Source organism: Nostoc sp. FACHB-133, from assembly GCF_014698055.1.
In the GTDB taxonomy this organism is placed as follows: Bacteria; Cyanobacteriota; Cyanobacteriia; order Cyanobacteriales; family Nostocaceae; genus Nostoc.
Genome location: NZ_JACJSH010000040.1, coordinates 1 through 57,671, shown reverse-complemented (window position 1 = coordinate 57,671; position 57,671 = coordinate 1). Strand labels below are relative to the sequence as shown.

Genomic DNA, 57,671 nt, shown 5'->3' with positions numbered 1-57,671 from the left:
TTCCCTTTGGCAGGTACAATGCTCGCACTGGCAATTAGCACTCAGCGAACCTCTGCCACCCTATCATTTTCTCAAAAACACTCTCATATAAATTCATAAAAAATAATATTTATAACCTTCCCAGAAAAAATCAAGATTAGATGATTTTTTCTTGAATTTTTGTCTAAAAAAATATTGTTAACTTTTTAATATTTTTTTATTTTCTTATATTTATCTTATATTTTTGGGAACACTAAACTCAGGAAGAATAAAACACATTGTGTAAGTTTTACCTACTGCTCAATCAGAGCAGGATGAAATCAATAATTAGAGTTGTGAGAGTAAAAGAAAATGGCTGTTGAAAAAGTTAACTCATCTTCAAGTCTGGCTGAAGTTATTGACCGCATTTTGGACAAAGGAATTGTAGTTGATGCTTGGGTACGTGTTTCTTTAGTTGGTATTGAACTGCTATCAATAGAAGCTCGGATTGTGATTGCTTCAGTTGAAACTTACTTAAGATATGCCGAGGCAGTTGGTTTAACATCTCAGGCTGCTGTTCCATCTGCTGCTTAACACCACATTAGAAAAAGCGAGTCTTTATGGCTTCTAAGCTGATGCGCGTCTAAAGTATATAAACACTCTTGATGGTCGTTGACAGATGACTATTGACTGTTAACAATCATCTGTCATCAGTCATCAGGTAAATGTGCATACATGCGTAACAGCTTATCTAATATTTCTAGTTAACAAAATAGGAGATTTCAGCTGATGGCTCTCAAGAATTTATGGGAACAAGAGCGATCGCAGCGATTGCAAATAACTGCTGAACGCCGTCAACAAGTTAACCAGTGGAAACAGCTAACTCAACAAGAATTGCAGATGCAAGCAGATATGCTTCATCAAGAATTGAGCAGTTTTGTTACCAGCCTTGACAACAACAGAAAGTTACAACAGCAGCAATTTCAGCAAGAGATTCTAGAGCGCCAATTGGAAATATTGCAAATAAAAACAGATGTCTGGCAACGCCAACAAGAATACCGCCAACAGCGGTCAGCAAAGGCTCAGGCATTATTCCAAAACTTGCAAAATTTCCGGGCAATCTTACATAACAGTGTTTGGGACGATTACAGCCCCGAACAACCAGCTTCCCCGACTCCTGCTAAAGAAGAGAAATCAGTTGTAACAGTTCCAAAATGGTCAATCTCCCGTTCTGCAATTAAAGCCACTGGTTTTCGTCCTTCCGCCAATATGATCGCTAAGAAAGTGCCTGCCTTGAATGCGGATACTGCTAAATCTAAAGTGCAGCAATACATTCAGCAAGCTGAAGGAGCTACTCTGATAGAAATTGAAGAGGTGATAGGCTTAAGCCGGGTGCAAACGATAGATATTCTGCGCTCCTTGATCAAGCAAGGGGTGCTAGAACAACGCGATCGCCAATACTTTATTCGGCAACAAGCAATTTCTTGACAAACTTAATTCAAGCTCATTTTTTGTATTTGCAGACTAGCAGAATGCGATCGCTTGTGTCTGTTGCCTTAAGCAGCAGAGTACAAAATTGATAAGCATTAAAGCTGGTCTATGTTTTGTAGTATTCAACATTTCCATCTTTTTCCGGTCTGTATTGCAACTACATCTATACAAGCAATTTGCTCAGTAGATGTAACATGGCAACAAGTTAACCTATTAATAATTAGTTAACCTATTAATAATTAGAAAAAGAGCTTAAATCTTTGTTCAAGTTTCCGGCTTTGAACTTTAAAAATATCCAGATTGGAAAGGGATATAACAAGCTGGTATAGCTCAATCAAGGTTTTGAACTGTGCTATTGGCGATCGCACGATAAAGTTAGTAAGCTGGATTGTTTGAGCAATTCTAATGTAAATGCAAAACTCAAGATATATAAGGAGGTGCGATCCATTGTGAATCAATTGATCGAGCAACTTCAAACTAAATTATTTACAGGCAGGCTAAATCTTGAAGCAAGAGATGGGCCGACTTGGACGCTATATTTTCGTTTAGGACGATTAATTTGGCAGGCTGGCGGTTCTAATGCCGATGAGCGATGGCGACGACACTTGTTGCGGTACTGTTCTAATGTGGATGTGACACAGTTGGAGCAGCTTGTCTCTCCCCAGGAAAATTATCGCGAGTATTCCATTCTTGCTAAGTTGCGAGAACAAAAATTAATCGAACAACAACAACTTGTTAGCCTGATTGCAAGCTCAATAGCTGAAGTCCTGTTTGATATAATGCAGTACATTGAAGCCAAAAGAAATGGCAACAATCCAGCAGGGCAGTTGTCACATACTACCGTTGTTGGTGAAGTTCCTGGGGTTCTTTTAGCTGTAATACCAACTGAGGAAGTTTTGAAACGGGCTACACAAGCCTGGCAAGAATGGCGAGATGCAGGACTGGCAAGCTACTCGCCCAATTTATTTCCGATCATTCAACAAATTGAGCTACTCCAAGGACAAGCATCCTCTAAACAGATTATTGCTCTAGTTGATGGAACAAAAACTTTACGAGGTCTAGGGCAAAAAAGCGGTCGGGATGTCTTAGCTTTGACTCGGTTATTGATGACATTGGTAAAAACAGGGGCGATCGCTTTTTCACCCACCCCAAAACTCAGGCAGCTTGGGATTAATAAAGAAACTGGCAACCCATCCAGTGCAGTTAATAATTCCAATTCTTCACTAAAGATATCGGGAGAAGAGGACACTGTTATACAAGTTGCACCCAATTTCAACAAAGTTGCTCCCCCTGCGACTAGTAAAGAAATTGTCAGTCCGTCCAGTGCAGTTAATAATTTCAATTCTTCACTGAAGAAAGAAGAGAACACTGTTATACAAGTTGCCCCCCCATCGGCTAGTAAAGCAATTATTGATGTCTCAAGACCTTTAGTAGCCTGTGTGGATGATAGTCCGATGATCTGTCGCAATCTGGAGGAAATTCTCACCCATCAAGGTTATCGCTTTGTTGGCATTCAAGATTCCTTGACGGCAGTTTTAAATCTAATTAAAAACAAGCCAGACTTCATTTTTTTGGATCTTTTGATGCCAAAAGTAAATGGCTATGAAATTTGTTCTCAAATCCGTAAAACTCCAAGTCTCAAAAATGTGCCGGTTGTCATCTTAACGGGGAAAGATGGAATAGTAGATCGGATGCGAGCAAAATTAGTAGGGGCAACTGACTTTTTGGGTAAACCCGTAGAATCAGAGAAAGTACTGAATATGCTTCACAAGTATTTAACAGTTTAGATTGAAGCGGTAGTCATGTCAGTGGCTCCCTTACATCCATTTTCAAAACAGATTTTGCATTGGAAATTGCTTTCTACATCTGGTTTGGTGTTAATTTATTTGTCGCCATTATTTTTCAAATTCTGAATTAAATAGTTAGGAAAAAAATGAAAAAAGTTCTTTTAGTTGAAGATAGCCTTACAGAATCCGAAAAGATGACACGTTACCTAGAGCAAGGAGGATATTCAGTTTATGAAGTTCGCAGTGGTGAAGAGGCTCAACTCAGGTTAAAACAACAAAAACCTGACTTGATTCTACTAGATTTGATTTTGCCAGGCCAAAGTGGATTTGAGTTCTGCCGCAAGTTGAAAGCCGATCCGACAACAAAAGGAATCCCGGTAGTGATTTGCTCAACTAAAAACACAGATGTTGATAGAACTTGGGGCAATATGAGTGGTGCCGATGGTTATTTAGTCAAACCTGTAGATGAAAATACCTTGCTCCAGACTGTTAATAAATTTATTCGCTAAAGGGAACTAGGGCAATGCTACAGGGCAATGATAGCTTTAGAGAGCTACCCATGAATAGCCAATTTAGACTTGAAAACTCTTCTCAAGGAAACAACCAGAGGTTTTTAAGATTTCCATTGAATGGAAAGGTAAATGGGTTACTCCCATTAGCTGATTTGCGGGGAGTAATTCAAGTTGCACTGACCGAGATTTTACCAGTACCGCAGGTAGCAGAATTCTTGTTAGGCATCATGAATTGGCGGGGAGAAGCGATCTGGATTCTTGATTTAGCAGGTTTGTTGGGAGCAACACACTGGTGTCGGCGGGAAAGTGTGCGTAACTCTGGCATGGCGATGCTTGTTCAAGTCCAGAATCAAACCGTCGGGCTGTTGGTGGAGCAAGTCAATACTATTGAAGTTCATGATCCCCAAGAGCGGTTAGCAATTTCGACATCGATGTTACCTAGCCGACTAGGCTCATTCTTACAGGGTTACTTTGTGGATTCTCAAGGTAGCCCTTTGATGTTACTTGACACCCAAGTTGTGATTCAAGCCCTTCAGCCTCTTTAACACTAGACCTCTTGCAAAAATAGTTTTGCACTCTTGGGGGAAAGGGTTTTTTTTATCAAGAAGGGGAAGGGGAAAAGGTAAAAACCTCGCCCTCGTGTGCGAAATAATCCTTGTATTATTGGGAGGTAAAAACCTCGCCCCGCACTTCATGCCGCTACGCTAACGTGAGCGACTTGTTCATTCCTTTTCCCTTTAACCTTTAACCCTATTTCTTATCCCTTTACCCTTTCCCCCTTACCCTTTTCCCGACTTCTGCAAGAAGTTTACTTCTTAACTCCGACAACCTTCATAGCAAGAAAGATCATGGTAGCGCAACACAATCTTACACCCAGCCAACCTCGCTCAAATTCCAGCAACGGTTATAAAGAAACCGATAACGGGCATACCGTTGATGTACCAGCAAAACAGCAAATCACCTCCGCTCTAGAAGAATTGCGAACAGAACTGGATCAAGCTGATTGGGTGGAAACAGGGCCATTGCGAGAGAGAATCCGCAAGTTAAAAGAACTGCTAAGTGTGTTGCCATATCAAGATGGAGGAGATGGATTAGAGGTAGAGCAAGTACAGGCGATCGCCAGCAAAATCCGCCAATTTTCCGATCTAGATACCTTGCTGGCTACTGCTGTCATGGAGATACAAAGCGCACTGCAAGCCGATCGCGTGGTGCTGTATGAGTTTACGAATCCAACACAGGGGATAGTTGTTGCGGAGGCGATGAGGGATGGCTTTACGCCAATGCTGAAGGAAAAACTGCCCGCCGTCACTTTTGGGTTGGGTTCTGCCAAGGTTTATCAACAAGAAAAATTAGTTGCGATCGCGGATACCTACACTGCAAGCTTGTCTCCTTACCAAAAGCAGTTAATGGAGCGGTTTCAGGTAAGAGCTTGTTTGAGTTTGCCGATCTTAGCAAAAGATGGGGTTTGGGGTTTGTTGGTAGTGCAGCAATGCACTGCTGCTCGCCAGTGGCAGAATGCTGAAATTCAGTTACTAAAATTAATTGAGCAGGAATTAGAAGCGCAACTGCAAGTTGCCGTGATTCAGGCTACGTTGCAACAAGAAGTGGAAAAAGACCAAATCCTGGCCGGTGTAGCAAATAAAATTCTCCAGTCCAAAGATTTGGATACCATCTTTCGTGTTGCCACCCAAGAAGTAAGACAGTCACTAAAATGCGATCGCGTCGCAATCTATCGTTTCCAGCCAGATTGGAGTGGGGAATTTGTCGCTGAATCTGCTGGATCTGAGTGGGTTTCTCTATTAGAAGAACAGCGAAACAATCCAGCAATTGTCAATAACGTTAACTATTGTAGTGTTAGGAACCTTGCAGACGAAGGGGGATTGGTTGGGACAACAGGGCGATCGCACAGTGCAGATAGCTACATTCAGCACACCCAAGGCAAAAATTTCCATCGCGGACAGGTCTATCGAGTCACCAATGATATCTACAGTGCTGGTTTTTCTGATTGCTATATCAAAATTTTAGAAACCTATCAAGCCAAAGCATACATTATTGTTGCCATCTTCCAGGGAGAAAAGTTGTGGGGCTTGCTGGCTGCCTATCAAAATTCTCAGCCTCGTCAGTGGAAAGATAGTGAAATTCGCCTAATGGTGCAGGTTGCATCTCTATCTAGTATTGCTATTCAACAGGTGCAATATCAGCAACAACTTTATAATCGCTCTGAGGAGTCAGCCAAACTTGTTGAACGAGAACGTACTGTTTTCGGCATCATTGAAAAGATTGGGCAAGCAACGGAGCTTCGCAACCTTTTCCGCACTACAACCCAAGAATTGCGGCGATTTTTAAAATGCGATCGCGTTGTCATTTATCAATTTTATCCAGACTGGAGTGGAGAAGTTATTGCTGAATCTGTGGCTGCTGGTTGGTCGTCACTGTTGGAGATGCAGGAACAAGACGGCATTTTAAAAACAGGTCTAATGTCTTCAGAGCGTTGCAATGTTAAGGATTATGGCTCCCCTGTTAAACCTGATGCCGATACCTATCTGAAAGAAACCCAGGGTGGAATTTACGCCAAAGGAACGCGCTTCCGTAAAGTCAACGATATTTCTGCTGCTGGTTTTTCACCTTGTTATTTAGAAACATTAGAGAAGTTCCAAGCCAAAGCATACATTAATGTTCCCATCTTCCGCGCTGGTAATCTTTGGGGTTTGTTAGCAGCCTATCAAAATTCTGATGTTCGGAAATGGACTGAGGAAGAGATCGGTGCTTTGTTGCAGATCGGGGAACCGTTGAGCATTGCCCTCCAGCAAGCTGAATATATCGAACAGCTACGGTTAAAAAATCTAGAAATGACACAAGTAGCTGAAGTAGAAAACGCGATCGCGCGCATGGCGGATAGAATGCGTAATTCCCAACAGCCAGAAACGATTTACCGCACTACCTTGGCAGAATTGCGGCAGTTGTTAAAATGCGATCGCCTAGCAATATATCGCTTCAACTCTGACTGGAGTGGTGAATTTATGGCTGAATCTGTAGGAAGTGACTGGGTGCCTCTGGTTGGCCCCGATATCAAGACCGTATACGAAGACGAACACCTACAGCAAACCCAAGGCGGGCGCTATCGCAACAATGAAACTTTTGCCGTTAATGACATCTATACTGTTGGTCATGCCCAGTGCCACATCGACCTGTTAGAGCAGTTCCAGGCTAAAGCCTACACCATCGCTCCGATTTTTGCTGGAAACAAACTTTGGGGTTTGTTAGGAGCTTACCAAAATAGCGGCCCGCGCCAGTGGAATTCCGAAGAGGTGCGATTGCTGACCAAATTGGGCATTCAGTTGGGGTTAAGCGTGCAGCAAGCCGAGTATATCGGAGAACTGAAAACGAAAAATGCAGAGTTGGCGCGGGCAGCAGAAGAGGAACAAGTGCTGACAGGGATGGTGGAAAAAATTCGCCAAGCTCAAGAGGCAGATACAATTTTTCTGAATGTGCTGCCAAGTTTACGCAAACAACTACAGTGTGATCGCCTAGCAGTATTTCACTTTCATCCCGACTGGAGTGTGGAGTTTGTTGCTGAATCTGTAAAAGATCAATGGCTTTCTTTAGCTGGTTCCGACATCAAAACGATTTGGATGGACGATCACTTACAAGAAACTCAGGGCGGACGCTATCGCAATCATGAAACCTTTGTTGTCAATGATATCTACACTGTCGGTCACGTTCAGTGCTACCTAGAGATATTAGAAAAAATCCAGGCCAAAGCTTACGCGATCGCTCCGATCTTTATTGGAAACAAACTCTGGGGCTTTTTAGGAGCATACCAAAATACTGGCCCTCGTGAGTGGAAATCTAAGGATGTGCAACTGTTGCGAAAAGTAGCTGTGCAAATGGGTATAGGCTTGCAACAGGTTAGGTATATCGAACAGCTCAAGAAGAAGAATGCAGAGTTAGCCAGAGCCGCAGAAGGGCAACGAGCATTGACACGGCTGTCAGAAAAAATTCGCCAAGTTCAAGAGCTAGATACGATTTTCCGCAATGCCCTACCAGAATTGCGATCGCATTTGGAATGCGATCGTCTAGCCGTGTATCGCTTCAATCCAGATTGGGGCGGGGAGTTTATTGCCGAATCCGTAAGTCGTGAATGGGTGGCTTTGGTTGGTCCCGATATCAGGACTGTATGGGAAGACGAACACCTACAACAAACCCAAGGTGGACGCTATCGCAACAACGAGACGTTTGTGATTAATGACGTTTACACTGCTGGTCATGCCCAGTGCCACTTGAAAATTCTAGAGCAATTCCAGATTAGAGCCTATATCATCACCCCGATTATTGCCGGAAACAAGCTCTGGGGTTTGTTAGGAGCATATCAGAATAGCGGGCCGCGGCAATGGCAAGATAATGAAATTAACTTGGTAACGAAAATCGGCACGCAGTTTGGGGTTGCTGTCCAGCAATCGCAATACTTACAACAAACCTTAACCAAGAATGAGGAACTGATCAAACTGGCAGAACGGGAAGTAGCAAACGCCCGATTTTCTTATCGCTTGCCAAGTCGGTTAACAGAGATGGCCCAAAGTCATAGTAATGTTCTGGAATTTGTCCAGTTTGCCACCCACGAACTTCGTCAACTGCTGAAAGTAGATCGAGTTGGAGTTTACCGTTTTGAGCCTGATTGGTCTGGAGAATTTGTAGTTGAGTCTGTGACTGGGGATTGGCCTAAACTTGTGGGAACCAGCCTGGCCAGAGTTAGAGATACCTATCTCCAGTACAACCAAGGAGGGCGTTATGCCCGCAAAGAAAGTTTGCGGGTTGACAATATATATACAGTCGGTCATGACGAATGTCACATCCAATTGTTAGAACTGTGGGGAACTAAAGCCTACATGATTTCTCCGATTTTTCAAGAAAATCGGCTCTGGGGGTTGATGGGAGTTTATCAAAATAGCGCACCGCGCCAGTGGGAGCAATCCGAGGAGGATGTTCTCAACCAAGCCAGCGTCCAGATTGGCCTTGCCCTCAATCTTGCAGATTACCTAACACAGGTGCGTATTCAAGAGCAGCAACTAGCAGAAGCCGCAGAGCGCGAACGCACCGCCCGCGAAAAACTCCAACAAGGAGCAATACGCGTTCTCATGGCTTTGGAACCATCCTTCAGAGGCGATCTTACCGTTCGAGCGCCCCTATCTGAAGATGAAATTGGGACGATCGCCGATGGTTACAACACTACGATCCAAAGTTTGCGAGATTTAGTGCGACAAGTGCAGATTGCTGCTGGCAAGGTGAGTGAAAATTCCAGCAATAACACTACCTCAGTAGTAAAACTATCTGACCAAGCTCAACAGCAGGCAGAACGGCTCGAACACGCTCTGGAACAATTACAAATGATGGTAACTTCCACCCAGATAGTCGCTGCTGATGCCCAAAAAGTCGGACAGGCGGTTCAAAGAGCTAATAACACCGTCCAAGCTGGCGATTCCCTGATGGAAAGAACTGTAGATGGCATTTTGGAGATTCGGGAAACCGTGTCGGAAACAGCGAAGAAGATTAAACGCCTCGGTGAAGCTTCTCAGAAAATCTCGAAAGTAGTGAGTTTGATTGAAAACTTTGCCACTCAAACCAATTTGCTGGCACTCAATGCTGCGATCGAGGCTACCCGCGCCGGAGAGTATGGCAAAGGCTTTGCGGTGGTTGCCGATGAAGTTCGTTCCCTGGCTTATCAGTCTGCTAGTGCCACCACAGAAATTGAGCGACTCGTGCAAGAAATTCAAACTGGCACCAACGAAGTTACCGAAGCAATGGAAGTGGGGATTACCCAAGTTGTCCAAGGCTCGAACTTGATCGATGAGACTCGTCATTCCCTAAGTGCGATCGTGGTAGCTACCAACGAAATTGGTGGACTGGTACAAGGAATTACCCAAGCAGTTTCCCATCAAAGTCAGCAATCTCAGATGTTGACAGAGGCAATGATGGATGTTTCGGCGATCGCCCGTAAGACTTCAGAAAGTGCCATCCACATTTCCGAGTCTTTTGAGGAACTACGGATGACTTCACAACAACTGGAAACCAGCGTTAGCCAGTTCAAAGTTGACTAATCTCGCAAAACGTGTTATGAACCTCGATCCCAATAATCAAGAGCAGGCTTTTCTTGCGGAAGCGGCAGAGTTATTGCAAACCATTGAGCAGAATCTGATCGGTCTACTTGATGAAAAAACAATAGAAAAAGTTCATGCGTTGATGCGAAGCGCCCATACTATCAAAGGGAGTGCTGCCAGTGTTGGGCAAGAAACTATTCAGACAATTGCCCATCATTTGGAAGATGTTTTCCAGGCGTTATACGCTCCAGAATTGGAAATCGATCCAGAATTGGGTGCTTTGCTTCTAGATGCTTATGAGTGCCTGCGAACTCCATTGAGTGCAGCCTTGATGGGCTTATCCTGCAATGAGGCAGAAATACTCGATCGAACTGCCTCAATCTTTGCCCAACTCCAACATAAACTAGGCGACTTTTTTGGTCGTGAGGCTCCGCTTCCCAGTTCGGAAGAACTTGGCTTTGATGTCGTAGAGTCAATCTTTTCCGGGAGTGTACTCCAGGATTTGCAACAACTGGAAGCTGACATCCAAAGCCAAGATCCGCAACAAATTCAAACAACACTCAACTCCCAAGCAGAATTTTTTGTCGAACTCGCAGCATCTTATGGCTTATCTGGATTGGAAGAAATTGCCCAGGCGACCCTAAACGCGCTCAAAGCACATCCAGAGAAAGTACTGCAAATCGCTCAGGTGGCTTTAGAAAATTTTAAAGCGGCTCAAGTAGCAGTACTGGCAGGCGATCGCATTCAAGGGGGAGAGATATTTCCACAATTGCGAAAATGGGCAGAACTAACTACTCCTGTCCTAGAACCGCAAGGGCAACCAGTTGCGATCGCTGCCCAACCAACACAAACGACTACAACTGAGAATAAGCCATCCCCTCTCCTCAGTGCCAGCGAAGCGGAATCAATTTGGTCGTTTTTTCCGAGGCGGACTGATAACTCCCTACCGAAAACACCGGAGGTACTGGCACCTATTTCTCAGGATTCGGTAGTAGCCCCCTCTGCCATAGATCGGATTTTACAGTCAATTTGGATCGGAGATCCACAGACATCCTGCCGATACTCAGACTCAGATCGGCCAGCCTCTCCACAACCAGCACCAAGCCTCCAGGCTCAGTCATCGGCATCACTTCCCAGTATCCGAGTAGCGATAGAACAGCTCGATCGCCTCAGCCATACAATTGGGGAATTGCTAATCAGCGAAAACCAACAAAACCTGCAATCTAACCACATCCACAAAGCAGCCCAGGACACTCTACTACAGTTTTTGTACTGTCAACAACAACTTAGTAAAGTTTTTACTTGGTCGGATCGACATCTGCTGCTTCCTGAACGCAAGCAGCGACATATATATGGCTCTCCACGAGTTATCTCTGCTACCGAGGCACAATCCAATTTTGATGCCTTAGAAATGGATAACTATAGCGAGTTGCACATTCTCCTGCAAAATCTTACAGAAGACATGGTGCAATTAGGAGAACGGATTGAGGCTGTTAATGGCTTAGTTCAGCAATCTCGCTTCAGTCTCGGAAAGCGCAAGCAACTGCTTTCAGGAGCGCAGGAAGATTTGCTGCAAGCCAGAATGGTTCCACTGGGAACAGTGTTGAATCGATTACCCCGGCTGCTGCAACAGATGGTAGCAACTTATCATAAACCTGTTGAACTCAAGCTTGGCGGTACGAAGGTACTGGTGGATAAAGCCATTTCTGAGCAGCTGTACGATCCCTTGCTGCACATGATTCGCAATGCCTTCGATCACGGCATTGAACCGATAGAAATCCGCCGCCAGCAGGGTAAACCAGAAACCGGAACGATTACAATTAAAGCCTATCATCAAGGCAACCGCACTACTATTGAGGTACGGGATGATGGTCAAGGCTTTAACTGGGAATCCATTCGTCAGCGCGGTATAGAAAAACACCTGCTGACTCCCGAACAAGCCGCCTACGCCTCAGAAGACCAACTGGCAGATTTATTATTTGAACCAGGCTTTTCTACCGCCAAGCAGGTTGGTGAGTTATCTGGTCGTGGTATCGGCTTAGATGTCGTTCGCACTCAATTGCAAGCTTTACAAGGTTCGATTGTGGTGCGATCGCTTTCAGGGCAGGGAACCACCTTTACCTTGCAATTGCCTCTGAGCTTGACAACGGCACGCCTGCTCGTTTGTCAATCTCAAGGTATTACCTATGGCTTACTGTCTGAAGGAGTTAGCCAGGTTTTATTACCGCAGCCAGAGCAGATTCAAGTTCAGCAATCTTTACACGGGCAAGGCAGCCAAAAATTCTGGCAGTGGGGAGAAGGGCAAAGTCTGCAACTAGTTCCCATCTGCTCGCTTGCAAATTTGCTGGATTACAAATACCCTTTATTCACCCAAGACCACAATTTAAACCTCAGTCCTTTTCCAGTCAAACAACGGAACACCGTCGAACCTCTGCTGCTATTGGAAACAGAGCATCAATACCTGTGTTTGCAAGTCGATCAGATTTTAGTTGAGCAGGAATTAGTAATTAAATCCCTCGGCAGAGTCCTGACTTTACCTAGTTACATCCAAGGCTACAGCGTGTTGGGCAATGGTAGTCTTACCCTAATCGTTGACCCGTTGGAGTTAGTTCGGCAAACCTGGGAGACAGATATGATGCCGACTTCCCCGACATCAAGTCTTACAACTAAGCTATTGCCTGCGCCTGAGCCTGTTCTTACTCTAGAGGGGCAGCAATCCGAGCTAACTACGCAACCGCAGCAACAGCCGATGGAAGTCAATACAGCCGTTGCTCAACCTAACCGACTGATGGTGTTAGTGGTGGAAGATTCGGTTGTACAAAGACAAAGTTTGGTGCAGACGCTCCAGAAAGCCGATTATCAAGTGTTGCAAGCAGGCGATGGTCGAGAGGCGATCGCTCAATTGGTGCAACACAGTGATGTTGATTTAGTGATTTGTGACATTGAAATGCCCCGTATGAATGGATTTGAGTTTTTAGAACACCATCGCCAAGACGAGCGTTTGTCCGGCATTCCTGTGGTGATGCTGACTACTCGTAGCGGACAGAAGCACCGCCAATTAGCTTTAGCTCTAGGGGCGAAAGCTTACCTGACCAAACCCTATTCAGAACAGAACTTCCTCGCGGCGATCGCTGAACTGGTTAATGGGTAAAGGGGAAAGGGTAAAGGGGAACGGGGAAGGGAAGGAATGGAAAGGAAAAAAATTGAAACTTTTGAGGATTTAAAAGTATGGCAAAAAGGTATTGACTTAGTTAAGCAAATATACTTAAGGACTAAGGAAGGTGAACTGAGTAGAGACGAAACTTTGGTTTAAGAGATCAGTTAAGACGTGCATCCGTATCAATACCTACAAATATTGCAGAAGGATTTGAACGATATTCTCGCAAAGAATACTTAAACTTTCTAAATATTGCTAAAGGGTCTGCTGGTGAAGTTCGCAGTCTTTTAAGAGTAGCGTTAGAAGTAGGCTATCTAGACCAACCAACTTATACACAACTTTCTAATCAAGCTATGGAGTTGAGCCGTATGCTATCTAATCAAATTCAATCTATAAATCAGTCATCAAAATAATAAAATCTTTCCCCTTTCCCCTTCTTCATGAATTACAAATTACGAATTAGTATTTATGCTTAACACTCCCTTTCCGTTTAAGCGATTATCTGGTGCTGTGAGCGAGCGCGACTCATTACGAGTCGTTGTTTTTGCGATCGCAGACTATTTATTTGCCCTGCCAGTTGGTGCAGTTCTCAAGGTGATGGCTTGTCCTCCTATTAGCAGTACGGTTGAAAGTGGTATCGGGATGGTTGATTTGGGAGCGCAAACGATCACAATTGTGGACTTGCGCCAGAAGTTCATTCAGCAAGTACAAGGCCAACAGGCGGATCAAGTTCTCTCTGCGGTTGACACTTCAGGGCGCTTCTTACTTCTGACTCAAACCCGGACTGGGGAAATTTGTGGCATTCCTGTGAACAAGCCCCCCGCCTTAATTGATATTCCTTTGGAAGCTGTGCGTCCGGTGCCGTGGTCTTATCGGCAAGTGGCGGAGTTAAGCTGTGTGAGCCACATGGCTGTTTTGCCTGTAGCACCAAACGAGGAACCACTCAAAGTACTTCTTCTAGGCATGAGCCAGATATTGGCTGATAAGTTGGGGCTGCCCGGAACAACCCCAACCTTGGCTCCTGGATTGACATCAGGCGAACAACGGCAAAGATTTCTTCGTTTTCCCTTGGGGAATCAAGGAAGTGGATTGCTACCATTTGACTCAATAGTTGACATTATTGATCTCGCTAGCCAAGAAATTTCTCCAGCCCCGGCCTTACCAACTTGGATTTTAGGTTTCTATAATTGGCAAGGACAGATGCTGCGGCTGGTTGACTTGGAGCATTTGCTTGGTTATGCGCCACTTTTGAAGCGGCAGTCACGACCAGAAAAGCCAATGGTTCTGGTTCTCGAATTGCAAAATCAGGTAGTCGGGTTTTTGGTGGCTCATGTCTACGATGTAGAGTGGCAGGATTTACAGCAAGCACAATCGGCACCAACCGACTTTTCCCCAAACAAACTGCTAAATTTTGTTCGAGGTATTCTGCCAGACGATCGCTGGATTTTAGACACCAGAGCGATCGCCCAGACATTGCAATGGCAAACCCACTGATTTAACTTGATGCTGCCAAGGAGTTTTCTGTGACGATCGCAACCTTAGACCCTAATTCTGAAATCCAGCCTGTTGAAAATGAAATCCAGATAGAAGAAATTTTAGCTAATGTGGCTGTAATCAAAGCAGTCTTTCAATCTGCTAAGGGGCCAAAGGTCGCTCAATTGCAGCAGAAGGTAAGTCAAATCGAAGCTTTTATCCAAGCTTTGGCTAAGGATTCGCCCAGTGACAATGATCAAAATGTTCAAGGGGCTTTTCAGCTCCAGCGAGAACAACTTGCGGCCATCGATCGGCAAATGCAACAGGCAAAAGGTCAAACTGCACTTTTGGAGGTTACAGTCACCGCCCTTCGAGATGTTCTCAACGCCGATCGCGTCCTGATTTATCGTTTTGAGGAAGATAATCGCAGTCGAGCGATCGCTGAAGCTATACAAGCAGGTTGGACATCCCTGCTCAACCAATCCCTACCGATAAATGTATTTGTTACTACCAATGCTGGCGACGGACAAAACTTGCTCAACAACCTCACTGAAGTATTAGAATTAACTCCGCGCCAACAGCAATTTTGGCAACGCTTTCAAGTGCAAGCTAGCCTGTGCTTGCCCTTGATTGTCAAACAACAGCCTTGGGGTTTGTTAGTTATTCATCATTGCCTTCAACCCCGACAATGGCAAGAAGCAGAGCGCAGTTTGCTACAACAAGTAGGAATGATGTTGACAATTAACTTGCGCTGGGCTGAAATAATAGCTCCACCTGCTAAACAGCAAAAGGCTGAATCCGGCGATCGCTCACAGTTACTAGTGCCATTTCAGCAGGTGAGCCAGTCCGTACAAGAAGGAGTAAGAATCACCGAGCTTGCCAACGAGCATTTAATGTCTATTCAAGATACTGTTGCTATTACTAATAAACAGCTACAATACCTTGGTGAATTTTGCCAGCAAGCTTCTGGCTTTGTTCATCTTGTGGAAGGCTTGAGTACCAAAATTCAGGTTTTGTCCCTGAATACAGCCATTGAAGCAACAAAAGCTAGTGAGCAGGAACGAGGTTTGCTAGCTGCTGCCGAACAGGTGGAAATTCTCGCCCGTCAAGCCCGCGACAGCACGCTAAATATAGAGGAATGGTTCCAGGAACTACAGGTGGCAGCAGGAGATGTTGCTTCTGCTATCGAACCGTGCGATCGCCAAATCAGTGCTGGGCTGGAGTCAATCGCGCAAATCCACGAGCAATTTAGAGCGATCGCCGACATCGCTGCTTGTACCCTCAAATCAATAGACCTATGAGCAAAAGTAACTTTTGCTCATAGGGGGGAAAGGGAAAAGGTTAAAGGGAAAAGGGTTTTTATTAGCCCTTTCCCCTTTACCCTTTACCCTTTTCCCCACTTCTGCAAGAAGTCTAATGTCGAAGCCATAGAATTGTCACAAACCCCATAGAAACTGAGAGTTGTTTTCATGAGTACCGATTTTGTCCCCCAACCGCAGAACGACGATCGCTTTCTAGAAGAAGCGATCGATCTGTTACTGTTCTTGGAACAGGAGTTGCCTAACTATACAAAAGACAGTAACCCTGGTACAGCTTTGGCTCTCATGGAAGCTGCTCGCTCTCTGCATTCGATTGCCATAGCAGCTGAGTTAGATGCCATTGCCATAGTTGCGGCTGCACTAGAAGAGATTTTTCAGCTTCTGCATCAGTATCGGGCAACTGTCAACGCCCCAATTGCCTCCCTGTTGTCGGAAGGATTAGATTGCCTACAGATGCTATTGATGGCATTTTTAACAGCCTCGCAAATTGACGAAGTAGAAATTCTGGAGCGGATGTCTGCCATTGTTGCTCGTCTACAAGCAGAGTTTGGCGATTCCCAGGAAACAAACCTTGAGACATCGATAGAGCAACCGCAGGAATATCAACCAGTTATTCAATTTGGCGATCGCTTGGCCAAGGTAGAATCTTCTGCGGAGCAAGTTATCGTTCAAGACAAGGAAAGTCTTGACAGGGAACTAATAGATGAAACTAGCCGCCAGTCTGGCAGCCTTGTTCGCGTAGATACCGAGCAACTTCCCATCAATGTAGGGAAACTAGCAAACCCGGAGGAGTATGGGGAAGAAGATTTTCATGCTTGGTTGGGGGATTTTTCCCTGCCTACTGAAGCATCCCTAGTTAAATCTGTTCGCGATCGCCATCCACTCTCTTTGCAAGAATCGATTTCTACCATTCTTGCAACAAGTATTCCAACCGCCACACCCATCAATATTAAGCATCTCGAACAACTAAACGCGCTAATTGCAACATTATTAACTACGTATAATCAGCAAGCCTGTCAAGAAGAACAACAGCAACATACGATCGGGCGGTTGCTCCGACAAGTTCAACGATTACAACACCTGCTCGATAACCTACAGGAATGGTCAGGACGTTTAGCAGCAATTTCAGATACCCTTTCTCCTCTAGCTGCTTCTCGTTCTCAGCAATTATACAGTACTCTGCAATCTGTTTTGGCTGAAGCGTCTCAGGTGGCATCAACTGTTGATTCGCTGAATAATAATCATCATCAACTCAAACAAGAACTGATACAGCAGCAAAAGTTACTTAACCATTCTGCCAATTTAGTCAAAAAAGTTACAACTATTCCTTTAAAAGTAGCCTTAGAACCGTTGCATCGGCTTTGGTCTCAATTACAAGCTCTACAAGATAAGTCTGCTAGACTACATTTACAAATTAGCGATATCCAAGTCGATCGGGCACTTAGCGATCGCCTCCATGCTCTCCTGTTACATATAAGTTGCTATTTACTAGAGCAAAGTATTGAGTCTAGCCAAACACGCCAACAGCTAGGTAAAAATAGCAGCGGTATCATCGAAATTCAAGTTTATCAGCAAGGAAATCAACTGATTATTGATGGCTGTGATGATGGCGCAGGACTTAACTTATCTCAAATCTATCAACAAGCTTCAGCCCAAGGACTCGCCCTGACAAAACCAGGGGATATTTTACAAGAACTGGTACTTGAACCAGAGGTTTCATCTGTTTTATGCGATCGCGCTGCCTTAGAGTTAGGAGCAGAATTAACTGAAGTTTGCAAGCAATTAACAGCTATTCAGGGAAGAATAGTATTGAAGTCTAAAGCTGGACATGGTACAGCCTTCTCGCTCCAAATTCCCCTCGATCAAAAAATTGCTCAACTTATCGTCTGTCAAGCTAACTCCAGAGTCTATGCATTTATTGCCGATTCTGTAGAGCAGATTTGTCTATCCCAGTCCGAACAAATTATCCAAACTCAAGCGGGACGCATGTTATTTTTGCAGTCTTCTGGCACCAGTGGCTTCCTTGGTTGCGCTGACGAGCATCTAACAACAGAAATGCTCGTCCCTATCCACTTATTGACTGATCTGCTGACTTGTCCTAACCAGCTTCCCACCTCAGTTACTACTTACAGCACAGACACACTAAATGCTTTCAAGCAGGATAAGCCTTTATTAGTATTTCGTTACTTAGACAAACGATGTGCTTTAGAAGTAGATTGCATCATCGGCAAACAATCTTCTGCGATCCATCCTCTGGGTGAAGCAATCCCTGTTCCTGCTTATATCCAAGGAACTAGCATTCTTGCCAATGGTCAACTTAGCCTGGTTTTGGATGGTCATCTTCTCACAAAATCTCTAACTTGAACTCAATACCTGCCGAAATTTTTTGAAACCTTTCACAGCAGCATAAGGATTAATTGTGTATTTAGTAGTATATACTACTTTAAAGTACGTAAGCTGGATTAACGATCGCTCTAGTAGTCTGCCAAGGAAACAATGCAAAGGTGGTTAGCAGAGGGGCAGAGGGGAAAGAACTTGCTATTTGCCTCTCCTCTGCTCCCCTGCACAAGCGCCGACCTCCACCCAGCAATTTTGGGTTGGCGAACTACTAGAGGAAAAACTTTTTGGTTTACTGAGTATTACTATTCTGATTCAACTTCTGCAAAATATCCTCCAACTCTTGCTGGTAACGTCCATACTCAGCCCAATTTCCTTGCCGCAGTGCTTCATGCGCTTTTTGATAAGTTGTCAATGCAGATTTAGCCAGGTTTAGAACTTCTCCCTTGATATGACTGGGTACTTGCTTCTGTTCTTGAACGCCACCAAAGATTACTGCTAGAGATTGTTCTAAAGTTTCTTCCATCACCACAGCTTTATCATAGGCAACAATTACCCGTTTCAGTTCCGGTAACTCACCCTGTTCTGCTCGCAAATATACTGGTTCAACGTAGAGTAAAGACTGGTCAATCGGAATCACTAACAAATCTCCACGAATTACTTTAGAACCTGCTTGACTCCATAAAGTAAACTGCTGGGAAATTTGGGGTTCTTGGTCAATTCGCGCTTCAATTTGTCGAGGGCCAAAGATAAGTTTTTGTTTGGGAAACTCGTACAGTAGTAACTTACCGTACTCCTTACTATTGGAACGTGCCGCCATCCAGGCAATCATGTTGTCTTTGTTGGCAGGGGTGAACGGTAAAATCTGAATAAATTCTTCCTTCGCTGCTCCTGGTAAGCGCATAATCATGTAGTAAGGCTGCATGATATGTTCATTGCCTTCATAGGTTTCGATGGGTAAGCGCCACAAGTCTTCCCGGTTGTAGAACAATTCTGGGTCGTTCATGTGGTAGACAAGATACATCTGTGCCTGAATTTTGAAAAGGTCTTGGGGATAGCGAAAATGCGCTTTTACTTCAGATGGAATTCCAGAGTTGGGTGTAAATAGGTGAGGAAAAATCTTTTGGTAGGTACGGAGTACGGGGTCAGTTTCATCAACTATAAAAAACTGCATCGTGCCGTCGTAAGCATCAACTAATACTTTAACTGAGTTACGGATATAGTTGATATCGCGGTGTAAAAATTGTTCAAGATTTCTGCCATTGAGAATTTCGGCAGCTTTTTGAGTCTGAGCTACTGGTTCAGAATAGGGATAGCGATCGCTCACTGTATAAGCATCCACAATCCACTGTAATCTACCATTAATTATCACTAAGTAGGGGTCGCTATCCAAATGCAGAAATGGTGCAACGTGACTCACCCTTTCCTGAAGCAATCGGTAGTAATGGATACGTGATTGTTGATGAAAGTAATTAGAAATTAATATCTGAATGCTACCCAAGTCGTAAGCATAAGCTAACCTTTGCCATATCGTTGGTATGGGTACGCCACCTTTACCGTTGTAAGTAGTATAAGCATTCCCATCCCCTAAAGGATAGTCAAACTCTTGGGTTTTTGTCCCAGTAAAAATATAGTTATCGGTTTTTTCTCCATAATAAATTGCTGGTTGGTTTATCTGTTGATTCACCCCAGAAACAGGAGGAATATCTTTGATATATAGTTGGGGTAAACCATCAGAGGTAACTTGGTTAACTGGACTCATCACCAAACCGTAGCCGTGGGTATACTTCAAGCGTTGGTTAACCCAAGTTTTTGCTTCTTGGGGTAACTGAGAATAAGCCAGTTCCCTTCCTGATAGCATCACCTGTTGATAATTGCCATTCACGGTATAGCGGTCTACATCCACGCTATGAAATTGGTAATAAAGTCGAATCTCCTGAATTTGGCGGTAGGTACTGAGAAGCGGGCGATAGTCCCATAAGCGAATGTTGCGGATGGTTGGCTGGTTCGACTGCAAAACTTGGCGATTTAATTGGGCTGCGGCTGTATAGTTTTGCCGTTGTACATCATGCAAATGATAGGCATTTTGGGTGAATTTGATATTGTTGGCGATATAGTACTTTTCTTTAGTTAATTCGTTGGGTTCAACGATGAATTGTTGCACAAACAAAGGGTAAACACCGTTGAGTAACACGAAAGCTATGAAAAATAGTACAATCCCCAACATTGGTACAGCATAACTTCTTCGCCTCATTGAGAGAACCAACAGAACGGCAACTACTAACGCAATGATACTTGTCACCCAATAAGCAAATAATTGCGCATGGACATCAGTGTAACCAGCACCATACACAACACCATTAGTTGAGTAAAGTAGGCTGTAACGTTTCAGCCAGAAATCAACAGCTACTAATCCAGCGATAGCTGCAAATAGCCAACTTAAATGGCTTTTCGCTGTGCCATTTAGGGTATTTCGTCCGTTACGCCACCGTAGTGTAAAACTGCCTTTGAGAAAATAAACCAGAATAGATACTATTAGCCCCCAGAGAAAAGCAAATAACAACCAGTTCCAAATCGCTTCGTAAAGCGGTAACTGGAAGACATAAAAGCTAATATCTTGTTGAAATATCGGATCGCTATTACCAAAACTAGTAGGATGCAGATACTTAAGAATAATTTCCCACATTGGGATACTAGCACTCGCTGCACCAAACCCAATAAACAAAATCAACGCTAAAGCGAAGAAATTGATAAATTTATCGGTATAGTCTGCCAATGCGCTGTCTTCAAACAAGTGAAAGGAACTATGCCGCGTATGGTGTATCGCAATCTGATAGTTTCTCCAGAGAAACATGGTGTAGAACGCAAAGGTGACAATCCAGATAAGGATTTGCCAAGTCAACCTTGTCCAAAATACTTCGGAAAAACCAACAGTATCAAACCACCATGCTTCGGTCAAAATATGCACTAGTGTTTTGGATAAAGACAAACCAACAATTACAATCAAGATGATTATTAGAATGCCTCTCTGCTTAAGGTTCATAATTTACCTATCAATAGCGAAATACCGCAGCTAATGGTGTATTATCTGGCATCTTTGCCGACTCAACTGCATAGACAATACCGCCATTTAAAATAGTTTGAGTTGCAGCGAAATCTAATAATTCCTCGTCGTTGGGTTCTGCGTCGGGATGTACCTGAACTGTTTGGGTATCTGAGTCAAAAGTACCCCACTGCTGTTGACCGAGGGCAACAATTAACTTGTCAACCCGTCCCTGACAAGCAGCCGGAATAGTTTCCGTAATTTGGCTGGAAGCTTTTCCAGTTCCTAGCAGTTTCCTGTATTGATTTATTGCGTCTTGCTGTGCTTGCAAAAATAATGGTTCTACTATTTCCCAAGCTTGGGCGTGTAATTCTTCTGGTGATAGTAGTTCTGGATTACCTGTTATTCCAGCATCCACGAGATCAGGATAAGTATTTGCTTCTCGGTAAATCGGCAAAAGATACTCTACTCCAGTCAGCACTAAGGGAGCGTGTTCTGCTTTGAGTAACTCCTGCAACGCTTCATTGACCCGATGGAAGTATATGCTGAGGTTTTTCTTCTCATCTTCATCACCAGCACCATGACCGTGAAATACCGTGACTCCACCAGGAGCGGCGCTTCGTCCACCTGTTGCGCCTGGAGTGCCTGTATGCGAAGGGGTTTGCCGTTCTGGTTCTTCAAACCGTAGTACTTCTTCCAGACTTGGTAGTACACCAGTTAAATCAATCTCTTCAATATGATGGTGAGTGCCTTCTAATAGCCGAATCAGATTATGGCTGAGAGCCAGGATATAGAAATGTCCATCGCTCTGGAATAAGGGGAATAGAGGTTTAAGGTAAAAATGGTTACTTACAGATACTAGTTCTGCAAAATCTATAGGTAGAGAGTAATATTGGAAAAAATCTTGTGAGCAGAAGACTGCTAAACCATTACTTTGATGTTGCCAAAATTCATACTCATCTAGCTCTCTGACTGGTTCGAGTAAGTTTTTTGCATCTTCAGAATGCCAACCATGCTCAATCAAGCGTTCTTCAGCTTCTCGAATTAAGTTCTTAAACCGGATTGGGTTTTGTTGCGTGTCTATCCCAGCATGGCAAGTTGGGATAAAAATCGATACACAGACTTCTCTAGGTTGTTTTGCTAGTGTTTCGAGTTCTGCAAGAGAGAGTAATTTCATTAATTTACCTCCTGTGTTTACAGAGAAGGGGTAGAACTGATAGTGGTGTTTTTCCCAACTTCCAAGTTGACTTCTAATCCTTCTGTTGTTTGTATGATATTGGTATTGAAATTTGTACAAAGAAATTGCATACGCTGACAGATAGCAGTAAATTCTCCGCCTTTAGCTAGGTCAACTCGCGTATAACTTAAAAATACAGGTATCAAACGCAACTTATATAAGCCGTGATCGCTCACTTCCACCAGAAACACAAAAGACCAATCATTACGCAACACAGGATCAACTGCATAATCATCCAGAAAATCCCCTGTGTCATAAAGGATTAACCCCTGTTTGTACTGTTCTACACCTTGGAAAAGGTGAGCAGAATGACCGTGAAAGATATCTACACCCCTATCCACGAGTGCGCGAGCAAACTGGCGAAAGTGAAGCGGCGGTGAGATGACCATATTCGGCCCCCAGTGAGCAGAGAAGATAATTAACTCTGCCCCAGCTTGACGTAACTGAGCGATCGCAGATTCTATCAGTGATAGAGTTAACAAATTGGGACTAATTTCTAGATAATTAGTCCCTGGAGAATCTTTAGTCGCCGCACAATCAGGCTCGTTATCTGTGAGGGCAATGATACCAACACGCAAACCTGCAATATCCATGATGACGGGAGTTGTAGCCTGACTGATATCCCGCCCCGCCCCAGCATGGTGAATCCCCACCGCATCAAGATATTTCAGCGTATCTAGTAAACCCTGGTCATCAAAGTCAAGGATGTGGTTGTTGGCGAGATTGACACACTGAATATTAGCAGCACGAAGTACTTCTACTGCGGCGGGGTCAGCGCGAAAGTGAAAAACTTTTGGCGTTCTCCTACACTCTTGAGTATTTTGAGTAATGGCACATTCCAAATTAGCGATGACAGCATCCGCACCGCGCAAAATCGGCAAAACATCTCCCCAAAAAGACTCTGCTGACCTCCGGGGAATCTCTTCGTTGACACCCCGACCCAGCATGACATCACCGATAAATGCTAAAGTGACGGACTTTGCCATAGGCTCTGGCGAATAAAGTTTTTTATCAGGAAGGGGATGAAGTAAGTTTTTAACGTTTACATCAATTCGTATTTAAACGCAGAGTACTTCCCTGAACAATTAACTACAAATTTATGACTGAGTTTTGAGTTAAAGATTTTTTACTTCTCCCCTATCTGTCCCTTTGCTTTTACAACAGACTAAGCAACGTTAATCTTGACGGATTTTTTCTTTTCCCCTTCAACTTTCGGGATGGTAAGGATAAGAATGCCGTTTTTGTATTCGGCTTGCGCTTTGTCGTTTTGAACGTGTGCAGGTAGTGGAATAAGTCGCTCAAATTTGCCATAACGGAATTCAGAGCGGACTATGCCTTTTTCTTCTGTCGTGGTTTCTGATTTGCGATCGCCACTGATCGAAACAGATTCTTCTGTCACCTCCACATTCAAATCTTTAGATTCCAGCCCCGGAATTTCTAGTCTGAGGCGAACTGCATCAGCAGTTTCCTCCATTTCGGCGGAGGGTATAAAGTTGAGTGCAGAGACTCCGCCATTGCCACTGGGGAACATCCGTTCAAATATGTGGTTCATCCGTCTTTGCAGATGTTCAATTTCCCGCATAGGCTCCCAATGAAAAGGTTCCCAACGTTCAATTTCTTGCAAAGGTTCCCAACGAGTAATTGCCATAATCGTTGCCTCCAATCATGTGTAATTTAAAACTTGATATTTCATCTTGATTGCTATCCTTGCAGCTTTCACTTCAGTATGATCTGGATATAGCAAGCTACCAGGAATAGGAGATTAAGCTAAAACACAAATCACTAACAGTTAAAAGTCAACACTTATGTGAAACAGCTTAACAAGTAAAGACTCTCCTACTATCTTGAGGTTAAAAGGAAAATTTGAGGAACTTGTGAGGAAGTGGTTGATGCTTCCTAGACTATTCAAAAAGTGGTTTGAATCAACAGCCTCAACCTTGTAGGTGATGTTTACCAATCAATCTAACAGTACTAGCTTGCAGTCCTTGATCACCTTCTTCCTCTGCAAAACGAACTTCATCTCCCACCTGCAACTGCTCAAAATCACCATTGAATAGACTGTTGCGGTGAAAATAAACTTCGCTACCATCAGGTGTTTCGATAAAACCGTAGCCTTCATCAGAGAACAACGACGCAATTCGTCCATGAGGCTGTTCTGCGTGAGTCTTGGTTTCCTGACGCAGCATACTGGTGTGGTCTTGCAGTTTGCGCTTGGCTGCATCAAAAGCATCACGAATTGCTACATAAATATCCTCGTGGGATTGATGTTCAGGTGGGTCACGTCTGACAACGATTTCCCCTGTTGGCACAGTGATGTCAATTCGCACCTGGTAAAGTTTACCATTACGGTGATGTCGATGTGGGGCATCAACTATGACTCGACAGCTCGTAATCCGGTTATAAAAATGCTCTAGTTTATCAACTAAGGAGCGAATTTTTGCTTCTACTGCTTCTGATGGTGGAATGTTGTGAAAGGTGATTTGTAGTGGGATTATCATGTGTTCTCCTATTTCTCAAGTATCTCTTACCTGGATTGAGAGATTGCTCAGGCAAGGTGCTAATTAAGATGCGTTTTCCCAATCACATAACAACTCATGCTCTTGTTTTACTGGGAGTTGACGGAGGGGAACTTGAGGAGTACCAATATCTGTTGAATGTTGAGATAACTGTTTTTTCTTAATTACCTTTTCTACCTGCGATTTTGGTTGAGTGGCTGTAATGGTCATTCTACTCACCTCCCACACTAAATCAGGAAGGAAAAATCGTTATATCTGCAACATATATAGCAGCAATTACAACTCAGTACTCAATGTATCTGATAATTTTGAACTTGAATTATTAACTTTCACCTTCAATTTCTATTATTTCTCTAAAAGTCCATACCAGCGAAGAAACGATAAAAAAGTATATACAATCTCTTTAAGAACTAACTTCAAATTGCTGTGTCAAAAGTTCATGAATTGCAGCATCACTGATTTGAGCAAGATTCTCATACCAGAGGGCGATTGCATACAATAGTAGCCATTAACTGACCGCCGCTTACCAGATATCTTTTAGGTTAGGTAACAAATTTGAGAAAGTTGTGAGGAAAGCAAAACTACCTCACAAGTTCTTCAAATTTTTCTTTTAGCATCAAATTAAAGCCAAATAATTAGCCACGTTGCACTTAGAGATTTAAACACTTCTAATTTAGAAAAACTAGTGAATTTACTATGCAAAACTTATCTAATCAACCAGTGAAAAGCGCTCATAAACTCAAAAGAAAGTATGAAGCAGGAGAAAGAGACTTTCGCGCAGCTGAGTTATCTAAAGTTGATTTACAAGAAACTTATTTAGAAGGAGTAGACCTCAGTGGAGCCAACTTAGATGCAGCCAAACTTAGTAGAGCAGACTTGAGTGGTGCTAATCTCAGTGGAGTTTATTTAAGAAAGGCAAATCTGAGAGGAGCTAATCTCAGTGGTGCAGATTTGTTTAAAGATAAGTTGGTGGGAGCAGATTTGAGTGAAGCTGACCTTCGAGGTGCAGATTTGAGAGGAGCTAACTTGAACGGGGCTAACTTAAATGCAGCCAAATATGACAGCTACACAGTTTTTCCAGAAGATTTTGACCCTGTAAGCGCCAAAATGATGCAGTTGGAAGAATAATAAGGAGATATATTATGGCTCATGTCCTGACATCTGAGAAAGTCTTCCCTCGAATGGTAGATTTACGCAGATATTTACATCGCCATCCTGAACTGGCATTTGAGGAAAAAAAGACAGCATCCATCGTTATAGATGAACTTAAGCGTTTAGGTATTCCTTTTTGGTATGGTGGGGTGGGTAGTGGCATCATTGCCAAGCTGATCAATGCTGGACAAAAAGCACCGACAATTGCTGTGCGGGCTGATATGGATGCTCTCCCCGGACAAGAAAATACGGGATTGCCCTTTGCTTCTTTGCACCCAGGTAAGATGCACGCCTGCGGTCACGACGGTCACATGGCAATGGTGTTGGGCGCAGCAGCTTTATTGAAAGAGAATCCGCCACCAGGAAATGTGGTTTTCATCTTTCAACCTGCGGAAGAAAAGGGTGCTGGCGCGAAAGTGATGATTCAAGCTGGTGCTTTAGAAGGAGTGAATGCCATCTTTGGCGGTCATGTCACCCGTCACTACCAGGTCGGCGAGATTATGGTTGCCAAAGGAGCAATCACAGCCCATTCCGATGGCTTTACCATTCGCATCAAAGGGCGAGGCGGACATGGAGCCAGACCTCATGAAGCTGTTGATGCTGTAGTTGTGACCGGACTGCTAATTATGGCTGTGCAAACCCTAGTTTCACGGGAAATCAACCCAGCCTATCCCTCAGTAGTCACCATCGGTAAAGTAGAAGCAGGTAGTGCTGCTAATGTCATCGCTGAGGAAGCAATTCTAGAAGGTACTATTCGCACAACAAACTTAGATGTGCAGAACTATATAATTGATGGGTTGAAGCGCATAGCTACAGCCGTAGGAGAACTACACAATGCCAGGGTAGAGGTAGAGATTCGCCACGGTTATCCACCTGTAATCAATACAGGAAAAGAGGCAGAAATTGCCCGTCGGGCTGTAGTCGAGTTATTGGGTTCAAAGGGATTAGTCACAATGGATTATCCCAGCATGGGAGCAGAAGATTTTTCTTTCTACTTGTTACACGTTCCTGGGTGTTACGTCAGATTTGGTGCTTGTCAACAAGGTTGTGAGAACATTCCTTTGCATAGTCCTTCCTTTGACTTTGACGAAGAAGCATTGAAAGTTGGCGCAGCTTTCTTTGATCGGGTAGTTCGAGAAGCGATCGCAGAATATGCAGATAATTCCTAGTAGAAAACAGCAGAAGGTACTTAGGTAATATTCATGAAAAGCGCAGATTTAATCAATTTGGCAGGGTTTCAAGAAGTTGAACATACAGCTGACTGGGCTTATCGCGTTTGGGGGCGGAATTTAACTCAGTTATTTATCCAAGCAGCGATCGCGCTTTATTATTTAGCTGATGTCGAGTTAACCTCAGAGTCTTCAATTACGCGAAAAATTCAACTCCAAGGTGTTGATTATGTCAGCCTACTGGTTGCTTGGTTGAATGAACTTTTGTATTTACATGAAAGTGAAAACTTAGCATTTAACCAATTTAAAATCTTGCATCTCGATGCACACTCCCTAGAGGCGGAAGTCACAGGTACCTATGTGCAGAACTGGCAGAAATTGATTAAAGCAGTCACATATCACAATCTCTCGATTCAAGAAACAGAAAAAGGATTGGAAGCTACATTAGTATTAGATGTTTGAATTAGTCAAAAGTTAACAGTTATTCTCCCCTACTGCCCATTTTCAACTTAGGAGGGGATATGGTTTCTAAACAAGATTTTCGCCGTATTAGTGATTATTTGTGGGAAATTCCTACCTCATTTCATCCAAAAATGCAGGTTCCTGTCTGGATTTTTGCTGATGAAGAAATTCTCGAAGATGCTTTGGGCGATTTATCAATAATTCAAGCAGTGAATGTTGCGCGTTTACCTGGGCTAGTAGGTCATGTAGTTGTTATGCCTGATGTTCACCAAGGCTATGGAATGCCTATTGGTGGCGTGATGGCAGCACGAGTCCCAGAGGGAATAATTTCCCCAGGAGCAGTTGGTTATGATATCAACTGTGGTGTGCGTGTTTTGACCTCTACAATTAAGTATGAGAATGCCAAACCCTATTTAAGCGATCTCGCCAGTGTCCTTTATCGCAATTGTCCTAGCGGTGTGGGAGAAAAAGGCAGCGTCCCTCTGACAAATGAAGAATTAGAACAAGTATGTCAACAGGGTGCTAATTGGGCGCTAACTCACGGGTATGCCGAAGCAGAAGATTTGCAACGCACGGAAGAGTTTGGTTGTTTGGCAGAGGCAGATCCAGATGCTGCTAGTAAGCGGGCAAAAGAGCGCGGCAAAGGTCAATTAGGCACTTTGGGGGCGGGAAATCATTTCCTAGAGGTGGATGTAGTTGAGGAAGTGTTTGACCAGGAAGCCGCAGAAGTGATGGGTTTGCACGCAGGTTGTTTAGGGGTACAAATTCATTGCGGTTCTCGTGGCTTTGGTCATCAAATCTGTACTGACTATGTACAAGACTTGCAATTTGCAGTCATCCGCTACGGAATTGATTTACCAGACCGAGAATTGGTTTGTGCGCCAATTGAATCACCAGAAGGACAAGGCTATTTAGCAGCGATGAAGTCAGCTGCCAACTATGCCTTTGCTAACCGTCAGGTTTTAGCATGGCATACACGACGGAGTTTTCAAGAGGTGTTTGGTACAGAAAACTCTCAACTACGCCAAGTTTATGATATTGCTCACAACATGGCCAAAATTGAAACCCACGAAGTTGCAGGAGAAAGCTTGACAGTCTGCGTCCATCGTAAAGGAGCAACACGGGCATTTGGCCCAGGCTTTGCTGGTTTACCTACAGAATATCGTCCTTTGGGGCAACCTGTTCTTGTTCCTGGTTCGATGGGTACGCACAGTTGGATCTTGCTAGGGACACTAGCAAGTGATCGCCTATCTTTTGGTTCCAGTTGTCACGGTGCGGGAAGGGTGATGAGTCGTCACAAAGCCAAACGAGAAATTAAAGGCGATCGCCTCAAGGGAGAACTAGAACACGAAGGGATTAGCATCCGGGCTGGTTCTATGTCCGGTTTAGCAGAAGAAGCACCCCAAGCGTACAAAGATGTCAGCCGAGTGGTAAATGTAGTCAGCCAAGCAGGAATTGCTCGTAAAGTAGCGCGTCTGCATCCCGTTGCTGTTGTCAAAGGATAAAACATAAACTGAAGGGTCTAGTTGCGTTCAACCAGACCCTTCAGCGATAATTGCCTATTCTATACAAAGGTTCCCTCCGCAAAAAACCTGGGTTTACACGTCTCGCAGGCTCCTCACTCTAACTTCCCATAGTCGCATCTTCCTAGATCCTGGTTTGGCGTTACTCTTACCTTAGCTTTCGGTAATTGGTGTTGCCACTTTCTTCATCTATGTTAGAACTTCCCTGCGATCTCACTTATATACTAACATAATTTTATTGTATGGTAGGGCAATTTTTTATTTTGCATCTGTTAATAACTACTGCCATAAATTGAAATTTGAATTTTAAATTTTAAATTTTAAATTCATTTGTTTATATAAGCTAAAACAAGAATTAATATGATTAATTTTTGTAAAAAATTATAAAGATATTAGGTGCAAGATAATGAGCAGAAGGCGAGCATTTCTACTTCAAAGCTTCAGTATAATTGGGTTAGTAGAATTATCTGCGATCGCTTGTAGTTCTGTGGATAATAAAAATACCAAAATTGCCTCTACCCCAAGCAGTAAATTAACAACAGAGAGGAAAAGCATGAAATTAGAAAGTGCCTTTGAAACTAATAGCCAAATTCCTGCCAAATATACCTGTGATGGTGCTGATATTTCGCCTACTCTTAGCTGGGATGAACCTCCAAAAGAAACCCAAAGTTTAGCATTAATAGTCGATGACCCAGATGCACCCAGACACACATTTGTACATTGGGTACTTTACGATATACCTCCTACAGTTCGGCAATTACCAGAACACATTACTGCTACGAAAACCTTACCAAGTGGTGGAGTGCAGGGAAAGAATGATTTTGGCAAATTAGGTTATGGTGGCCCCTGTCCTCCTAGTGGTACACATCGGTATTTCTTCAAACTTTATGCTTTAGACAAAAACTTGGGTTTGCCACCAGGCGCAACAAAAGAGCAAATTTTGCAAGCAATGAAGGGTCATGTTTTGGCAACAGCAGAGTTAATCGGAGGCTACCAACGTCAGCGTTAGACTTCCTGCGAATTGATGATTTTCTCAAAAGGACTAAGCAGAAATCTGAGTCAATTGAGTGTAATTGAATTGTGTGAGTCCAAAACTTCACTTTTAGGTGGAATATTGGTTAGTAATATACTTTGACCGTTCCAAAAATATGGGTATGAACAGAAGATATTTATAACATTCAGGAGTTATTCGTATGCACAAAGAATACATGGATGCTTTAGAAGAATTAATCGATAAATTGACATTAGCTGCAATCCTAGAGATGTTAGAGCGAATATGTCACAAAAAAGCAGAATATTTGCGAACTCATTGGCAAGATGAAACTTCAGCTAAGATGTGGGAAAAAGCTGCTCGACAAATAGAACAGATAAATATTGATGTTTGAGTAAATAGTCAAACTGTTTATCTTCCCAAAATGAGTGCATCCCATCGCTGTAGTTAAAGGATAAATTGACATGGGTGATATAGAATTCAAAAGCTCTCCCGAATTCTCTCTTGGGATGGAAATTGAGTTGCAATTACTCAATCCTGATACGCTACAGTTGGTAGATGGTATTTTACCTCTGTTGGCACAAAATCCTGAAAATTTCTGGATTCAGCCAGAATGTAACCAAGCAATGGTAGAGATTGCCTCTCAGGTTTGCTCAAATATCCCTGAGTTAGAAGCCAATATTTTTGCTATTATGCGTGACCTCAAAGTTAGATGCCAACAACTGGGGATGACGATTTGTGCAGCTGGAACTCATCCATTTTGCGATCGCTTTGCTTCGATCACTCCGATTCCCAGGTATCTGGCCCAGCAAAATACATCTGGCTATCTCGCAGATTTAATGATGACTTGTGCGGTTCAGCTTCATGTAGGAATGCCATCGGGTGATGTAGCTATAGATATTATGGGCAGACTTAAACCCTATCTCCCCATTTTGTTGGCTCTGTCTGCTAGTTCACCCTTTTGGTGGGGTCACGATACTAGCTTTGCTTCCTTTCGCCAAAGGTTCTTATCATCTTTGAGAACCTATGGTATTTGTCCCACTTTTAAAAATTGGCAGGATTTTGCTAATTTCTTTGCTAATGCTCAACATGCAGGGATGTTTGAGATTATCCGCGATATCCATTGGGATTTGCGTCCCCAACCTAATTTCGGAACTCTTGAGGTTAGGGTGATGGATGCTCAACCAACAATTAAAGAATCGATGATGTTGGCGGCTTTTATCCATTCTTTAATTGTGTATTTGCATCATCACAGTCAAGGAAAGCCAACAGAATTTTTGCTAACTCCCCTTCCTTGGTTGATTGAAAGAGAAAACTACTTTCGTGCATCTCGTTGGGGTTTAGATGCTAATTATATTGAAGATGATCAAGGCAATAGCAGACCCATCAGGAATATAGTTAAAGATATCTTGAATGTACTAGCAGAAACTGCCGATACGTTAGGAAATAGCTCATATCTATTCCAATTAGAAAAAAGATTAGACCAAGGAGCAAGTTATATTCGACAACGGCGAGTGTTTGAAAGCACAGGTTCTGTAAAAGCAGTAGTTGCTTCTTTAGTCAGCGAGTTAGAAGCTGAATTACTAGTACCAGAAAACAAGATACACTATACACCCAAATGATTTAATCACCTTTGTAAGCGATCTCATTTCTCATGCTAATTCATCTGCTTGATTTTACGGATATTTATACATACCACTCTTCCATCACTGTTTGACGTAAATTCAAATAATATGTGCATTGTGTTGCAGTAAGGACTAGTATTGCTTTCAATGGATCACTCTTGTAGCCAAATCAACCCTCAGTCTGCTGTAATTCCTCGACGGCTTCCATGACGTGGGTTGCGTACATTAGTGCAGGGCCACCACCCATAAACACTGTTACGCCGAGAGTTTCAATAATTTCTTCTTTCGTTGCGCCTGCTTGGAGGGCAGAATGGGTATGGAAGGCTATGCAATCATCGCAATGAATCGCTACGGAAATTGCCAGCGCAATCAATTCTTTTGTTTTGCTGTCGAGTACGCCAGGTGCGGAAGAAGCTTTATTCAAAGCGTAGAAGCTTTTCATCACATCCGGTAAAGCAGTGGAAAACTTGCTGGTATAACTTCTGATATGCTTCATCTGCTCAGTATAGGAAGATTTGCCAGTGGATTCGCTCATAACGTACCTTTGAGTAAAATCTAACTCCTATAACTATTAAATTTCACATATTTTTCATCTGTCTTGAGAGATAATTTTTTGAGGAATAGGATTCAATTTTTTTAATTGTTATGATGTGTGACATGAAGCTATTTTCGTAGCTATTGTAGAGTATCCTAAATCTAAATAAAGCCTTCTCAATAAAAATAGAATGCAATTTATCTTAATGTTGTAAACTTGCAGATTTTTGGAGAAATGCAGAGTTTGTTGCAACTTAGGTTTGCAATGAATATCTATACTTTAGCCTCATTTTTTATCATTGTTTACATATCTTCTCTGAATGCAATGTTTATTGCATTTTCTATTGGTTAGATATAAATTGTCAGAAAACAGAGAGTTCCTGTGGCGAATTAATTAACAAATCTAATTAGTTCAGAGGATGAACTATGGAATGGAGACTAATCAAGAAATCAGGGGAGAATTGTTTAGTAGAACCAAACCTACCGAACTATGAAGAAACTCGCCATACTTTTTCTTGGAGTTTAGTTGATGATGAACTCAAAGGCTGGAAGGAGGGTCAAGGGTTAAACATTGCTGAGATCGCGATTGACCGCCATGCCGAAAGTTCGCGAGTTCACTATGTGGCGTTGCGTTTTCTGGCTCAAGATTGGACAGTCAAAGAGTTTACCTATGGGGAACTTAAAGCCCAAACCAATCGTTTTGCCAACGTACTGCAAAAGCTAGGCATTGTTAAAGGCGATCGCGTCTTTGTTTTAGCCGGAAGAATCCCATCTTTATATATTGCAGCCCTTGGTACGTTAAAAAATGCCAGCGTTTTTTGCCCCCTGTTTTCGGCGTTTGGGCCAGAACCAGTTTATCAGCGTATGGATCGGGGTGATGCTAAGGTATTGGTTACTACCACATTGCTCTACAAGCAGAAAATTGAGCAATTGCGATCGCGTTTGCCCAAATTACAACATATCCTGCTGACCGATGCAGAAGCAGATATGGGCGAGGGAATTTGGTCACTTCCCCAACTCATTGCAGAAGCCTCCGACGAGTTCACTACTGTATCCACCGATGCAGAGGATATGGCGTTGTTGCACTTCACAAGTGGGACAACCGGAATGCCCAAAGGTGCGATTCACGTCCACAAAGCTGTTTACGCTCACTACATTACAGCCAAATACGTCCTTGACCTTCATCCCGATGATATCTTTTGGTGTACCGCCGATCCGGGATGGGTGACAGGCACTTCCTATGGCATCATTGCCCCTCTCACCCACGGTGTAACTAGCATCATTGATGAAGCAGAGTTCGATGCCGATCGCTGGTATCGCATTCTGGAAACTCAAAAAGTCAATGTCTGGTACACCGCTCCCACAGCCATTCGCCGCTTGATGCGGGTAGATATAGAACCTAGAAAACAGTATGACTTGAGCCATTTGCGGCTGATTCACAGTGTCGGAGAACCCCTAAATCCAGAAGCAGTTGTGTGGGGTGAGGAAAAGCTAGGTTTACCCATCCATGACAATTGGTGGCAAACCGAAACAGGCGGAATCATGATTGCCAATTATGCCACGATGGATATCCGTCCTGGCTCAATGGGTCGTCCCATTCCCGGTATTGAGGCCGCGATCGTGCGGCGACATGAGGATGGCACGGTAGAGGTGATAAACAAACCAGGGATGGATGGAGACTTAGCCCTAAAATCTGGCTTTCCTTCCATGTTTCGCGGCTATCTCCACGACGAAGAACGCTACCGCAAATGCTTTGTCGGAGATTGGTATATTACTGGCGATTTAGCTACCCGTGATGAAGACGGTTATTTTTGGTTTGTCGGGCGAGAGGACGACATTATTAAAACCTCCGGTCACATGGTCGGCCCCTTTGAAGTCGAAAGTGCTTTGATGGAACACCCAGCCGTCGCCGAAGCAGGTGTGATTGGTAAGCCCAATCCGATGATTGGGGAATTAGTCAAAGCCTTTGTATCATTGAAACCCGGTCAGCAGCCTAGCGAAGCCCTCAAACTCGAACTCATTGGTTTTGCGCGGCAGAAATTAGGCGCAGCGATCGCTCCCAAGGAAATTGCCTTTCAAGACAACCTACCCAAAACTCGCAGTGGCAAGATTATGCGGCGCTTGCTGAAGGCGCGGGAGTTAGGTTTACCGGAAGGTGACTTGTCAACATTGGAGACAAACTAATGAAGAAAAAAACTGTTGTAGAGCCAGAAGTTGCTGCTGTTGAGCAGAAACACTACCATCATTTACTCCATCAAATGCTGCGGATTCGTCGCTTTGAAGACAAGTGTGCAGAACTGTACGGAGTCATGAAAATCCGGGGCTTCTTGCACCTATACAACGGTGAGGAAGCAGTTGCAGTCGGGGTGATGCAGGTATTGCGACCAGAGGATGCGATCGTTGCTACCTATCGTGAACATGGTCAAGCCTTAGTCCGGGGTATACCGATGACTACCGTAATGGCGGAGATGTTTGGCAAGCAAGAAGGCTGTTGTCGCGGTCGGGGTGGTTCAATGCATCTATTCGACAAGGAAAAACGCTTTTATGGAGGTAATGCCATTGTCGGTGGTGGTTTACCTCTGGCGGTAGGATTGGCGTTGGCAGACAAAAAACTAGGCAGACCACAAGTAATCTGTTGTTTTTTGGGCGACGGCGCAGTAGCTGAAGGTGAATTTCACGAATCATTGAATTTGGCTGCACTGTGGCAAGTTCCCGTTTTATTTGTCTGTGAAAACAATCAGTATGCAATGGGTACTGCCTTGAAGTACTCCCACTCAGTCACAAATCTTGCCCAAAAAGCTAACAATTACGGTATCGATAACGCTGCTGTCGATGGGATGGACATTTTAGCAGTTGAGGAAGCTGCTCAAAAAGCTGTCGCTGCGGTGCGGGAGGAAGGCAAACCATTCTTCTTAGAATGTATTACCTATCGCTTCCGCGCCCATTCCATGTTTGATGCCGAACTATATCGGGATAAAGCCGAAGTGGAACTGTGGAAGCAACGCTGTCCCATCGAGACATTTGCCAAGCGATTACAGGAACAGGGACTACTCAGCGATACGGAATGGGAAGCAATGGAACAGAACGTGGCACGAGAAATCGAGAATGCGATCGCCTTTGCAGAAGCAGGTACTTGGGAACCCATCGCGGAGTTAACCCGCTTTGTTTACTCTGAGGGAGGTATGGAAACATGACAAATCAAATGGTTCATACCACCTATCGAGAAGCCGTCCGCGAAGCACTCCGCGAGGCAATCCGCAAAGATGAGCGAGTTTTTTTGATGGGTGAAGATGTGGGGCGCTATGGTGGTGCTTTTGGGGTCAGTAAGGGACTGCTGCAAGAGTTTGGTGCAGAACGAATTATGGACACGCCGCTATGTGAGTCAGGCTTTACTGGAGCAGGGATTGGGGCGGCACTGGGTGGTATGCGCCCCATTGTCGAGGTGATGACAGTCAACTTTAGCTTGCTAGCTGCTGACCAAATTCTCAATACCGCAGCCACCTATCTACACATGTCTGGTGGTATGTTCAACGTGCCTCTAGTGATTCGCATGGGGACGGGTGGGGGTAAGCAGTTAGCAGCACAGCACTCCCGCAGTTTGGAAGGTTGGTATGCTCATATTCCCGGCATTAAGATACTCACACCTGCGGTGTTAGAAGATGCGCGGGGGATGCTTTGGACTGCACTCGCAGACCCAGATCCAGTGCTAATTTTTGAGAACACTATTTTATACAATATGGATGGAGAAATAGCAGCAGATGCCGGAGCCGTTGATATTGACCATGCCTGCATCCGGCGCATAGGTAGTGATGTAACTATCATCACTTACAGTGCCAGCTTATTTAAGGCTCTAGAAGCAGCCCAAACCCTATCACAAGAGGGAATTGAAGCAGAGGTCATCGATTTACGCACCCTTCGCCCTCTGGATAATGAAACTTTTTTAACATCGATTGCCAAGACTAACCGAGCCGTAATTGTCGATGAAGGCTGGCGTAGTGGTAGCATCTCTGCGGAGATTAGCGCCCGCATTATGGAACGTGCCTTTTATGACCTGGATGCACCAGTTGAGCGGATTTGTGCGGCAGAGGTTCCAATGCCCTACGCCAACCATTTAGAGCAAGCTGCGATACCACAGGCTGATGATATTGCCAAGACAGTGAGGAGGATGGTGAGGAGAAATGGCTGATTTTTGTATGCCCAGTCTCGGTGCTGATATGCGGACAGGCACTTTAGTGGAATGGAAAGTCAAACCAGGCGATCGCCTGAAGCGGGGCGACATCATCGCAGATGTGGAAACAGATAAGGGCATCATGGAGATTGAAGTCTTTGAAGATATCATCGTTGATGAGCTTCTGACTGAACCCAACACAGAAGTTCCCGTGGGAACGGTGATGGCTAAGATTCACCCCCAAGCAGTTACAGAAGCAGAAGTTGTTACCGCAGGACTAACAACTGAAAGCAAACAGCCCCCCATCCAGCCAATAGAAGAAACTCCCATCGTACCAACAGTAGCTAAAGAAGCAGAGAAACGGCTGCGTGTCTCACCTCTAGCCCGGAGGTTAGCTGATGAGCTTGGTGTTGATTTAAGTGATGTTCGCTCCCATGCCTCCGATGGTATCATTCAGCGAGTGGACGTAGAACAAGCGGCTGCGGCTTTGCAGACTAAAGCAGCCAAGCCAGCAATAGAGAAGCCAGTTGAGGTAGAAATAGCACCGATTGTCGCTAAACCAACAACAACAGTCGATTTTCAAGTTGGGATGCGTCGAGCGATCGCGGCTGCCATGTCGCTTTCTAACCGGGATATTCCTCACTATTATCTAGAAACCCGCATTGATATGAGTCATCCCCTGCAATGGTTAGAAGCGGAAAATCAAAAGCGGTCAATTAAAGAACGTATATTACCAATAGTTTTACTGATAAAAGCCACGGCGAAAGCCCTGATAGAAGTACCAGAACTTAACGGCTACTGGATTGACGACCACCTCCAGTTACAAGAAGCCATCCACATTGGCTTTGCCATTTCCCTCCGTCAAGGAGGTTTAGTGACACCAGCCATCCACCATGCCGACCTCAAAAATTTGGATGAATTAATGACAGCCATGCGCGACTTAATCGAGCGGACGCGCGGTGGTCGTCTCCGCAGTTCGGAAATGTCTGATGCAACTATCACCCTCACAAATTTAGGTGATATGGGTGTGGAAAAGGTCTTTGGCGTAATTTATCCCCCGCAGGTAGCCTTAGTCGGATTCGGCAAAATTTCCGAGCAACCTTGGGCAGAACGTGGGATGCTCGATGTTCGCCCAGTCCTGACGGCAACCTTAGCAGGAGACCATCGCGCTACAGATGGGATAGTAGGCGCGAGATTTTTGCAAGCACTGAATACTCATCTACAAGCTGTTGAGAAATTGTAAACACATCTATCACTAATCAAAAATTCAATCATGACTCCAACTTCAACTCAAACCCAAATCAAACAGACTATTTTGAATATCTTGAGCAAAATTGCACCGGAAGCCGATTTAGGAAATTTGCAAGCAGATGAAGATATCCGAGCAAAATTTGATATTGACTCCTATGATTTTCTCAATTTGATGATCGGGCTAAATGAGGCTTTTGGTGTCGAGATTCCAGAAGCTGATTATGGCAAGCTTGTAACTCTCACAGATATAATTCGCTATATTTCAACCTCTGCTGACTAACAGGATTTTGGCAGCATCGTAACTTTGACAAATAGATATGGTTTACTCACATTTTCCTCACATTGTTGTTTTATTTTGAGAGTAAAGCTAATACCAATTTAAATAGGGTTTTTCACTAAATAGCAGTTAGTGCGAATTTCTCCGGTAATTCTCTGTTATATCCATCAGTCAGAAAAATTATATGTCTGAAAACGATATAAAACAGATAAATTCTGAACAGTTGCTTGCTCAAGCTACCCAACCTGCGATTGATGCTATGCGTCTGCATCGGCTTTATCGTGGCAAAATCCAGACGGCTTTGCGTTGCCCAATCAATAACTTGAATGACTTTGCCATTTGCAATTGTTGCGACTGGACGTTCCGACTTCCCCAATCAAGTGAACAATTCCTTAGTTTTTCCAGGTCTTTTCCGTGGCACATTGGATGTTCGCGCCAAGACAATTACAGACGAGATGTGTTGGGTAGCCGCTAATGTCCTTGCTGATATAGCTGTTCAAACCGGAATCAACCCTGAGTACATCTTGCCGACTATGGACGAATGGGAAGTAGTTGCTCATGTTGCAGCTGCCGTAGGAGTGAAGGCGGTTTCCCAAGGTATTGCCCAAATTCCATTAACTTATGAACAAGAACATCAGCAAGCATTGGAGATTATTCAGAACTCGCGGGAAATGACAAAATTGCTCGTGGAAGCTGGGCTTGTTCCTTCTTTGTAAGGGAAAAAATTATTAGTAAAATACTTTAATTTAAACAAATAAAACCCTGAAGATTCAGAATTATGTCTCTCAATTCTTGTTAAAATAGAATTAAAGTAAAGCTTGTGCATAACTATCACAAACAGGCTGACGATAACGCTACAGACAAAAGTTGGGAGGTTTAAGTTATGTTAAAGAATATATCTAGAAATCCACCCCAAAAATCTACCTTATCTGTAGAACAACTCATTCCCGATCCTTGGGAAACGCCAAGTCCGAGAGTTGAGGCTAAATCTGTTCCTGATACTTGGCTAATACCAACAGTAACTCATCCTCTATTTTATCCATTAGGAATTCCAGAATCTAGAAGATTACCTCCAGCATTTAACCCCATCAAAGTATTATTACAAGATGAAATGAAACTAAAAGTTGTTGGGGAAAAACTCAAAACCCAAATGGATCAAGCTCTAGGTTTATTGTGTTGGGTGGAAGATTAATGGGAGTAGGTATTTAACCTAAACTAATTGCGAGACAATATGATGAGTGAGTAAGAACAGCAAATCAGCTTTGCTGAAACTTTAAAATTTTTGCCGAGCTTAGGGCAGAATAGGTCACTTCTAATACTCTAGGAATGATGCTGTGGTTTTGAAAATTTTATTCCGTCAAATTCCTCATATTTTTTCTTAACTTGAGAATCAGGCATATAAATATCTGCTATGGTTGCTCAAGTTTTTTTACTTAAGAATTGATGAATAAGAAGGGGAAAGGGGGAAAGGGGAAGGGGGAAAGGAACCCCTACTTAAAAGTATGGGGTTTCAAATATGGATGCCGTGTTTTTTCTTGCTACGCATCTCAAAACACATTTCTTTCTTCCTCTTGAAAGAGGAGGCTTTAAACCGATGGGGAAAAGGTTTTGTATTCATCCCTTTACCCTTTACCCCTTAACCTTTTCCCCTTCTCGGTAAATTTTCACTTCATAAGCTCCTGGCACGACACTATTATACTATTCGCGTCAAATTGAAAAAATTATCGGTATCAAAGTCGATTGTAGTGAGAGCTGATTCGTAAAGAGAATCTTAAGGATATCCCATTGATTGGCTCAAATTTCTGAAACTCTTACGAATCAAAGACTTTACTCTAGTTTACAAATTATTTATGAAAGTAGATGTGCTTCCCTTGGAAAATATACTCCTTTAGAAGGATATCTTTAGAGGGACGTAAAGTATTTTTTTATGTTTATAAATCAGCTATGAGTACAGTTTGATAGATAAATTTATATGTCTATTCAGCAACTGCAAGAATTCCTCAACAGCCATCAAATCAAATACACAAATATCCATTATTCACCTGCCCATACATTGCGGGAATTGACAAGGTATAAACATTCATTAGGAACGAATTTAATTGAAAACTTATTAGTAGAAATTGATGGCACAAAAACAGCCATGATTCTTGCACCAGCTAGTCTAAGAATCAATATAAACTCTCTCCAGGAAGTTTTAGGTACAAACAATATTAGAGTACTTAATCAGCAAGAATTTGAAAATCTGATTCCTAATTGTGAATTTGGTACCCTTCCTCCCTATGGGGAACTTTACGATATGGAGGTTTTTTGGCTTGGAGAATTAGCTCAAAACCCAGAAGTAGCTTTTTACGCCTATTCTAATGCTGATCTGCTACTCATGAACTATAGGGATTTTAAAAAACTTCTAAATCCTCGGAATCAAATAGTAGTTTTAACTCGGCCGAAGTACAAAGTAGAAATTGAAGAAGTTATACCAGAATCTGCAAAACAAAAACTTAAAAATTATGAACATTGTTTTTTAGGTGTAAGTTTAGAAAGTGAGCAGTTCTCAACAACAAGATTGCTAGCAATGGCAGATTGGATTAGTAAACATTTTAAAAAATGCACAATTTTTGTTGGCGATAGCATACATCGAATTACTCTGCAAATAAATCAAGGTTTAAACGAATATCAGGCACGTAATAAGGCACTGATTCTTGGAAGAGAGTACATCTATAATGCTGGTTATGTTTTTGAAGGTTATGCCGCTAATTATGATTATGATGTCATCTTTTGTTCAGATATTCAAAAAACAGAAGATTATTTTAAATATCATGAGCAATTACATAAAGCTGTTAAAGATGATATAAAAATTTCTAATTTGTTTAAATTGTATGCTAGAGAATTTGTACTTCACCATTTTGAAAGTAATACTGAAAATTTTGAGCTTTATGTAGAAATGTCTAGTAGATATTTGCTCGAAGAAATTGCGATTGCCGCCTGTCTGGTTAAATATGATTTATCAATCATGATTTATCCAGGTTCTTTAGGGATTTTTAAGGAAATTGCTTTAGGGCATTATCCAGGTATACCTGATTGTCTACAAAATATTATTTATGTTTATTTACGTCTTAAAGGGCGATAATTCTGCTATTGTAGAATGCCTAATTGTCGCAGCAAGCTATAGATGAGATTAACAAAATCTCAATGAGCCTAACCTTTAGCAGGAATAATATTTATGAGAAGACTATTCATACATCCTGAACGGATAGGTGATGAGAGTGAAAATTATGACTATCATCTAACTAATTGTGACAGAGTTAATAGTAACTCCTCACATCCTACTGCGTGCATTCTGTTGATTGGTGGAGGGGAAGAAAATACACCCGGAGAAGATGCCGCTACTCGATGGTTTCTTAACAATGCAGATAGGGGAGATTATTTAGTGCTTCGTTTTGGTGAAATTGGCTCACAAGCTGATTGGATCTGTGATAATTATCAAAAATTTGTCAGTTCCTCTGCTGAACTTGCTATCAATCACCGAAAAGCAGCAAATAATCCTAGAGTTATCCAATACATCCGTGATGCAGAAGCCTTATTTATAGCTGGTGGCGATCAAAATAAATATGAAGATCATTGGGAAGGTTCATCTGTAGAAGAAGCAATTGATTACTTAGTTAATCACAAAAAAGTTCCCATTGGTGGAACAAGCGCGGGTATGGCTATTCTGGGAGATTATTATTATGTACCTGCTCATGAAAGTGTACTGAGTTCAGAAATTTTAAATAATCCTTTTCATCCCAATACGAAGGATATTTATTTCAGTGATTTTATTAAAATTCCTATTCTCAAAAATGTAATTACTGACACTCATTTAGACAGAGTTGATAATGATAACCCTGAAACTAGATATGGCAGAATTTTTGGCTTTTTAGCGAGAGTGGTGCATGAAAATAACAATCAACTGCCGTTTTTTGCCATTGGTTTAGAAGAAGGAGCATTTGTTGTGATCGATAACCAAGGAATTGCGAAAGTATTTGGTAATGGTAGAGGTAAAGGAGAAGATGCCTATTTTCTCCAAACTAATGGTGCAGCACCAGAACAAATTCAACCTGATTTACCGTTAATTTGGAATCATAACGGACAAGCTGTAAAAGTCTATAAAATCTCAGGAGATCCTGAAGGAAGCGGACACTTTGACCTCAATAATTGGTCAACTGCTGCTGGTGGAACTTGGGAATACTGGTTTACTACTGGGGGAATGTCAGGTTTCACACGAAACCCAATTCGTTCTTGATAAGTGTGTGGTATCAGAAACTTACAAGGAATCATTTACACTCTTCCTAAAGACATAAATGATTCTTTTTGTAATATTCTTTGGGAATATATATTTTTTTTCAAAAACTATATCCGTTGGCTGATAAGTTAATCTAGTTATTTTTTAGTATTTAGGAATACCTTATCAATGAATAGTGTGGCTTTAGCCAACGAGTATCTCAAATACCTAGTTTTATCTTTATTTCAATATAGATGTATATAAATATCCCATTAAAGTTAAGACTGCTTTTAGCAAGGTATTGGATAAAGATAAAATACAGCCTCAATTTTAGATATATGTAAGATGGATAAGAAATTAACAATTGTTTTCCTGTCCATAGTATTAGTAAGTTTACTATTTTTCTCATTATTTGCTGTAAATCAGAATAAACAACCTTTATTTTCGTCAAGCTACTTATCAGTTAACCAAACTATTGAACAGGTAAAAGACCAATATGAATCTGATTTACTGAGTATTAATGGTGTCGTAGGTGTGGGAATTAGTAAATGTGAAAATAAACCTTGCATAAAAGTGTATTTAGAAAATGAATCTCCGAATTTAAAAAATCAAATACCAAAGCAATTGGATGGATTCAAAGTAGATACACAAGTGACAGGAGCTATTCAAGCACAGCCTCAATAATAAAAAGCATTTTATCTCTGTAAATAGGAGATGGTGATGAACCAAGTTAATACCGTCAAACAAAATCATGAAGAACAACTGATGAGACTACCCAACGTTACAGGCGTTGGTATTGGTGAGAAGAAAGGAAAGACAGTGATTAAGGTTTTTGTCACCCAAAAAATTCCCGAATCTCACTTGCAGCCTCAAGAAGTTGTGCCGAAGTTTATAGAAGGGTGTGAGACAGATGTTGAAGAAATTGGGACTGTAACAGCACAAATTTAAGCAAATCAACGGGAGATTTGATATGAAATTAGATGAAAATAAGATGATACTGTCTCAACAGTACACAGCAGAGGTACAAACAGCTCACAGAGCCGCCGTAGAAGAATTTATGAAGCCAGGGCAGCTACGACCCAATGTTGTTGGTTTGGGAGTGGGCGTAAAATGGCGGAATGGAGAACCTACAGGTGAGCCAGCATTATTGACATTAGTAACTCACAAGATACCAAGAGATGAGTTGAGTAGGGCTGATCTCATACCATCGAGATTGGCAGATATGCAAACTGATGTTTTGGAAATCGGTTATCCTTTTGCGGGAGTGGGAGAATTACGCCAAAAACCCACACAGGTAAGAACCGAGTTAATACAACCTACTAATGGTGCAACTGGAACTTACCGTGTTACGGAAAGGATGGAGATACCAGAGATGGGGGTTGAGTTGCTGGCTAAACGCGCCCGCCCAGCTGAAGGAGGCTACAGCGTTGGACATTACAAGATTACCGCAGGGACTATTGCTACTTGCGTGTACGATATTTTGCCAGGAGGTTCTACTAATCCGCCTGTGCATGGTGTAGGTACTCCACCCCGTTACTATATTCTCAGCAATAATCACGTTTTGGCTAACAGCAACGATGCTGCGGTGGGAGATCCTATATTGCAACCAGGCCCCTTTGATGGCGGAAACGCTTCCACAGATGTTATCGCTCGTCTGAACCGATTTGTACCGATTGACTTTGAACCAACAATTCCTAGAGAACAGCACCGCAACCTTGTAGATGCTGCGATCGCAGAAGCAGCATTCCATGATATTGATCGGGAAATCTACTGGTTGGGTTATGTACGAGGCTGGCGACGCAAGCAGGATGTAACTGTGGGAATGCCTGTGTTTAAAACTGGACGCACCACCAACTTTACAAGCGGTAGAATTACAGCCATTAGTGCTACCGTCGATGTCGGCTATGGTAACGGTAGAACAGCCCGCTTCAAGGATCAAATTATTACCACTAATATTTCTGCTGGTGGTGATTCTGGTTCATTGGTTGCGACTTTGGTAAATAACGTTCCGGCGGCTGTAGGATTACTATTTGCTGGCTCGTCAGTAGCAACTATTGTTAATCAAATCGAGAATGTGCGATCGCTCCTGCGGGTAGAAATTGCAGAACAGATGCTCTAGAAGTTTGTCTGAGTCCATTAGTAGTCTGCTAACGTGATATGAGTTAGACGACTGGAACAACCCCTTCTCCAAACCTCTCCTTGTAAGGAGAGGTTTGGAGAACTCAAGTTAAGTTAACCAAAAATTCTCGCTTGTGAACTGGAGAAAAGTTCAAGTTGACTTATTTTTTTCTCCAAAATAAAAACCTAATGCTGCTCCAATTAAACCGACTTCAGAGGTAAGTATTAAGGTTAAAAAATCTTTTGCACGATTGTCATTATCTTTTTTATCAATCCCAGCATTGATAAATGGATTTATGAAAACAAAAATCAATGAGGACAAAATAGTAACTCCAAATATAGCCATTAATGAATATGCTAACCATTTACGAACATACTCTCGTTCTTGTGGGTCGCCTGGGGTAAGAGAAGGTTTAGGATATTCGCCTACTTGTGGTTCTGGTTCGCCTGGGGTAAGAGAAGGTTTAGGATATTCGCCAGAGGTAAAAGGAGGTTTAGTCATAACAATAGCATTGGAAATAAGTTCAGTTTCAGATGTAACTAATTCATGTTCTACTTTACGCTGTCCCATATTTGCAGACGACATCTATATAGCTTGACTTGTAACTGGAATATTTTTAAAATTTATTTTTTATGGATAATAAAAAATAATATCAATAATGCTGACTTCTCTCATCTCTAAATCTTAATTCTGTTATTGTTCTATCATCTTCAAGTAAAAGCTTTGTATTTGAATCTTGAAGCTTTTGCCATAGATAAATTTCCGTGGCAATTGCCTGTAATACTACTGTTAATATGTCAGTTTGTCGTTCTTGAGCAATTCTTGCTAATTGTCTAACTAGATCAGGGTGAAGATTTCTCGATTGCCCATCTACATCTAATTTAAGTGTTGTAGGTAAATTTTGTTGCATCATATTTGTTTTATGAAAAATTTTTATGAAAAATATATTCAATTATTAATCCAAGTTGCAGTTTATAAGTGGTTGCTTGCGTCACACTCCTACATAAATAGCAACTTGGGTTAATCGATGATTATAATTTTTATCCCTGATGATCATAATTTTTATCCCTAGTTAACTTTTAGCCTTTTCATTGTAATAGCTGCCCAAGTAGCAAGAATATGAAGAAAGTGTGTTTCCTGACTGGAAAATTCATAATGTCGTCGATAATTAATAAATATAACTCCACAAACAACACCCTCATCTAAGTCTTTCTTCTGAGTTTTATTAACTTCTATTAGACTTGGTTTTGGTTCTTTTAACTGAGTTGTTATTATTTGCCATGCACTTTTTACTGAATTAACTAATAAATTTTCTGGAATATCTGCACGTACTCGAAATTCATTTTCTAATTTAGATTGCTTCAGCAACAAGCCAACTACAGATTTAATATCCTCTCTAATAGAGAAATTTGAATCTTTAAATATCTCTTCTTCTGATGATTGAGGATCATAGACATCTAGGTACGGAATATAAACACTTTTTCCTTTGTTTATCAGTCGATATGGTACTTCATCTTCATTAATATCTTTAGATGATAATTTTTCATTCTTGAGTTTTCCTGCGCTAGATGGTAGTGATAAAAGTTTTTTGTTTTGTTCATCATATTCGTAGATAGTAACAATGTCTGCACCGAGAATATTCTGAATAATAGCAGCCAGATGTTGCAATAGTTCTTTCCTATCTGTCACATAAGAAAGATATGCCGTCAATGAGTGTAGAGCAATTAATTGATGTGTATTTTGACGCAGCTTTAAATATGATACAGCGTGTTTAATAGCATTAATTGCTGTAATATTAAAAGATTCCAACAACCGCTTTTCATCAATAGTAAATTGATGCTCATCTCTAAAATGAATATACAAAACTCCTTGTTGATGATCAGCAAACAATGGCAAAGCCGCTATAGATTTTATTCCTTCTGCATATAGCTCTGAATTAAAATATTTTAGTTCTTGAAGATTATGTCTTTGAACAGGATCTGGTATCAACTGAACTCTTTTTTCATTGATTGCTTGTTGTCCAATTCCATTTTTGCGAGGCAAACATGATTGAATTATGTGACGACCAGTACGACCTGCAAAAACTCCATAAAGAAAATTTATATATTCTGAGTCAGATTGTTGTACTTTTCTGTCATTTGGTATTTTTAGAAAATGTAGGCTGGCTGAGTCAGCATTCACAAGTGATATTGCACTTTGTGCAATAGTTTCTAATAAATAAGAAAATCTGGTCTGGAGAATTTCTAAAGCCTTACTGCAAACAAATTTGGTTAATTGAATCGCTTGTTGAGGCTCAATAGCTTGACCGTGATTACGGTCTTTATAGACTACCTCTACTGTACCAATTACTTCTAATTCCAAATCTTTAGGCAAACTGGGTGGTTCAATAATAGTATGCTGTCCCTTACTTTTGTCACTGTTGTCATTTCCCTTAAACCAATCTTCGTTGAAATCCGTTTCATGCCATTTCCTTGAATAATGCCAATTGTAATTTTCAAACAAATTTTTTTGTATTTTTCCTTCTATATCTCTACATATAAAAATAGGTGTAAAAATACGGACTAAATTTTGATGGTTATAGCGTTCATATACCCATTCATCAAAGCGTGAGTCCCATCCAGCAATAATCTCAGTTTTATGACTGAAAAAAATATCTGCTTGAATATCTCGCAAGTCTGGATCTTCTTCTAAATAGTGTTTAGCTATACCAGCCCACTCACTTCCAATTACCGTCTCAATTGTTCTTTCCCAAGAACTAACTAACTGTATTGCTACAACATCAAAGTTTTGTGATGATTGAATTTCTTGAGAAATTTGATGAAGGATTTCTTCCTGATTGGCTATTTTAGAGGTAATATTCTCTATTTCTATACCAGCATTGAGAATATTTTCGTTATGTCGCTGGACATTGCCTACTGCATCAACAATTTTGGTAATAGCAACATCTACCTGGTTTCCAATTGCACGGATAGCTCCCACCTGTTCTATTATTTCTAATTCTGTTTTTTCACGATGAATGACCATAATAGCCTCCGTAATGACCTAAAAATAAATTTTTGCCGACAACAAATAAACCATTAAGTAAATATCAAATCTAATAAATTGTATGGTTTCATCAAACTTTTGGATGAGATAATAATATTTATTTTATTTCTAAAAGCAGATGAAAACCTTAAGTACAAGATAAAATACCTGAAAAGTTTAAGTCCCAAACAATTCCTCACATATTCCTCACATTTTGTTGATAACCTCAAAGTAGAGTCCATGTTCCAAACAGCAAGGTGGCAAAAGTTAAGCCACTGCGTTTATCGATTAAACTCCAAGAGAAATCGAGAGTATTGGAGGGAAAGTATGCTCAACTTTGTGCGTCGCAGTCAAATTATCGGTTGCATAGCAATAGATGGCTCAACGGCTGATTTTGTTGGTGAGTTAGAAGAAGTCTGGCTAGATGATTCTGGACGTATTGCTTATTTTTCGGGTGGGGAAACTTATTTACCAGTAGAAGGAATTGCTGGGGTAGGCATGGGTGCAGTGTCAGTTTATTATCCCCCAGTGATTGACACTCCAGAAAATCTTCGGTGCTTGCATGAAATTAAGATTGAATCTACGCTAGGTGAAACCCTTGGCTGGGTGGAAGATTTTTTATTTGATTGGCAAACAGGAGAAATCGCTGCTTACATTGTGGCTGGAGAAATTGCGACTCCTTTTGGTGGCAGAGCAGTGCTTTATCCTGAAGATGTCGAGGAAATTACTACCGATAAAGTAATTATCCGTGAAGATGTTCAAAACCAACTTAGGGGGGAGTCAGAAGGATTGAAGGGTTTTTTCAGTGAGAAATCACAACAGGTACAACATCTGGTACATATAATAGGCGATCGCCTAGATCATCTGATTTCCCCCGGCGATAAACCAGAAGTTGTCCGCGTCAAAATCAAGGAAGTCAGCGACGAAGTGGCAGCTTCTACTAATCATCCTCATCACGCCTTGCAGGAAGCTACGGAGTTTTTGCAAGAGCAATGGCATAGTTTACAGCAAAGTATTGCCCGTGCAGGAGAGCGTGCAAAAGCGTCTCTAGATGCCGCCTGGAAGCAAATCCACCAAATCAAGTCTTGATTATGGACAATTTCATCCTCTTTGCTGGCACAGCTAACTCTGATTTAGCTGCCGCAGTTGCCCAGAAACTCAATATTCCCTTGGGTAAATCTCTAGTTGAACGCTTTCCAGATGGTGAGTTAAATGTGCGGTTACTGGAATCGGTACGCCAAAAGGCTGTGTTTATCCTCCAGTCCACTGCACCACCGGTTAATGACCATCTAGTAGAACTTTTAGCCTTTGCAGATGCTTGTCGTCGGGCGGCGGCTAGTCGAATTACAGCGATTATTCCTTACTTTGGCTACGCCCGTGCAGATAAACGTCATGGACGACGGGAACCAATCACCGCCAGTATGGTAGCTGAAGTATTACAGGCTGTCGGGGTAAATCATGTTGTCACACTAGATTTACACACACTGCAAATTGAAGGTTTCTTTCGCATTCCTGTAGACAGTCTGACGGCTGTACCCATTTTTTGCGAAGCTATACGCCATTACTTACCGCCTAATTTCGTAGTTGTATCGCCAGACACGGGGCGCGTACAGATGGCTACTCAATATGCCCAAAAACTTGATAATTCTGTAGTCGTGCTACACAAACACCGTACCAGTGGCACAGAAACAGAGGTGACTCGTGTTGTCGGGGATGTAAAGGGTTGTGCCTGCTTAATTATCGATGACATGATTTCCACTGGCGGCACTCTTGCTAAAAGTATTGAAGCCTTACTCAAAGCCGAAGCACGTCCAGAAATAATTATTGCTGCTACTCATGGGTTGTTTGTCAAGGAAGCGCGGGCTAAGTTAAGTCATCCCAGCGTTAAGGCGATTTTTGTTACCGACAGTGTGACTCCCAAAGAAACCGACTGGCAGCAATTAAAAATTGTCTCGATCGCACCTTTAATTGCTACTACTATTCAACGATTTAAAACTGATGGTTCAATTAGTGATTTGTTTTAGAGGTATAAAAATATGTGGCAAAAGTTCCGTAATCGGACGGAAGCTGGGAAACTGTTAGCTGCTCGGTTAACAGAGTATGCCAATCGTTCAGATGTTTTAGTATTAGGGCTTCCTCGTGGCGGTGTACCTGTAGCATTTGAAGTAGCAAGGACACTAGATGCACCATTGGATGTTTGCTTAGTGCGGAAACTTGGTGTACCTGGACACAAGGAACTGGCGATGGGTGCGATCGCTACCGGAGGAGTACATGTATTGAATGAAAATGTTGTAGATTGGTTGCGGATTCCTCAAGCAACTATTGATGAAGTAGCAGCAATTGAAATGCGGGAATTAGAGCGTCGCAACCTAGCCTATCGGGGTAATCATCCGCTACCAAAAGTCAAAAATCATACGATTATTCTTGTAGATGACGGTATTGCTACGGGTGCAACTATTCGTGCAGCGATCGCAACATTGAAAAAACAACAACCCCGCGAACTGGTGGTTGCAGTTCCAGTCGCAGCAGCATCCACCTGTGAAGAACTGCAAGCAGAAGTGGATAAGGTTGTATGCGTGATGATCCCAGAAGATTTGTATGCGATCGGTATTTGGTACGAGAATTTTGAGCAAATAACCGACGCAGAGGTATGTGAACTTTTGACAAGACAAAAATTACTAGCAGCAAACGACTCGTAAATGGAGGTTGAGTCAATGGATAGGACATTAACACAGAACCCCCAAGAACATCTGGTGTCGGTGACAGCAGGTGAGGTACAGCTAGAGGGCAATTTGGTGATTCCCGATCATGCTACAGGCATAGTATTATTTGCTCATGGTAGTGGTAGCAGCCGTCACAGTCCGCGTAATCGCTATGTTGCTGAAGTCTTACAACAGGCGGGACTCGCAACTTTATTAATTGATTTGCTGACTCTGGAAGAAGAAGAAATTGACCTCCGAACAAGACATTTACGCTTTGATATTGCTTTGTTGGCATCGCGGTTAGTTGGGGCTACAGATTGGCTAGTACATAACCCAGATACCCGACACCTAAAAGTCGGTTACTTTGGTGCTAGTACAGGAGCCGGTGCAGCCCTGGTTGCCGCCGCAGAACGCCCAGAGGCGGTGCAGGCTATTGTCTCCCGTGGTGGACGACCAGATTTAGCTCTTTCAGCCTTACCTGATGTTAAAGCGCCAACATTGTTGATTGTTGGGGGTTACGATCTGCCAGTGATCGCAATGAACGAGGATGCACTAGAACAGTTGCGATCACCAAAACGCTTAGAGATTGTTCCCCAAGCCACCCATTTATTTGAAGAACCAGGTAAATTAGCCGCAGTAGCACGACTGGCAAGTGAATGGTTTACGTATTATCTCAGATAAGGGTGTAGGGCTTTAGCCTAGTTCTACAATCATCACTCATGGCTTATTCACAACCTACTTTTGCTAGAGTTCCCAATCCCCAATACTTAGCCACCAAAGTATCACAAAAATTTTTGTAAATCTTAGCGGGGGTATGTTAATCGTCTCAGATTATCCTTAAAAGCAAAGCTAGAGTTCTTCACCATAGCATGTAGAAACGATATGGATGTAGTCAAGCGTCGTATCGGTCTTGAGCAAGAGTTTTTTCTGGTAGATGAAGTTGGTCATCTGAGCGATCGCGCTGATGAATTTTTGCAGGGTTGTCACATCATGGCGCAAGCACAAGGTTTAAACCCAAATTACTTTGTGCCGGAATTCGTCAAGAGTATGGTGGAGATTAACACACCACCAGCCTACAGTGGCACAGAACTAGCAAGAGTTTATCTCATAAATCTGAAATTGGCGCTGGCTGTGGCGCGACAGATGAATTTACGCCTTTATCCTCTGTCTAGCTATCCCTTGCATATCATACCAGTGATGCGCGATCGCCCCAATTACCATATCCAAGCGCGGACTGTGGGCTATGATAAATTTCTGCACGCCGGGAAATGTACAGGCACACATCTGCATTTAGAAGTCCCACCTGGGGTAATTGATCCTCGCGTTGCAGTTTCTTACAACTCAACATCAGCCGAGCGAGAAGAACTACTAAATATCTACAATTTAGCTACAGCTTGTGACTCAGCCCTCATTGCTTTAACACGGGCTTGTCCATTTTATGAAGGACAAGCGATCGGACTAGCCGCCCATACAATTCGCTATCGGGGTAGTGAAACCTTTGGCTGGGAAGGAGTTTACACAAATTTACAATCTGTGGGCGGGCTTATGCCTTATGCCGAAAGTGTGGAGGATTTAGTTGAACAGCAATTTGCTCGTTACTATACTTGGTTGCAAGCGATGGAAAAAGCTGGGATTCCACCTCACCTGTTCTTAGAAGCAGGAGGAAGCTTACTCAAGTCTGCTTGGAATCCAGTTCGACTCAACAAACTCGGCACTGTAGAAATCAGATGTATAGATAGTAACTATCCTTCAGTGATTTTAGCTGTAATTGTGCTGCTTGAGAATGCAGCTTGTCGAGTCAGGCGTGAGAAGTTAACAGTGAGATCAGCTAAAGAAACACAGATATTTGAATTAGTAGGTAAATGTCTTTATGTCCCAGATTTCGCCTATCTAAATGGTGGATTACTCTATACTTCAGCTACAGAAGGAGTTAAAAATGCCAAAGTTAAGGCTTACGTCGATTCAATTTTGCAGTTTGCGATGAGAGACGCTGGCGAAGGAGCAAATTTTTTAGCAAAACTGAGCAAATATCTGGATTGCTATCAAACAATAGAAGCTGGAATATTGCAAGAATTTACTCCAACAACTGCTCAACTTTCATTAGATGCGGGTTTGCGTCTAGTGCGTGAGTGTTGTGACAAACTAGAAGCCCAAGTTGTATGGCTAGATACAGAAAATCCCCTTGCAGCATTGGACATTGACGAAGGATTGTTACTACAGCAGCATTAATAGAAAACTAAAATTTCACTAAAACTTAAGACTATGGACGTTAAAGAACTTCTAAATCGATATGCAGCAGGCGAAAGGAACTTCTACGGTATTGCCTTACCAAAAGCTGACCTTAGAGGTGTTAACTTAGGTGGTGTAGACTTTGGTAGAGCAGACCTAAGTGGCGCTAATCTCACAAAAGCATCCATGAGTGGTGCTAATTTGTGTCAAGCAAATCTTCAAGGCGCGAACCTTGAACACGCAAATTTATCAGAAGTGATTTTAAGTGGTGCAGATTTGTGTGAAGCTACTCTATCGACAGCTAACTTGAATGAATCAGACCTTAGCGGTGCATATCTTTGTGATGCAGACTTATGTAATGCAAGTTTGCATATGGCATCACTCAGTACAGCTAACTTGCAGCGTGTGAACCTCTGTGATGCCAAAATGAGTGGAGTCAGGATGTGGAAGGCGGATTTGAGAGAAGCTGACCTCACTGGTGCTGATTTAAGTGAGGCCAATTTGAGTGACGCAAACCTGACTGGGGCAAATTTAAATGCAACAGATATAAGTGAAGCCTTTTTAACTGGGACAATTATGCCTGACGGTACTATTCATAAATAGGGCATTGCTGAATCAAGGGATGATTCTTGTAGGGTGGGCCAGAAAGCCATTGGTGTCAAGTTAAGAAAAATAGAAACTTGTTAAGTGGGTAAAACTCAATGGTTAAACTCAACACCCTTATGTTGAGAATAGGCATGAGTAAGCCACGCAAAAAACAAGGAAATCCAGATTTTCGACATCGGGTAACTTGCCCAGCCCCAACAAGCCAAGAGATAGAATCAAGGTTGATTGAGCTATTAAGTAAGTCCAGGGACATTTGCCAATCTCAAAGATATAAAAGACAAAGAGCGGAATTTGCGTAGGCGCAGCCCGCCGTAGGCATCGCGAGTACTAACCCTACCCGTGATGGCAGCAATAGTATTGAGTTTAGTGTATAGACAAATACAGCATTTCACAGATGTGTTGCGCTGCCTAGAAGTTGAAGGATTATTGTGGGCAGAGGCAATATCTGTGAGTCGGCAAGCCCGATCTCAACGTTTGGAGAGCCTGCCATCAGACCTGTTTATCAAGCTGTTTGAGCAAGTAATAGAGCGTCTAGCAGCCAAGAAAAACAAAAATGAAGTTGCACCAATGTGGGTATCAGTAGCATCATCGTTCAATGCAGTATGGATTGTGGATGCCTCAACCTTAGAAGCAGTCAAAAAACATTTGGGACAACTTCAATAAAAAACAGGGGCAGTTATTAGGGGGAAAGATGCTGATGGTAGTGGAAGCATTTACTCATCGCCCAGTAGCAGCTTTTTTTGATGCTGATGCCAAACGCAATGAAACTAACTGGTGGCAAGAAATACAAGTGCGCTTACCAGTGGGTGGTTTACTGATTACAGATATGGGCTTCTATGGATTTGAGTGGTTTGATAGTCTAACACAGCAAGGAAAATATATTTTAACTAGACAAAAAGCCAAGGTGGGTTATCAGCTTGTGCGCTGCCTTTCTAGTGGTTCTCACTACAAAGACGAAATTATTCAAAGCGATTGAGGTTTTTGGGCAAAAGTTTGTGAATACAATTTTTATTTTTGACATATAGATAGAAGCAGACATTCCCAAACTAGCCTGGGTTGAGCGTAAGCAAGCAAGTATTTACGAGATTGTTCTAGCTGATTAATAATACTGGGTTGATGCCAACGCTGCCAGTAGAATTGCTGAAGATAATCAACTAACCACAGTTGGGCTTCTGTATCTAAATCCTTATCAATTTTCTTGGCTAACTCCAAGGCTTTGCGGTAGGAAGCAGGGGCTTTTTTCAAATCTTCGAGTAACTCCGGGGGAATAGTTTGTAATTGCTCGTAAGATGCGATCGCACTTCCCGCGCTGCCAGCTGCTATACTCAGCACTGCCTGATTTTGCAAAATTTCTTGATGATTTGTTTGTGTGAGTACAACAGCCAAAGACTGTGCATCTAAGCGATAAAAAGGAATGCGTTGACAGCGTGACACCAAAGTTGGCAAAACAGACTCAGGTGTAGGTGCAATTAAAATTAACGTCGCCTGTCCCGGTTCTTCCAAAGTTTTAAGTAAAGCATTAGCTGCGGCTTCTGCCATTGTTTGGGCTTCTTCCAGCACTACCACATTCCTTGGCGCTTCCAAGGGCGGACGACTTAAAAACTCGGTAATTTCCCGAATTTGCTCTAGCCGAATTACAGGTGGTGCTTTACGCTTAAGTCCTTTTTCAGCCGCTTCTAATGCCGTTAATCGTTGTCCCTGGTATTGGTAAGTCGGTTGCACCCACAACAAAGCTGGATGGTTCCCTTGACGCAAACGGTTTTGTAAAGCCGCAGTGACTCCCAACTCGCGAGAAAATAGCAATTCTATAAAGCACTTTGCCGCTAAACTTCTTCCTACACCATCTGGCCCCACAAATAGATATGCTGGAGCAACCCGGTTTTGTCTGACAGCCTGAGTCAGTAATTCTATGGCTTGCGGTTGTCCTACAAGTGCTGCAAATGGGTCAATAGTCATTAGTTAATTGTAGAGTGGCATTCTCACTTCTACAAGGATTTTGGGATACAAAGCAGTTCTCATAACTTGAAAGAAGCCTTTATACTATTTCACTTTAAAGTTGATACAAATATGCTGGTAGGGTAGAACAGCTGTGCTACCTTAAGGGGAATGGTATTACGTGTATAAATTCGATCAAAAAAATTCACATTTATATTCATATTTATAAAAATATAATATTGCTATTTATTGGCATTCAGATATTAAAAAACAATCTTTTTTGAGTTTATATACTTGTCTAGCAAGTATAATTTTAGTTAATTAAAATATTATTCAAACTTCATTAAGAAAAGCAAACATTGTCAAACAATATTTTCGGTTTTCGATAAGCTGGATAAATAAAGGATGAATAAAAAAAACTTAGATTATTAAATTATGTCCTGCTAACTATCTATAAGCTTTAACAAAGATTTCTAGCTAAGTTATGCAGCTAGTTTAAACATCCTTTATGGCATCTAAATGTTAGCTGAATTATTAGCTAAATCTTGTTATATTTAGCGATCCAGGAATTACTATTATCACCGAGAAAAATCCTTACACCTTATATCGAATGTCTCTTCTACCTGGTTTTTATTAGATAAAATCTACAAATCTAGGTAAAGATGCGCTGAGTATTTTGGCATTTCTAAAACTACAAGAACGGTGATAAAAAGTCATAACACCGAAATCAATAGAAATCAAAATTGCCAAAGGAGGCTGATATGGAAATCTTCGACTATGTGATTCTGGGAGCCGGACTAGGTGGACTTTCGACCGCAGCCTGTTTAACTCGACAAGGCTATCGGGTAGTAGTTCTAGAGCAACATTATTTACCTGGCGGATGCTGTCACACCTTTGATTACGGGGAATACCGTTTTTGTGCTGACGTGCATTACATCTCTCAATGTGGTTCTGGTCAGACTATAACTCAATTCCTCGACTATATTCATCAAAATGTGCCCTTTAATAGTCTCGATTCTGACTGCATTGATCGAGTCATCACACCAGAGGCGGATTTCAAAATTCCTTTGGGATGGGAGAATTTGCGATCGCGTTTACTCTCCACATTTCCAGAAGAAACTGGTGCGATTAACCATTACTGCAATGAAATTCAGCAACTTCACCAAGAAATTCGCAACCTAGTGCAGGAGGTACGCTGGTACGATCAAAAGTTGTCTGACTGGTTAAAACTACCAAAATATTTGAATTTATTTTGGAAGCGGAATTGGACACTGCAAGATTTGTATAACCATGTCGGATTATCGCCTAAACTGCAAGCAGTACTGGCGGGACAAAGTGGCGACTATGCACTACCACCGCAGGAAATTGCGCTACTCACCCACACTTCCTTAGTTTGGGACTACTCAGAAGGCGCTTATTATCCAAAACATCACTTCAAACACCTTGTTGACACCATTGCAGACGTAATTACCGCAGGTGGAGGTGTTATCAAGTACTCAACCCCGGTGAGCCATATTCAAGTTAGCAACCATAGTGTCCATAGTGTTCTTGCTGATGGTAATAGTTATCGCGCCAGCAAAGCTTATATCAGCGACCTCGACCCCAAATTAACAGTGGAGTTAATGCATGATATTACAGCTTTGAGTCAAAAGGAGCATCAACGCCTCACTAGTTACCAATACTCAGCCAGTGCTTTTAATATCTACCTGGGTTTAGATAGCCGCTTCGATCCTCAACGCTACGGCATTGGTAACTGGAATGTTTGGTATTATCCCACAGGCGATCTGAACAGAGAATATCAACAACAATTGGAAGGTGACTTTAGCCATCCGTGGATTTTCCTCTCTTGTCCAACGATGAAATCTAGCGAACCAGGGATGGGGCCAGAGGGACATCATGTATTAGAAATTGCTACTGTTTGTTCTTATGAACCATTTGAACATCTGTACAAAAACAACCCAAAAGCGTATAAAGTCAAAAAGCGAGAATTTTATCAGCAGATTATGGCAAGTGTGCGAGATTTTATTCCCGATGTAGACAAATATGCCCGGATGAAAGTTTACGGTACACCTACCACCAGCGAATTTTATCTGGGACAACCGCAAGGTAATATTTATGGTGCGAAATTAGTACCCAAACAGGTTGGTTTAAATCGTTTGGGATATACGACAGAGTTACCTAATCTCTTTTTGGTAGGGGCGAGTGCTGGGTATCCAAGTGTACCAGGTGTAATTGGCAATGGGATGGATGTTGTAGAACTGCTGACAGGACAATCGATATGGCACAAAGCAGCTGAAAGACCCCAGTCCTTAGTCGCAATTGGGTAAGGAATTGTAGCTTTGATAGAGCGATATCTGGCTATAAACCTCTATGTGTATAGGCTTGCAGTTGTGATGACTGAGAAGGGATAGCTTTTACTTTAGAAAAGGATGTTTGAAAAGTCTTCTTGTTGGTATCAAAAGTTCTAGATCCCCCTAAATCCCCCTTTCCAAGGGGGACTTTAATTTCAGTTCCCTTCTTTTTAAGGCTGCGGTGTACACACAAGTCGAATTACCCCCCTCAATCCCCCCTTGGAAAGGGGGGAAGCCGAAAATCTAGTTCCCTCCCCTTTACAAGGGGAGGGGGGAGCTATGCGGTTTCGTCAGATCCAGTAAAAAACAAGCGATCACTAAATCATTTTCCCAGTAGTATAAATTTATTTATACTTTTTAAGCAGTATTAACA

The 57,671-nt window shown here is 42.4% G+C and carries 51 protein-coding genes (1 of these 51 running past the window's edge); 40 read left to right on the top strand and 11 right to left on the bottom strand.

The window, feature by feature from the left end:
- The 12 genes from H6G86_RS26200 to H6G86_RS26145 all read left to right on the top strand — a co-directional run.
- On the top strand, nucleotides 1–91 hold the 3' end of the coding sequence (locus H6G86_RS26200) for a GvpL/GvpF family gas vesicle protein (protein ID WP_190936768.1). 599 nt of this gene lie to the left of the window's left edge; only the last 91 of its 690 coding nucleotides appear in the window; the start codon falls outside the window, past its left edge; its stop codon occupies nucleotides 89–91.
- Between the two features lie 239 nt (nucleotides 92–330).
- Entirely contained in the window at nucleotides 331–552 is a 222-nt protein-coding gene (gvpJ, locus tag H6G86_RS26195) for a gas vesicle structural protein GvpA (protein WP_163931998.1), read from the top strand.
- 195 nt (nucleotides 553–747) lie between these two features.
- Nucleotides 748–1,446 carry a gas vesicle protein GvpC gene (locus tag H6G86_RS26190; RefSeq protein ID WP_190936767.1) on the top strand — a complete coding sequence of 233 codons (699 nt, stop codon included), beginning with the start codon at nucleotides 748–750 and terminating at the stop codon, nucleotides 1,444–1,446.
- 452 nt (nucleotides 1,447–1,898) lie between these two features.
- Nucleotides 1,899–3,236: a response regulator gene (locus tag H6G86_RS26185; protein WP_190936766.1), complete on the top strand. Its 1,338-nt coding sequence runs from the start codon at nucleotides 1,899–1,901 to the stop codon at nucleotides 3,234–3,236.
- Nucleotides 3,237–3,382: 146 nt separating this feature from the next.
- Nucleotides 3,383–3,745, top strand: coding sequence for a response regulator transcription factor (locus H6G86_RS26180; protein ID WP_069071669.1), 363 nt, complete (start codon nucleotides 3,383–3,385; stop codon nucleotides 3,743–3,745).
- A 50-nt stretch (nucleotides 3,746–3,795) separates the two neighbouring features.
- Nucleotides 3,796–4,293, top strand: a complete 498-nt coding sequence (locus tag H6G86_RS26175; RefSeq protein WP_242064981.1) for a chemotaxis protein CheW — start codon at nucleotides 3,796–3,798, stop codon at nucleotides 4,291–4,293.
- Nucleotides 4,294–4,596: 303 nt separating this feature from the next.
- Nucleotides 4,597–9,843, top strand: coding sequence for a GAF domain-containing protein (locus H6G86_RS26170; protein ID WP_190936764.1), 5,247 nt, complete (start codon nucleotides 4,597–4,599; stop codon nucleotides 9,841–9,843).
- A 16-nt stretch (nucleotides 9,844–9,859) separates the two neighbouring features.
- Nucleotides 9,860–12,994 (top strand): hybrid sensor histidine kinase/response regulator, encoded by a 3,135-nt coding sequence (locus H6G86_RS26165; RefSeq protein WP_190936763.1) that lies wholly within the window; start codon nucleotides 9,860–9,862, stop codon nucleotides 12,992–12,994.
- A gap of 191 nt (nucleotides 12,995–13,185) precedes the next feature.
- The gene (locus H6G86_RS40020) at nucleotides 13,186–13,413 is read left to right on the top strand and encodes a four helix bundle protein (RefSeq protein WP_369009470.1); all 228 of its coding nucleotides are present in this window, start codon (nucleotides 13,186–13,188) and stop codon (nucleotides 13,411–13,413) included.
- A 55-nt stretch (nucleotides 13,414–13,468) separates the two neighbouring features.
- Nucleotides 13,469–14,494, top strand: coding sequence for a chemotaxis protein CheW (locus tag H6G86_RS26155; RefSeq protein WP_190936762.1), 1,026 nt, complete (start codon nucleotides 13,469–13,471; stop codon nucleotides 14,492–14,494).
- 29 nt (nucleotides 14,495–14,523) lie between these two features.
- Nucleotides 14,524–15,774: a GAF domain-containing protein gene (locus tag H6G86_RS26150; protein ID WP_190936761.1), complete on the top strand. Its 1,251-nt coding sequence runs from the start codon at nucleotides 14,524–14,526 to the stop codon at nucleotides 15,772–15,774.
- A gap of 168 nt (nucleotides 15,775–15,942) precedes the next feature.
- Nucleotides 15,943–18,156 (top strand): chemotaxis protein CheA, encoded by a 2,214-nt coding sequence (locus H6G86_RS26145; protein WP_190936760.1) that lies wholly within the window; start codon nucleotides 15,943–15,945, stop codon nucleotides 18,154–18,156.
- Between the two features lie 265 nt (nucleotides 18,157–18,421).
- Here H6G86_RS26145 and H6G86_RS26140 read toward each other — a convergent pair whose 3' ends face one another.
- The 6 genes from H6G86_RS26140 to H6G86_RS26115 form a co-directional block, all read right to left on the bottom strand.
- A complete protein-coding gene (locus H6G86_RS26140; protein ID WP_190936759.1) occupies nucleotides 18,422–21,172 on the bottom strand; it encodes a UPF0182 family membrane protein in 2,751 nt (916 codons plus the stop codon).
- Nucleotides 21,173–21,182: 10 nt separating this feature from the next.
- Complete coding sequence (locus H6G86_RS26135) at nucleotides 21,183–22,349, bottom strand: baeRF7 domain-containing protein (RefSeq protein WP_190936758.1); 1,167 nt, start codon at nucleotides 22,347–22,349, stop codon at nucleotides 21,183–21,185.
- Between the two features lie 17 nt (nucleotides 22,350–22,366).
- A complete protein-coding gene (locus H6G86_RS26130) occupies nucleotides 22,367–23,395 on the bottom strand; it encodes a CapA family protein (RefSeq protein ID WP_190936757.1) in 1,029 nt (342 codons plus the stop codon).
- Between the two features lie 179 nt (nucleotides 23,396–23,574).
- Nucleotides 23,575–24,057 (bottom strand): Hsp20/alpha crystallin family protein, encoded by a 483-nt coding sequence (locus H6G86_RS26125; RefSeq protein WP_190936756.1) that lies wholly within the window; start codon nucleotides 24,055–24,057, stop codon nucleotides 23,575–23,577.
- Between the two features lie 283 nt (nucleotides 24,058–24,340).
- The gene (locus H6G86_RS26120) at nucleotides 24,341–24,907 is read right to left on the bottom strand and encodes an HPF/RaiA family ribosome-associated protein (protein ID WP_190936755.1); all 567 of its coding nucleotides are present in this window, start codon (nucleotides 24,905–24,907) and stop codon (nucleotides 24,341–24,343) included.
- Nucleotides 24,908–24,970: 63 nt separating this feature from the next.
- Nucleotides 24,971–25,135, bottom strand: a complete 165-nt coding sequence (locus H6G86_RS26115) for a hypothetical protein (RefSeq protein ID WP_190936754.1) — start codon at nucleotides 25,133–25,135, stop codon at nucleotides 24,971–24,973.
- Nucleotides 25,136–25,621: 486 nt separating this feature from the next.
- Here H6G86_RS26115 and H6G86_RS26110 point away from each other — a divergent pair, with 486 nt between their 5' ends.
- The 7 genes from H6G86_RS26110 to H6G86_RS26080 all read left to right on the top strand — a co-directional run bounded on the left by H6G86_RS26110 (nucleotide 25,622) and on the right by H6G86_RS26080 (nucleotide 31,844).
- Nucleotides 25,622–26,053: a pentapeptide repeat-containing protein gene (locus tag H6G86_RS26110; protein WP_190936753.1), complete on the top strand. Its 432-nt coding sequence runs from the start codon at nucleotides 25,622–25,624 to the stop codon at nucleotides 26,051–26,053.
- Between the two features lie 14 nt (nucleotides 26,054–26,067).
- Nucleotides 26,068–27,246: a M20 metallopeptidase family protein gene (locus H6G86_RS26105; RefSeq protein WP_190936752.1), complete on the top strand. Its 1,179-nt coding sequence runs from the start codon at nucleotides 26,068–26,070 to the stop codon at nucleotides 27,244–27,246.
- 33 nt (nucleotides 27,247–27,279) lie between these two features.
- Entirely contained in the window at nucleotides 27,280–27,708 is a 429-nt protein-coding gene (locus H6G86_RS26100) for an archease (protein ID WP_190936751.1), read from the top strand.
- 59 nt (nucleotides 27,709–27,767) lie between these two features.
- Nucleotides 27,768–29,213 (top strand): RtcB family protein, encoded by a 1,446-nt coding sequence (locus tag H6G86_RS26095; protein WP_190936750.1) that lies wholly within the window; start codon nucleotides 27,768–27,770, stop codon nucleotides 29,211–29,213.
- 424 nt (nucleotides 29,214–29,637) lie between these two features.
- Nucleotides 29,638–30,240 carry a YbhB/YbcL family Raf kinase inhibitor-like protein gene (locus H6G86_RS26090; RefSeq protein ID WP_190936749.1) on the top strand — a complete coding sequence of 201 codons (603 nt, stop codon included), beginning with the start codon at nucleotides 29,638–29,640 and terminating at the stop codon, nucleotides 30,238–30,240.
- Between the two features lie 184 nt (nucleotides 30,241–30,424).
- Entirely contained in the window at nucleotides 30,425–30,616 is a 192-nt protein-coding gene (locus H6G86_RS26085; protein WP_190936748.1) for a hypothetical protein, read from the top strand.
- A gap of 70 nt (nucleotides 30,617–30,686) precedes the next feature.
- Complete coding sequence (locus H6G86_RS26080; RefSeq protein WP_190936747.1) at nucleotides 30,687–31,844, top strand: carboxylate-amine ligase; 1,158 nt, start codon at nucleotides 30,687–30,689, stop codon at nucleotides 31,842–31,844.
- 172 nt (nucleotides 31,845–32,016) lie between these two features.
- Here the strand turns inward: H6G86_RS26080 and H6G86_RS26075 are convergent, their stop codons facing one another.
- A complete protein-coding gene (locus tag H6G86_RS26075; protein ID WP_199338428.1) occupies nucleotides 32,017–32,382 on the bottom strand; it encodes a carboxymuconolactone decarboxylase family protein in 366 nt (121 codons plus the stop codon).
- 425 nt (nucleotides 32,383–32,807) lie between these two features.
- Between H6G86_RS26075 and acsA the strand changes: the two genes are divergently transcribed.
- From acsA to H6G86_RS26015, 12 genes are all read left to right on the top strand, one after another.
- The gene (acsA, locus tag H6G86_RS26070; RefSeq protein WP_190936746.1) at nucleotides 32,808–34,565 is read left to right on the top strand and encodes an acetate--CoA ligase; all 1,758 of its coding nucleotides are present in this window, start codon (nucleotides 32,808–32,810) and stop codon (nucleotides 34,563–34,565) included.
- Nucleotides 34,565–35,575, top strand: coding sequence for a pyruvate dehydrogenase (acetyl-transferring) E1 component subunit alpha (pdhA, locus tag H6G86_RS26065; RefSeq protein ID WP_190936745.1), 1,011 nt, complete (start codon nucleotides 34,565–34,567; stop codon nucleotides 35,573–35,575). The genes acsA and pdhA overlap by 1 nt, the downstream gene beginning before the upstream one ends.
- A complete protein-coding gene (locus H6G86_RS26060) occupies nucleotides 35,572–36,567 on the top strand; it encodes an alpha-ketoacid dehydrogenase subunit beta (protein ID WP_190936744.1) in 996 nt (331 codons plus the stop codon). Before pdhA ends, H6G86_RS26060 begins: the two co-directional genes overlap by 4 nt.
- Complete coding sequence (locus tag H6G86_RS26055) at nucleotides 36,560–37,792, top strand: dihydrolipoamide acetyltransferase family protein (protein WP_190936743.1); 1,233 nt, start codon at nucleotides 36,560–36,562, stop codon at nucleotides 37,790–37,792. The genes H6G86_RS26060 and H6G86_RS26055 overlap by 8 nt, the downstream gene beginning before the upstream one ends.
- 30 nt (nucleotides 37,793–37,822) lie before the next feature.
- Complete coding sequence (locus H6G86_RS26050; RefSeq protein ID WP_190936742.1) at nucleotides 37,823–38,080, top strand: acyl carrier protein; 258 nt, start codon at nucleotides 37,823–37,825, stop codon at nucleotides 38,078–38,080.
- A 323-nt stretch (nucleotides 38,081–38,403) separates the two neighbouring features.
- Nucleotides 38,404–38,793, top strand: a complete 390-nt coding sequence (locus tag H6G86_RS26045) for a malic enzyme-like NAD(P)-binding protein (RefSeq protein ID WP_190936741.1) — start codon at nucleotides 38,404–38,406, stop codon at nucleotides 38,791–38,793.
- Between the two features lie 167 nt (nucleotides 38,794–38,960).
- Nucleotides 38,961–39,269, top strand: coding sequence for a hypothetical protein (locus H6G86_RS26040; RefSeq protein WP_190936740.1), 309 nt, complete (start codon nucleotides 38,961–38,963; stop codon nucleotides 39,267–39,269).
- 780 nt (nucleotides 39,270–40,049) lie between these two features.
- Nucleotides 40,050–41,201 carry a tRNA-dependent cyclodipeptide synthase gene (locus tag H6G86_RS26035; protein WP_190936739.1) on the top strand — a complete coding sequence of 384 codons (1,152 nt, stop codon included), beginning with the start codon at nucleotides 40,050–40,052 and terminating at the stop codon, nucleotides 41,199–41,201.
- Between the two features lie 93 nt (nucleotides 41,202–41,294).
- On the top strand, nucleotides 41,295–42,353 hold the full coding sequence (locus tag H6G86_RS26030) for a cyanophycinase (protein WP_190936738.1): 1,059 nt from the start codon (nucleotides 41,295–41,297) through the stop codon (nucleotides 42,351–42,353).
- A 324-nt stretch (nucleotides 42,354–42,677) separates the two neighbouring features.
- On the top strand, nucleotides 42,678–43,016 hold the full coding sequence (locus tag H6G86_RS38235; RefSeq protein ID WP_199338427.1) for a hypothetical protein: 339 nt from the start codon (nucleotides 42,678–42,680) through the stop codon (nucleotides 43,014–43,016).
- Between the two features lie 36 nt (nucleotides 43,017–43,052).
- Complete coding sequence (locus tag H6G86_RS26020; protein WP_190936737.1) at nucleotides 43,053–43,280, top strand: hypothetical protein; 228 nt, start codon at nucleotides 43,053–43,055, stop codon at nucleotides 43,278–43,280.
- A 22-nt stretch (nucleotides 43,281–43,302) separates the two neighbouring features.
- Nucleotides 43,303–44,451: a chymotrypsin family serine protease gene (locus H6G86_RS26015; RefSeq protein ID WP_190936736.1), complete on the top strand. Its 1,149-nt coding sequence runs from the start codon at nucleotides 43,303–43,305 to the stop codon at nucleotides 44,449–44,451.
- Between the two features lie 150 nt (nucleotides 44,452–44,601).
- Here the strand turns inward: H6G86_RS26015 and H6G86_RS26010 are convergent, their stop codons facing one another.
- The 3 genes from H6G86_RS26010 to H6G86_RS26000 form a co-directional block, all read right to left on the bottom strand.
- Nucleotides 44,602–45,021, bottom strand: coding sequence for a hypothetical protein (locus H6G86_RS26010; RefSeq protein WP_190936735.1), 420 nt, complete (start codon nucleotides 45,019–45,021; stop codon nucleotides 44,602–44,604).
- Between the two features lie 82 nt (nucleotides 45,022–45,103).
- Entirely contained in the window at nucleotides 45,104–45,364 is a 261-nt protein-coding gene (locus H6G86_RS26005; protein WP_190936734.1) for a hypothetical protein, read from the bottom strand.
- A 155-nt stretch (nucleotides 45,365–45,519) separates the two neighbouring features.
- Nucleotides 45,520–47,475 carry a GAF domain-containing protein gene (locus H6G86_RS26000; protein WP_190936733.1) on the bottom strand — a complete coding sequence of 652 codons (1,956 nt, stop codon included), beginning with the start codon at nucleotides 47,473–47,475 and terminating at the stop codon, nucleotides 45,520–45,522.
- Between the two features lie 327 nt (nucleotides 47,476–47,802).
- Here H6G86_RS26000 and H6G86_RS25995 point away from each other — a divergent pair, with 327 nt between their 5' ends.
- The 8 genes from H6G86_RS25995 (at nucleotide 47,803) to H6G86_RS38905 (ending at nucleotide 53,988) form a co-directional block, all read left to right on the top strand.
- Nucleotides 47,803–48,564 carry a PRC-barrel domain-containing protein gene (locus H6G86_RS25995; protein WP_190936732.1) on the top strand — a complete coding sequence of 254 codons (762 nt, stop codon included), beginning with the start codon at nucleotides 47,803–47,805 and terminating at the stop codon, nucleotides 48,562–48,564.
- 2 nt (nucleotides 48,565–48,566) lie between these two features.
- Complete coding sequence (locus H6G86_RS25990; protein WP_190936731.1) at nucleotides 48,567–49,499, top strand: ribose-phosphate diphosphokinase; 933 nt, start codon at nucleotides 48,567–48,569, stop codon at nucleotides 49,497–49,499.
- A gap of 12 nt (nucleotides 49,500–49,511) precedes the next feature.
- Nucleotides 49,512–50,174 carry a phosphoribosyltransferase gene (locus tag H6G86_RS25985; protein WP_190936730.1) on the top strand — a complete coding sequence of 221 codons (663 nt, stop codon included), beginning with the start codon at nucleotides 49,512–49,514 and terminating at the stop codon, nucleotides 50,172–50,174.
- 15 nt (nucleotides 50,175–50,189) lie between these two features.
- Complete coding sequence (locus H6G86_RS25980; protein ID WP_190936729.1) at nucleotides 50,190–50,858, top strand: dienelactone hydrolase family protein; 669 nt, start codon at nucleotides 50,190–50,192, stop codon at nucleotides 50,856–50,858.
- A gap of 201 nt (nucleotides 50,859–51,059) precedes the next feature.
- Nucleotides 51,060–52,406 (top strand): glutamate-cysteine ligase family protein, encoded by a 1,347-nt coding sequence (locus tag H6G86_RS25975; RefSeq protein ID WP_190936728.1) that lies wholly within the window; start codon nucleotides 51,060–51,062, stop codon nucleotides 52,404–52,406.
- Between the two features lie 33 nt (nucleotides 52,407–52,439).
- Entirely contained in the window at nucleotides 52,440–53,009 is a 570-nt protein-coding gene (locus tag H6G86_RS25970) for a pentapeptide repeat-containing protein (protein ID WP_190936727.1), read from the top strand.
- Nucleotides 53,010–53,354: 345 nt separating this feature from the next.
- Nucleotides 53,355–53,675: a hypothetical protein gene (locus H6G86_RS38910; protein ID WP_242064979.1), complete on the top strand. Its 321-nt coding sequence runs from the start codon at nucleotides 53,355–53,357 to the stop codon at nucleotides 53,673–53,675.
- A gap of 28 nt (nucleotides 53,676–53,703) precedes the next feature.
- Nucleotides 53,704–53,988, top strand: coding sequence for a hypothetical protein (locus tag H6G86_RS38905; RefSeq protein WP_242064978.1), 285 nt, complete (start codon nucleotides 53,704–53,706; stop codon nucleotides 53,986–53,988).
- A 32-nt stretch (nucleotides 53,989–54,020) separates the two neighbouring features.
- Here H6G86_RS38905 and H6G86_RS25960 read toward each other — a convergent pair whose 3' ends face one another.
- Nucleotides 54,021–54,968 (bottom strand): DNA polymerase III subunit delta', encoded by a 948-nt coding sequence (locus H6G86_RS25960; RefSeq protein WP_190936726.1) that lies wholly within the window; start codon nucleotides 54,966–54,968, stop codon nucleotides 54,021–54,023.
- Between the two features lie 740 nt (nucleotides 54,969–55,708).
- On the opposite strand from H6G86_RS25960, the gene H6G86_RS25955 reads away from it, so the two are divergent.
- The gene (locus H6G86_RS25955; protein ID WP_190936725.1) at nucleotides 55,709–57,274 is read left to right on the top strand and encodes a phytoene desaturase family protein; all 1,566 of its coding nucleotides are present in this window, start codon (nucleotides 55,709–55,711) and stop codon (nucleotides 57,272–57,274) included.
- The last annotated feature ends 397 nt before the right edge of the window (nucleotides 57,275–57,671 follow it).

Coding starts and splice junctions, on each gene's coding strand:
- gvpJ (WP_163931998.1), top strand. CDS start 331: ATGGCTGTTGAAAAAGTTAACTCATCTTCAAGTCTGGCTGAAGTTATT.
- H6G86_RS26190 (WP_190936767.1), top strand. CDS start 748: ATGGCTCTCAAGAATTTATGGGAACAAGAGCGATCGCAGCGATTGCAA.
- H6G86_RS26180 (WP_069071669.1), top strand. CDS start 3,383: ATGAAAAAAGTTCTTTTAGTTGAAGATAGCCTTACAGAATCCGAAAAG.
- H6G86_RS26175 (WP_242064981.1), top strand. CDS start 3,796: ATGAATAGCCAATTTAGACTTGAAAACTCTTCTCAAGGAAACAACCAG.
- H6G86_RS26170 (WP_190936764.1), top strand. CDS start 4,597: ATGGTAGCGCAACACAATCTTACACCCAGCCAACCTCGCTCAAATTCC.
- H6G86_RS26165 (WP_190936763.1), top strand. CDS start 9,860: ATGAACCTCGATCCCAATAATCAAGAGCAGGCTTTTCTTGCGGAAGCG.
- H6G86_RS26155 (WP_190936762.1), top strand. CDS start 13,469: ATGCTTAACACTCCCTTTCCGTTTAAGCGATTATCTGGTGCTGTGAGC.
- H6G86_RS26145 (WP_190936760.1), top strand. CDS start 15,943: ATGAGTACCGATTTTGTCCCCCAACCGCAGAACGACGATCGCTTTCTA.
- H6G86_RS26140 (WP_190936759.1), bottom strand. CDS start 21,172: ATGAACCTTAAGCAGAGAGGCATTCTAATAATCATCTTGATTGTAATT.
- H6G86_RS26135 (WP_190936758.1), bottom strand. CDS start 22,349: ATGAAATTACTCTCTCTTGCAGAACTCGAAACACTAGCAAAACAACCT.
- H6G86_RS26130 (WP_190936757.1), bottom strand. CDS start 23,395: ATGGCAAAGTCCGTCACTTTAGCATTTATCGGTGATGTCATGCTGGGT.
- H6G86_RS26125 (WP_190936756.1), bottom strand. CDS start 24,057: ATGGCAATTACTCGTTGGGAACCTTTGCAAGAAATTGAACGTTGGGAA.
- H6G86_RS26120 (WP_190936755.1), bottom strand. CDS start 24,907: ATGATAATCCCACTACAAATCACCTTTCACAACATTCCACCATCAGAA.
- H6G86_RS26115 (WP_190936754.1), bottom strand. CDS start 25,135: ATGACCATTACAGCCACTCAACCAAAATCGCAGGTAGAAAAGGTAATT.
- H6G86_RS26110 (WP_190936753.1), top strand. CDS start 25,622: ATGCAAAACTTATCTAATCAACCAGTGAAAAGCGCTCATAAACTCAAA.
- H6G86_RS26105 (WP_190936752.1), top strand. CDS start 26,068: ATGGCTCATGTCCTGACATCTGAGAAAGTCTTCCCTCGAATGGTAGAT.
- H6G86_RS26100 (WP_190936751.1), top strand. CDS start 27,280: ATGAAAAGCGCAGATTTAATCAATTTGGCAGGGTTTCAAGAAGTTGAA.
- H6G86_RS26095 (WP_190936750.1), top strand. CDS start 27,768: ATGGTTTCTAAACAAGATTTTCGCCGTATTAGTGATTATTTGTGGGAA.
- H6G86_RS26090 (WP_190936749.1), top strand. CDS start 29,638: ATGAGCAGAAGGCGAGCATTTCTACTTCAAAGCTTCAGTATAATTGGG.
- H6G86_RS26085 (WP_190936748.1), top strand. CDS start 30,425: ATGCACAAAGAATACATGGATGCTTTAGAAGAATTAATCGATAAATTG.
- H6G86_RS26080 (WP_190936747.1), top strand. CDS start 30,687: ATGGGTGATATAGAATTCAAAAGCTCTCCCGAATTCTCTCTTGGGATG.
- H6G86_RS26075 (WP_199338428.1), bottom strand. CDS start 32,382: ATGAGCGAATCCACTGGCAAATCTTCCTATACTGAGCAGATGAAGCAT.
- acsA (WP_190936746.1), top strand. CDS start 32,808: ATGGAATGGAGACTAATCAAGAAATCAGGGGAGAATTGTTTAGTAGAA.
- pdhA (WP_190936745.1), top strand. CDS start 34,565: ATGAAGAAAAAAACTGTTGTAGAGCCAGAAGTTGCTGCTGTTGAGCAG.
- H6G86_RS26060 (WP_190936744.1), top strand. CDS start 35,572: ATGACAAATCAAATGGTTCATACCACCTATCGAGAAGCCGTCCGCGAA.
- H6G86_RS26055 (WP_190936743.1), top strand. CDS start 36,560: ATGGCTGATTTTTGTATGCCCAGTCTCGGTGCTGATATGCGGACAGGC.
- H6G86_RS26050 (WP_190936742.1), top strand. CDS start 37,823: ATGACTCCAACTTCAACTCAAACCCAAATCAAACAGACTATTTTGAAT.
- H6G86_RS26045 (WP_190936741.1), top strand. CDS start 38,404: ATGACTTTGCCATTTGCAATTGTTGCGACTGGACGTTCCGACTTCCCC.
- H6G86_RS26040 (WP_190936740.1), top strand. CDS start 38,961: ATGTTAAAGAATATATCTAGAAATCCACCCCAAAAATCTACCTTATCT.
- H6G86_RS26035 (WP_190936739.1), top strand. CDS start 40,050: ATGTCTATTCAGCAACTGCAAGAATTCCTCAACAGCCATCAAATCAAA.
- H6G86_RS26030 (WP_190936738.1), top strand. CDS start 41,295: ATGAGAAGACTATTCATACATCCTGAACGGATAGGTGATGAGAGTGAA.
- H6G86_RS38235 (WP_199338427.1), top strand. CDS start 42,678: ATGGATAAGAAATTAACAATTGTTTTCCTGTCCATAGTATTAGTAAGT.
- H6G86_RS26020 (WP_190936737.1), top strand. CDS start 43,053: ATGAACCAAGTTAATACCGTCAAACAAAATCATGAAGAACAACTGATG.
- H6G86_RS26015 (WP_190936736.1), top strand. CDS start 43,303: ATGAAATTAGATGAAAATAAGATGATACTGTCTCAACAGTACACAGCA.
- H6G86_RS26010 (WP_190936735.1), bottom strand. CDS start 45,021: ATGGGACAGCGTAAAGTAGAACATGAATTAGTTACATCTGAAACTGAA.
- H6G86_RS26005 (WP_190936734.1), bottom strand. CDS start 45,364: ATGATGCAACAAAATTTACCTACAACACTTAAATTAGATGTAGATGGG.
- H6G86_RS26000 (WP_190936733.1), bottom strand. CDS start 47,475: ATGGTCATTCATCGTGAAAAAACAGAATTAGAAATAATAGAACAGGTG.
- H6G86_RS25995 (WP_190936732.1), top strand. CDS start 47,803: ATGCTCAACTTTGTGCGTCGCAGTCAAATTATCGGTTGCATAGCAATA.
- H6G86_RS25990 (WP_190936731.1), top strand. CDS start 48,567: ATGGACAATTTCATCCTCTTTGCTGGCACAGCTAACTCTGATTTAGCT.
- H6G86_RS25985 (WP_190936730.1), top strand. CDS start 49,512: ATGTGGCAAAAGTTCCGTAATCGGACGGAAGCTGGGAAACTGTTAGCT.
- H6G86_RS25980 (WP_190936729.1), top strand. CDS start 50,190: ATGGATAGGACATTAACACAGAACCCCCAAGAACATCTGGTGTCGGTG.
- H6G86_RS25975 (WP_190936728.1), top strand. CDS start 51,060: ATGGATGTAGTCAAGCGTCGTATCGGTCTTGAGCAAGAGTTTTTTCTG.
- H6G86_RS25970 (WP_190936727.1), top strand. CDS start 52,440: ATGGACGTTAAAGAACTTCTAAATCGATATGCAGCAGGCGAAAGGAAC.
- H6G86_RS38910 (WP_242064979.1), top strand. CDS start 53,355: ATGGCAGCAATAGTATTGAGTTTAGTGTATAGACAAATACAGCATTTC.
- H6G86_RS38905 (WP_242064978.1), top strand. CDS start 53,704: ATGCTGATGGTAGTGGAAGCATTTACTCATCGCCCAGTAGCAGCTTTT.
- H6G86_RS25960 (WP_190936726.1), bottom strand. CDS start 54,968: ATGACTATTGACCCATTTGCAGCACTTGTAGGACAACCGCAAGCCATA.
- H6G86_RS25955 (WP_190936725.1), top strand. CDS start 55,709: ATGGAAATCTTCGACTATGTGATTCTGGGAGCCGGACTAGGTGGACTT.